Origin of the sequence: Halomicroarcula saliterrae, from assembly GCF_031624395.1 — an archaeon.
Classification (GTDB): domain Archaea; phylum Halobacteriota; class Halobacteria; order Halobacteriales; family Haloarculaceae; genus Haloarcula; species Haloarcula saliterrae.
This window is the reverse complement of sequence record NZ_JAMQON010000001.1, coordinates 1,309,257-1,364,577: the sequence shown is the minus strand read 5'-3', so window position 1 is coordinate 1,364,577 and position 55,321 is coordinate 1,309,257. Positions and strand designations below refer to the sequence as shown.

Below are 55,321 nucleotides of genomic sequence, written 5' to 3'. Positions count from 1 at the left end.
CGTCGACGTGGACCCACCCTCGGGCGTGGCCCAGATGGGGCGGGTCCGACGTGGTCAGCCCGCAGTAGTACAGCAACACCGAATCGGGGTCGCGTGGCTCGAACGGCTCCGTCTCGCCGGTTAACGTGTTCGTCACGCGCAGCGTCATTACCTGTGTTCTCTCTATCGGGCCGCTTCAAAGCGTCGGAACGATTCGTCTGACTCGTGTGCTCGCGGCTGTTGCCGGGCAGAACGTCCCCCTCGCCGGCTGGGTAGCGAGCTACCGACCGACGGTGCCCTCGACGACGCGCACGGCGTCCGGACCGCCTCGCCGCTTGACGACGACCACCAGCGTCCCGTCGCCGACGCCGGCCGCTTCGACGGCGATGTCCGCCGCTCGCAGCCGACCGAGCACGTCGCCCAGCGCCGCTGGTGAGAGGTCGCCGCTCGCGACGACGCCGGTGAGCGACCCCGTCCCGTCGGTAAAGCGGGCGTCACCGACCGAGAGAAGCGCGTCGCCGTCGCCGCTCCGGCCCAGCCCGCTCCGCATCGAGACGCGCGCCTCGCTGTCGTGGGCCGGCCCGTCGGGCAGTTCCTCGGCGAACCGGCGCAGGGCGGTGGCGACGGCGTCCGTGTCCCCCTCGACGCCGAGCTGTCGGGCGGCGGCGGTGTAGTTGACGACGCCGGCCCGGAGCGCGTCGTAGAGGAAGGGGCGCTCGCGGACGGCGTCGCGGGTGGCAGCGGCGAGTGACATATGGGAGAACGCGGGCGTCGGAGACACAAAAGCGTAGCCGATGTCGCCAGCGAAGCCCCTAAGAGCGATTCGTTCCAAGGGTCCCGCATGGAGCAAGCGCTCGTCATCGCGGCCCACGGCTCGCATCTGAACGCCGAGTCGAGCACGCCGACCTTTACCCACGCGGACACCATCCGCGCGACCGGCGCGTTCGGCGAGGTACGGGAGTCCTTCTGGAAGGAGGAGCCCCACTTCCGCGAGGTGCTCAGAACGGTCGACGCCGACGAGGTGTATCTGGTCCCGCTTTTCATCTCCGAGGGGTACTTCACCGAGCAGGTCATCCCGCGGGAGTTCCGCCTGGACGAGTGGGACCCCGAACTGTGGGACTCGGACGGAACGAGCGCGAGCCACGCCACGCTGACCGCCGAGGACACGGGCCAGACGGTCCACTACTGTGGTCCCGTGGGCACCCACGACTCGATGAGCGACGTCATCGTCCAGCGCGCGAAGTCGGTCACCGACGACCCCGACGTGGGTGAGGGGTTCGGCCTCGCCGTCGTCGGTCACGGCACCGAGCGCAACGAGAACTCCGCGAAGGCCATCGAGTACCACGCCGACCGCATCGCCGGGATGGACCGCTTCGACGAGGTAAAGGCGCTGTTCATGGACGAGGACCCGGAGGTCGACGACGTGACGGAGTTCTTCGAGAGCGAGGACGTGGTCGTCGTCCCGCAGTTCATCGCCGACGGCTACCACACCCAGGAGGACATTCCCGAGGACATGGGGCTGTGCGAGGACTACCGCGACGGCTGGGGCGTCCCCGAGACTGTCGAGGGCCACCGAATCTGGTATGCGGGCGCCGTCGGGACCGAGCCGCTGATGGCCGACGTGGTGCTGGAGCGGGCGGCCGACGCCGGCGCGGACGTGAGCGCGGCCATCGAGCAGGTCCGCGGCGAGACGGACGGCGCGAGCGCGACCGGGGACTGACATCCCTTGGCGGCGGCAACAGCCGACCGAATCAGCTAGCTTTTTTCTCGGGAGTCCCGTGGTCCGGTATGGACGAGGACCCGGTGGACGCGCTGGTGGCCACTGCGCCGGACGGCATCGATTTCGACGGCCTCCGTGTCGGAGCGGGGACGGACGGCTACACGTTCGAGACGCCCGACCGCGCGGAGACGGGGCTCGACGAGGCCGGCCTCCGCGAGGCCGCGGCCGCGTCGCCTTACGTGGGGAACTGGTACTTCTGGCACGCGGTCGCCCCGCAGACCGACGCCCGGTGGGACTTCCTCAGGTGGCTCGAAGGGAGCGCCGAGCACGCGGTTCCGGAGCGGTACGACGCCCTCGACGACGGGCTCGCGACCGAGTGGGGCCAGCTTCGCGTCACCGTCTCGCTCGATGGCACGGCGGGGCGTCGCTACGGCCTCCGGCACGTCGACGACGCCGAGACGCCCGCGTCGGACCTGACGGCTCACGAGGACCCCCTCGACGCCCGCGAGCTCGCAAAACGCGACGACGACGGTGACTACCGGCCGCTCAAGACCGCGCCGTCGCTCCGGACGGGGTGGCAGTTCCCGGCGCTCGGTCCCGCCGACCTCGTCGAGGCCGTCCACGCCTTCTACCCGGCGACGGTCCAGAACTGGCACCGCGAGCGCGAGGGCGCGCTTGATATCACCCACTGGCACGAGACTGTCGAGCGCCAGACCGGTATCTACGGCGTCGTCCGGACGTGGGACCGCGGCGAGGGGTACGAACACGTCAACTGGGTCGCCGAGGCCTGCTGTGACGACTCCCAGTGTCTGAAACGCCGCGAGTGGCAGTACGACGAGGAGACCGAGCTGGACGTCGCGGGCGGCGACGGCGAGTTCCCCTGCCGGGAACCGTGTTCGCTCGTCATCGCGGCCGCGCGCCAGTGGACGAAACTCGAAGGCGAACAGACCCGGACCTACGAGTTCGAGCTGACGCCGAGCGAGAAAGAGCAGATAGAGGCCATCGTCGACGCCGTCGCGGACGGCGAGAGCGAGGACATCCGCGAAGCCGACGTCTACGACGGGGCGAACCGCTACCGCGCCCGCTTTCTCCGGGCGAAGCTGTTCGACGAGGAGGGCAACCTCGCCGGCGTCGAGACCGACGACTAAACGGCGCGGTTGACCGCCATCGCGGCGACGACGCCGCCCGCCCCGAGTGCGACGACGACCAGCATCGCGCTGCGGTCCTCGGTCACGACGCCCGTGGTGAGGCCCAGCACCGACAGGACCACGGCGCCGACCGCGAGGGCACGCCGTTCCGCCGGTCGGAGTCCGCCCGATGCGTCCCGTTCCGGCACCGACTCTCCGTCTCCCTGTTCGGGCATCGACTCGCTGTCTCCCCGCTCCGCGTCACTACTCCCGCGACGGGGTTGCTCCCCTTCGACGGCGGGTTCGCTGTCCGACGACCCGGTTCCCTCGGCTGTCCCGGCCGCCCCGTCGTCTCCCTGATTCAGTTCGAGTGTCCAGGTCTGCTCGTCGTCTCTCTCGGTCGAACTGACCTGACCCGAGTCGGATGATTCGGGCCGCTCGGGAGTTCCCGATAACTGCCGGGCCATCTGGACCGCTCTTTCGGTGTCGGGCCCGGTTGCCTCGACAGTCGTCTCGGTCTCGACAGGTTCGGTCAGGCGGACCTCGACGAGACGGGTGTTCGCCCCGTGGTCCGTAATCACCCTCAGATTCCCGTGTGCGGCGTCCGACCCAGTCCGCGCGACGGTGACGCGGCGCTCGGTCCCACCGGCGACGTGGTGGTTCGGGGCCTCGACGGCCAGCTGGTCCGAGAGCGCGTCGTCAAGCTGCAGCGTGACGTGTGTCGCCCCGCCGTAGTTGAGCAGCACCACGTCGAAGCTCTCGCTCGTCTCGTAGCTGTCGGGCACACCGAGGCTATGGAGCCCCTCGGAATTGACATGGATAGGCAGGGCTTCAGACACTATTTTACCGTCTAAAGCGGTAAAATAAAAACCACACGGAGTGGTACGACGGGGAGCGTCTCGCGGGTCAGTCCGCGTCTGCGCACAGTAGCCAGTGAAAAGCGATGCCTCTCCGACCACGCGACAGCGGTACGGTTAGTCGGTGATTCGTTTCGCTCGGCACTACCGGTGCCCCGGCGACGGCTAGTCGCCCCGTCCCACGGCGACAGCGGCGACGAGCCCGGCGGCCGCGAGCACCACGACGGCGACGGCGACGAGGGGATTCCGGGCGACTGCACCGGCGACCGCGGCGAGGAACACGACCAAGAGAAGCGCGGCCACGAGCGGCACCCGGCGGTCTGCGAGCAGTGACGACCCGCCGGGGTCCGGTCGCGGCTGTGGCTTCGTCAGTTCTTCACCCACCTCGACCGGTTCGTCGGTGTAGACCGGTTCGGTGAGTTGCACGTCGACCAGACGCGTCGTCGCCCCGTAGGCGGTGACGAGCTTCAGATTGCCGCGAGCGGTCCCGTCGGCGGTTCGGGTCACCCGGACGCGCCGCTCGTCCCCGCCCTCGACGTGGTGGTTCGGCGCCTCCACGGCCGCCTGTTCGGAGAGCGCGTCGTCGAGGTGGATGTGGACGTGTGTCGATTCGCCGTGGTTGACCAGCACCACGTCGAAGCTCTCGCTCGTCTCGAAGCTGTCGGGGACCGCTAGCCCGTGGAGCTCCCCGCGGTTAACATGGACAGTCAGGGCGTCTGGCACCCTAGCATGTCGGCAGCGACGAAAGAAAAAGGTTCAGGCGCTACGCGGGGGCCTCTTCCCGCATGTCCGGCGGGAGGAGGTTCGGAATGCCGTCCTCGATGGGGAACTGCTCGCCGCATTCGGTACAGACGAGCGTGCCCGCGAGAATCTCTTCGCCGTCGCGCTCGGAGACATCGAGGTCGAGGTCGTGTTTGTCCAGCGGACAGCAGATGATGTCCATCAGGTCCTCTTTCATACCCGAGCGTCGGGCCGGTGGGAATAAAAGGATACTGTCTGCCGGAGCCCTAGAAGGGACGCTCGCGGACGATGGTCTCGCCGCGGCCGGGGCCGACGCCGATGGCGTAGGCCGGCGTGTCGAGTTCGGTCTCGATATACTCTATGTACGCACGCGCGCTCTCGGGGAGGGCCTGGTACCCGTCGCTCGCGACCTCGGCCCAGTCGACCTCGGGCCAGCCGTCGAAGCTCCGGTAGTTGGCCGTACAGCGGCCCCATTCCTCGGTGGTGGCCGGCAGCGTCAGCAGCTCCTCGCCGTCGAGCGTGTACGAGTGACCGACCTCGACCTCGTCCAGGCCCGCGAGCACGTCGAGGTGGTTGATAGCGAGCCCGGTGAACCCGGAGACACGCGCGGCGTGGCGGAGCATCGGCATGTCGAGCCAGGCGACCCGACGGGGTCGGCCGGTGACAGTGCCGTACTCGCCGCCCTCCTCGCGGATGTCGGTGGCCAGTTCCTCGTTCTCGCCCTCGCCCTGCTCCTCGTAGCCCGGCGTGTCACCGACGACACCGCCCAGCTCCGTGGGCAGCGGACCGCTGCCGACGCGGGTGAGGTAGGCCTTGACGATACCGATTACCTCGCCGCCGCCGACGACGCCGGGGCTGAGGCCCGTCCCCGTGGTGGCGCCGCCCGCGGTCGGGTTCGAGGACGTGACGTATGGGTAGTTCCCGTGGTCGATATCGATGGTGGTGCCTTGCGCACCCTCCAGCATCACGTTCTGACCCTCGGCCATGGCCTCGGTGAGGAAGACGCTGGCGTTGACCGTCATCCCCTCGGTCTCGAAGCGTTCGCCGTACTCGCGGAACTCCTCGAAGAGCGCGTCCACGTCGAGTGCGTCGGGATCTTCGAGGTCCGCCACGTCGACGCCGTAGACGTCCTCGACGACGGCCCGCTTCTGCGGGACGATGTACTCCAGTCGCTCCCGGAGCACGTCGTCGTCCAGCAGGTCACCGGCGCGAATACCGCGCCGGCCGGCCTTGTCCTCGTACGTCGGTCCGATACCTCGACCCGTGGTGCCGACCTCGCTGTCGGACTCGCTCTTTACTTGCTCCTCGATACCGTCCAGTACGCGGTGGAACGGGAAGATGATATGCGCGCGCTTGGCGATACGCACGTCCGGCTCCAGACCGCGCTCCTGTAGCGTGTCTAGCTCGTCGAACAGTGTTCGCGGGTTGACGACGCAGCCGTTGCCGAGCACGCCGACCTTGCCGCGGATGGCTCCGCTCGGGACGAGGGAGAGCTTGTAGGTCTCGCCCTCGTGGACGACGGTGTGGCCGGCGTTGTCGCCGCCCTGATAGCGAGCGACGACGTCCACGTCGTCGCCGTACAGGTCGACGATGCCGCCCTTGCCCTCGTCGCCGAGCTGTGAGCCGACGATGGTTACGGTCATCGCCCGGACGTTCCGTCCACCATGATAAACAGATTACGGTCTCACAGTGGTCGCCGTAGCGTTCGGTAGTACCCCCCGACTGCGGTCGGCAGTCCCCGAAACGGCCCCCAACAGTCACTGTCTGCAGGCGAACGCCGGTACGACAACATACCCCATGTGAAACGTTACGACGGGTTTAATAGGCCCCCCGCAGTACGGTGAAACCGGCAAGGTCGGGTGTGTGAGGGTAACTTTTAAACCCACCCAACACAAGTTAACAATTGCCATGATAGACAGGCTTGAGAAGGAAGTCGACATGCTGGAGCGCCACCTGCAGGTGCTTCGCATGGTAATAGAGAATGAGCCTATCGGTATCGTGAAGATGTCCAACGAGACGGGCTACCCCCACCACAAGGTTCGCTACTCCCTTCGCGTTCTCGAAGAGGAGAACCTCATCGAGCCCTCCAGCCAGGGCGCTATTACCACAGAACAGACCGGCGAGTTCGTCGACGATCTAGACGAGAAGATCGACGAGATCATCGACAAGCTCGAAGGAATGAAAATCGACGACGCGGCAGAGATAGAGAGCTAAGCGGTCTCTTTCTACAGTTCGGGCACCGCGAGGTGGAACTCCTTGTTTCGCGCTTCGAGCAGGCACAGGTGGTAGCCGCCTTTCCGCGAGAGGTTGACGAAGCTCTTGCGCTTGTCGCGGCTGAACAGGCCGCTGGAGGTCGCCTCCTTCGCGGTCTCCAAGGCCTCCGGCTCGAAGAAACTGCTCGTGACCAGGAAGGCCCCCGAAAGCGAGTCCGAGGCGTTCCCGACACGCTCGGCGTTGCGGACGATGTCGGTCATCTGGCCGTCGGTCGCCGGCTGTCGGGAGTCGTTGATGTTCGCGACGACTAAGGGGTTCCCCATGCGGTCGCGAACGACCACGTCGAAGGTCTCCTGTGAACGGTGTTCCTGTCCGTCCTCGGTGTAGGTGACCGACACTTTACCGTTTAGCTCCGCGCGGTCGATGTCGGGCAGCGCGTCGTACAGCACGTCCATCGCGCTCTCGTGGCCGGTGTCGCGTATCTCGTACAGCAGGTCCCCGACGAGCCAGTCGACGAACCGGTACTGGATGCTGTCGCGGAGGAAGGCCTCGAACGCCTCGCCGTCGACGACGGCCTCGTCGCCGTCGAACTGGGTGTGATACTCCAGCCGGAGGTTCTCGTCGACGGCCGCGCGGTTTGCGCTCCCGTCCTGTGCTTTCGCCAGCGTCGCCTCGCCCTTCGAGTGGTAGCGCACGAAGAGATTCGTCCCGTCGATGGCCTCGGCGGCCGACAGCTGGAGCCCGCCGGTCGCGGTACCGCCGGCGGCCTCCAGTTCATCCTCCAGTCGCTGTATCTCGGCCCGGGCCTCCTCGAGGTCGGTCAGCAACTGGTCGCGCTCGGCGGCGAGCTCCTCGTTCTCGGTCGAGAGAGCGTCTATCTCGGACTCCAGCGCCGCGATTTCGGACTCGCGCTCCTCGACTCGCGCCTCCAGCTCGGCGGTCGGCGCGGCGTCGCGCTCGCTGTCGGTCGGTTCGGGCTCGGTCGTCCGGGCGGACGCCTGCTGGCTCTGTTCCGGCGGCGACGGCGTCGTCGTCGATGCCGTCGACGAGGGCGCCGACTTGGGCTCCGTCACCGTCGTCTGGGTGACCGGCTCGTCCGGTGTCGAACTCGACCGGTCGGGGTCGAGCGACGGGATCGACCGGGTTTCGAGCGCGCCCGCGGCGTCACTGTCAGCCGCTGTGGCGGCAGTCCCTGTCTCTCCCGACGGTACCGGTTCGGACTCGTCGGTCTCGTCAGACTCCCGTGCGGTCGGATCGACCGGCGCCGACCGGGGCTCGGACGGCTGTGCCGTCTCGGCCTCACTCGGGGTCGGTTCCGGTTCGGGGTCGGCCGGCTCCCGGGTCGCCGGCTCGCTCTCCGCTCGGGCGGTCTCCGAGTCACGGCGGGGCTCCGCTGTCCCGCTCTCCTCCGGCTCCGCGCTGTCTCGTGGCTCCTCCCGCTGCTGTTCCTCGACGGCAGACCCATGGCTCGCGCCGGCCGCTTTGGACCCGGGCGGGCCAGCGGCGCCCGTGTCCGCGGTCGCCGAGGGGGTCGCGTCCGCGTCGTCGGCGTCCGTCCGGTCGGTCGGTTCGCTCCGCCCGGAGCCCCCGGCCGCCCCATCGTCGGTCGTCGGGGACGGCTCCGAAACGGCGGTCGACTGTGGCTCCTCGCTCGTCGTCGACGGTTCCTCGTCGTCGTCGACACCGCCGCTTGACTCGTCCTGTTCCGTCGCGGCGGTAGCCACCGGCTCGTCGTCGGGCTCGGGGAGCTCGGGCAGTTCGACCGGCTCGATTGCGGCCGGCATGACCTGGTAGATACCGACCTCGTCGTCGGCCTGCTCGAAGGCGTCCTCGTCGGTGATGAGCCGCTGGGAACTCCCGACCCACGCGACGCTCATCGACCGACCCTGGTGGTAGACGAGGTAGTAGTCACCCGAGAGCACGTTCTCCGAGAGCTCGACGAATCCGGTGAAGTTGCCGTCCTCCAGCGTCCGGTCGACCTCGGATATCGGTGTGTCCTGTGTGTAGTACTGTGCCCGTGGGGTGTCGGCCCGGTCCTGCATCACGACGAGCAGCGGGAGCGCGTCGTGGGGCGCCGCCCGCGCCGTGCCCGCCGCGTCCTCGAACGCCTCGATATCGCCGTCGAGGATGCCGACGACCGTGCCGTTCAGCATGAACAGCTGTGTCGGCCCGGCGGTGACGGCCCCGGAGAAACCCTGGTCTGAGAGGGTGTGGAGCCCCTCGTAGCCGCCGCCAAAGGGCACCGTGTCCCACTCGGATACTAGCTCTACCGTACGCGTACTCATTACCTTCACCAAGCCGTATCGCAGACAAATAGTTTGTGCCCTCTGTGGCCCCGACCGAACGCGGGCAAACTCCGATGGGCATATGCCGCCCGACTCCCAACAACGGGTATGGAAGAGCAACCCGGACTGAGCGACCAGTACCGGACAGCGAGTCCGTGGCCGGTGTTCGTCGCGCTGGGACTTGCCCTCTCGGAGATCGGCGTCTTCATCGGCCTCTTTCCGGTGGCCGTCTTCGGTCTCATCCTCTTTGGCGGGTCCATAGCGGGAATTCTCACGGAATCGGGCTACGTGACGCGCCCGTGGCCGACGCTGACGAGCGTCGGCGCCGTGCTCGCCGCGCTCGCGGCTGGACTCGCTGTCTGGTATCTCCCGATGGCGGATATCACCGTCGCCAACATCGGCGAGGGGGCGCTGTTTACCCGCCTCGTCGCCGTCGCCGTCGCCGGCGTCGTGATGGTGGCGATGGGCGGGGTCGGCTCCGTGATGGAGCAGACGAAGGTCTGAATCAAACCAACAGCCTATTTACCGCCCCGCTCCGAAAGCCCTGATATATGCCACTGTTCGGGTTCGAAAAGGACACGCTGCTCGATCTCACTGTCAACGTCATCCCGCTCGGTATCATCCTCTTTTTCATCGGCGCGTTCGCGGTCGTTCCTGCGTTCGGTGTCGACACGGTGTTTACGACCCTCCAGTTCGCGCTGATGATCTCGATGTTCCTCCTGCTGGCCGTCCTCACGTACTACGCCGGCCGGGCCATCGAGGGCGCGGAGGAAGCGACGGACCATTCCGCGATAGAGGAACCGAATTCGGCGACTGGGACCCTCGACGACGGCGTGGAGTCCAGCGACGACGATGACGGCGCAGAACTGGCGTCCGACGACGACGAACTCCCCGAGGCCTGAATCGTCTGCCGGCCCGCCGGAACCGCCCCTTTCATTATCACTCAGTCCTGACGTGCGTCTATGGCTGTAGGAGATCTAGTGCTGACGGGGTTGATGGCCGTCCTCCTCGTCGGCATCATCGCGTTACTCACGCGCATCGAGAACTGGCGGTCGTACACGCCGCTGGCCGGAGGTGGTACCGCAACAGGTGAGGACGCCGCTGTCCTCAATCGGGAGAAACCCGCCGGTATCATCCGCTGGCTGACCACTGTCGACCACAAGGATATCGGGCTGCTGTACGGGCTGTACGGTATCATCGCCTTCGCCGTCGGCGGTATCATGGCGATGCTCATCCGGGTCCAGCTCATCACCCCTGGCGGGGCGATACTGGGGACGAGTGCGTACAACTCGATCCTGACGAGTCACGGCATCACGATGCTGTTCCTCTTCGGGACGCCCATCATCGCCGCGTTCGCGAACTACTTCATCCCGCTGCTCATCGGGGCCGACGACATGGCGTTCCCGCGCATCAACGCCATCGCGTTCTGGCTGCTCCCGCCCGCGGCGCTGCTCATCTGGGCCGGCTTCTTCCTCGCACCGGTCACGGAGAACATGATTGAGCCGGCACAGACCGCGTGGACGATGTACACGCCGCTGTCGGTCGAGCAGGCTAACCCCGGCGTCGACCTGATGCTGCTCGGGCTCCACCTCTCGGGGGTCGCAGCGACGATGGGTGCCATCAACTTCATCGCGACTATCTTCACCGAACGCGGTGAGGACGTCAGCTGGGCGAACCTCGACATCTTCTCGTGGACCATCCTCACCCAGTCGGCGCTCATCCTCTTCGCGTTCCCGCTGCTTGGCAGCGCTATCGTCATGTTGCTGCTGGACCGGAACCTCGCCACGACGTTCTTCGCCGTCGAGGGCGGCGGCCCGCTGCTGTGGCAACACCTGTTCTGGTTCTTCGGCCACCCCGAGGTGTACATCCTCGTCCTCCCGCCGATGGGACTCGTCAGTCTCATCCTGCCGAAGTTCTCCGGCCGGAAGCTGTTTGGCTTCAAGTTCGTCGTCTACTCCACGCTGGCTATCGGGGTCCTCTCCTTTGGCGTCTGGGCCCACCACATGTTCTCGACGGGCATGGACCCGCGGCTACGGGCCTCGTTCATGGCGGTCTCGCTGGCTATCGCGATACCCAGCGCCGTCAAGACGTTCAACTGGATCACGACGATGTGGAACGGCCGTCTGCGCCTGACGAGCCCGATGCTGTTCTGTATCGGCTTCGTCTCGAACTTCATCATCGGGGGGGTCACCGGCGTCTTCCTCGCCGCCATCCCCGTCGACCTCGTGCTCCACGACACCTACTACGTCGTCGGCCACTTCCACTACATCGTGATGGGGGCCATCGGCTTCGCGGTGTTTGCGGGCATCTACTACTGGTTCCCCATCTTCACCGGTCGGATGTACCAGCGCACGCTCGGGAAGGCCCACTTCTGGCTCTCGATGATCGGGACCAATCTCACCTTCTTCGCGATGCTGGCGCTGGGGTATCTGGGGATGCCGCGCCGCTACGCGACCTACCAGTTCGACGGCGCCATCGCGCCGCTGGCACAGGTCAGTACGTTCCACCTGCTCGCCACTGCGGGAGCCTTTATCCTGCTCGTCGGCCAGCTCATCTTCGTCTGGAACCTCGTCCAGTCCTGGCTCGAAGGGCCGATAGTCGAGGACGGCGACCCGTGGAACCTAGAGCGCGACGACATGCTCGACCGCGAGTTCGAGTGGTTCGACCGCAAGCTGGAGACGGCCGTCACCGACGGCGGCGAGGACGAAGAACAGTCGGCGCTGACCGACGGCGGTACGCAGAGCGACGACTGAGGACCGTTCCCGGCGCATTATTTTTCGAGCTTCTCGTAATCCGTCGTGAGCACGAGCAGCGTACCGAGTCCCGAGGCCGCCAGCAACAGCGCCGTCGGATCGCCGGTCGTCGCCGTCCGGTAGGCAGCGATGGCGGTCACCAGCGAACCCAGCGTAAAGAGGGCCAGCTGGACGCTGTCGGGGAGGTCGAGCGGGGCTGCTGTCATCTGAACTCAGTCCGGATTCACAGAGACACACCGCGAAAATAAGCGTTCGGGGACTCAGCTCGCACCGGAGACCAGAACGATAGCGGTCAGAAACATCATCAGCGCGATGCCGGAGAGGACGATAAACAGCAGTTCCTTCTGTGACATACCACGGCTTGGGGCCGGAAGTGAAAAAGGCTAATCGTATGGCTCTCCAACCCGGCGTATGAGCGAACCGGTCGGAGAGACCGCCGGCGAGAAAGTCGTCGTCCAGATATACGTCGTCATCGTGGCGCTGGCCGGCGTGATGGGCTTCGTCCTCGGGACGATCCGACCCACCGACCTCCAGCCCGCGCTGTTCGGCGTCATCGCCCTGCCGCCGACCCCCTTCGGTGTGGCGCTGTACGGGATGGTGACGGTCGGCGTCGGGCTGGGCGTGTTCCTGGGGCTGGTCGTCTACGTCTCGCGGCGGAGCGACGGCCCGGCCGGCCAGTAGCTACGTCTCGCGATAGGCGCCGTACTCGGTCTCGAAGACGGCCATTATCTCCCCCATCGTCGCGTCGGCCTTCACCGCGTCGACGACGGCCGGCATCACGTTTTCCCCGTTATCGACGCGGTCACGGACGCCGTCGAGGGCTGTCGCTACCGCGTTCTCGTCGCGCTCGTCTCTGACCGCCGCCAGCCGCTCGCGCTGCCGTTCCTGGACCGCTTCGTCCACCGAGAGGACCTCCGGGTCTCGCTCCTCTTCGACCGTGTACGCGTTGACGCCGACGACAACCGCCTCGTCGCGCTCGACGCGCTGCTGGTACTCGTAGGCCGAGTCCTGTATCGCCCGCTGGAAGTAGCCCTGTTCGATGCCGGCGAGAACGCCGTCTCGCATGGACCCGTCGCCCAGTTCCGCGCGGATATGCTCGATGTGGTCCATCGCCTTCGACTCCAGCTCGTCGGTGAGCGCCTCGACGGCGAAGCTCCCGCCGAGGGGGTCGACGATGTCGGCCGCGCCCGACTCCTCGGCGATAATCTGCTGGGTCCGCAGCGCCACCCTGACGGCCGCTTCGGAGGGCAGTGCCAGCGCCTCGTCGAAGCTGTTTGTGTGGAGGCTCTGGGTCCCGCCCAGCACGCCCGCGAGGGCCTGTATGGTGACGCGGACGACGTTGTTCAGCGGCTGCTGGGCCGTCAGTGACTGGCCGGCCGTCTGTGTGTGAAACTTCAGCTGTCTGCTCGCCTCGGCCTCGGCGCCGTACCACTCGGCCATCACCCGCGCGTAGATACGACGGGCCGCCCGGTACTTCGCGACCTCCTCGAAGATGGCGTTGTGGGCATTGAAAAAGAAGGAGAGCTGCGGGGCGAAGTCGTCCACGTCGAGCCCCCTGTCCAGACAGGCTTCCACGTAGGCGAAGCCGTCGGCGAGGGTAAAGGCCAGTTCCTCGACGGCGGTCGCGCCCGCCTCACGGATGTGATAACCAGACACCGAGACGGGCTTGAATCCGGGCGTCTCCCGGCTGGCGAACTCGATGACGTCGGTGACGAGCTTCAGGGACGGCTCCGGACCGACGACCCACTCTTTCTGTGCGATGAACTCCTTGAACATGTCGTTCTGGAGGGTCCCCCGCAGCTGCTCACGGGGGACGCCTCTGCGGTCGGCCAGCGCGAGATACATCGCGTAGACGACCGGCGCGCTGGGGTTGATGGTGAACGAGGTCGAGACGTCGGCGAGGTCGATACCGTCGAAGAGGCGCTCCATGTCGGCCAGCGTGTCGACGGCGACGCCCTCTTTGCCCACTTCGCCGTCGGCCATCGCGTCGTCCGAATCGAGCCCCATCAGAGTCGGCATGTCGAAGGCCGTCGAGAGCCCGGTCTGTCCCTCGTCGATGAGGTAGTGAAAGCGCTCGTTGGTCTCCTCGGCGGTCCCGAAGCCGGCGAACTGGCGCATCGTCCACTGGCGTCCGCGGTACATCGTGGGGTAGACGCCGCGCGTGTAGGGCGCCTCGCCCGGGAAGCCCAGGTCTGTCTCGTAGTCCGTGTCGGCGATGTCAAGCGGCGTGTAGAGGCGGTCGACGTCGAGGTTGGAGACGGTCGCGAAGCGGTCGCGCCGTTCCCCGTGAGCGGACAACGCGGGGTCGAGGGTGTCGGCCTCCCAGTCGGCTTTGGCCTCGCGTATCGCCCGGAGCTCCTCGTCGTCGTACATGCCATGTGGTACGGTATCGGTTCGCAAGAAGGTTCTGGGAAGCGAGGTCGCGAACGAAGTGAGCGACCTCGAAGTGGAGCGGGGAGCGACGCGACCCGCGGAACAGCGGCGAAGCCGGACTGAAGTGAGGCGGCGAGGGACCGCCCTACCCCTCGTCCTGCAGGCGCTCGGTCGTCTGCACCAGCGGGTGGCGGGCGTAGTCGACGACCTCGATGTCGCCGATGCGTTCGAGGTCGGCCTCGCGGGCCGTCTTGGCCATGCCGAGCTCGACGGTCTCGTCGAGGACGATGACGTTCGCCTCCATCCCTCTGATATCGAGTCGTTCGGCCGCCTTCACCCGGTGGTGGCCGTCGGCCAGATAGAGCTTGCCGCCGTTGTCGATGACGACCAGCGGCTCGGCCAGCCCGCGTTCGAGTTCGTACACCCGGCCCTCCAGCTCGTCGGCGTACACCGTCTCCTGGGTCGGCGTGAGCGCGCTCAGGTCGACCATCCGGCGGTCGTCGTGGGTGGCGATGTCGTGGATGTTCGCCAGCGTCCGCGAGAGCTTCTCGACCTTGTCGGGGGTCGCCCGCTCGATCTGTGAGCGGATGACGTCGGCGTTGGAGATGATGCCCACGAGGTTCCCCGCGTCGTCGACGACCGGGAGCTTCTGGATGCCCGACCGGAGGATGACGCGGGCGGCGTCCTGCACTGCCATGTCGGGGTGGGCGACGATGATATCCTCGCTCATCACCCGGAACATGGGTTCGTGGCCCGCGGCGAGCAGGAGGTCACGGGCGCTGACGAACCCCTCGACTCGGCGCCCGTCGGTGACGGGGAAGCCGCTGAAATCGTCGCTCTCGGCGATACGCTTTGCCACCTCGGTGACGGTGTCGTCCAGTTCGACGGTCGCCACGTCCCGTGTCATATAGTCCCCGACCGTCGGCCGATTCGAGTCTGCCATCACCGCTACTTGCGAAGCGACCGGGAAAAAGACTCGGCTACGCCGTGTCGTGCTCGTCCGACCCCGGACCCGTCAGCTCGCTGTAGCCGTCCGTCGCGTACTCTGTGCGGCCGTTCATCCGGCCGAGGAGCCGGTGCGAGCGGGACTGGACGACGTCGAGGAAGCGGTCGTTGACGACCGAGCTGACGATGCTGTGGAGTGACTCCTCGCGGTCGTCCACGGAGTCGAGCACGCCGAGCGTTATCTGTGCGCCGGCCATGTCGGCGTGGCCGCCGGCGGACCCGATCTGCCCGAAGGCGTCCCGCAGCGCCTCGCCGAGGTCGATATCGGCGCCGCGGGCCCGCGCCGAGATGTAGATGGTCCCGTCGAGGACGCCGTACACCATCGTCGCGTGAATCCCCTCCAGGTCCAGTAGCTGGTCGGCGGCCTGAGCGAGGGCGTCGCGGTCCGACAGCTGGCCGACACAGGAGAGCAACACCGACCCCTCCTCCCTGCGGTTGGTGATGGCCCGGCCGACGACCGCCAGGGTCTCGCCGCTGACGCTCGGGTCCTCGATGCGCTGGAGGGCGCCCATGTCCGCACGCGAGACGAGCTCGGCGGCGGCCTCGAAGTCCTCCGGTGACACCTCCCGGCGGAAGTCCTTGGTGTCGACGCGGATACCGAAGAGGAGCCCGGTCGCGATGGATTCGGGCACCTCGATGTCGAGTCGCCGGAAGTAGTCCACGAGCAGGGTACTCGTCGCGCCGACGCCGCTGCGCAGGTCGACGTAGCGCGCCTCCACGGGGAGCCGGGGCGGGTGGTGGTCGATGACGATGTCGATGGGAAGCTCCTCGGGCAGCTGGTCGTTGACGCCCGGCCGGGAGTGGTCGACCAGCGCGAACCCGTCGTAGGCGTCGAGTGCGTCGTCGTCTTCGGGGTCGAGGTTGACGAGGTCGTACTCCAGCAGGTTCACGAACGCCCGGTTCTCCTGATGGGAGATATCCCCGTAGTAACACAGCGACACCTCACAGCCGGCTCTGGCGGCGAGCTCGCCCAGTGCCACCGCGCTCGCGATGGCGTCCGGGTCGGGGTTGTCGTGGGTGACGACCGCGAGGTGGTCGTCGATGTCCCGCAACACCTGCTGGAGCTGGCGGGTCCGCGTCCCCGCCGACCCGATAGACTGTGAGAGGTGGTCCCTGACGACCGCCTCCGGCTCTATCAGCCGGTCGGCGACGGCCCTGAGCCGTAGCAGCTGGGCTTCCGTGGCGTCGTAGCCGGCGTAACACAGGAGATAGGCGTCGGGGAAGGCGGCGCTCGCCACCTCGGCGGCGGTCACGTTCGCCGCTGGCTCGGCGGTCGCGACGACGACCGTCGCCGGTTCGACGGCGAGGTCGGCCATCGCGTCCCGGTACGTCTCCGTGACGGTGACCGAGATCCCGTCCTCGCGAAGCGTTTCGGCCCGGTGTTCGTCCGCAGTCAGCACGTGGAGCCGGTCGTGGTCGCCGCTGATCCCGTCGAGTATCGCTCTCGCAGTCGAACCGGCGCCCACAACCAACCGAGACGGCATAGGCCCCCTCCGCTCCGGAGCGTCTAAAAACCCGTTATTTCAGTCGTTCCTGCAGGAACGACGGGTGCGCCGCGGTCACGCCGTCGAGTTCGAGGATCTCGTCTTCGATGACGGCGGCCAGCGAGTTCCCGTCGGTCGCGCGCACCTCGGCCATCAGCATGTGGTCGCCACTGGAGGTGTACAGCGATTCGACGGCGTCGATGTCCGAGAGCCGGCGGGTCGCCTCGACGTAGCGCTCGCTGGCCACGTCGATACCGACCATGGCTATCGACTGCCCCGAGAGCTTCTTGGGGTCGATGTCGGCGGAGTAGCCGACGATGACCCCCTCCTCTTCGAGTTTCTTGATGTACTTGCGGACGGTGGGTTTCGAGACTTCGGCCCGGTCCGCTATCTCGGCGTATGATGCCTGCGCGTCCTCTTCGAGGACGGACAGGATACGACGCTCCGTAGACTCGACACTCATGAACGATTATTTACCGTGGGTGAAAAAATATGTTCCGAATCAGTAACCGGGTTTCGGGTCCGTCGATGCGGCCGGCAGACCCGAGACGGACGGCTTACTTGTGGTGTTCGAGGAGGTTGTCGTAGGTCCGCTCCCACTCCGCGTCCTCGTCGAAGTACCGCTCCGCGAGCGGCTCTTCGGGCATCTCGCCGATGGCGCGCTTCTCGGCCCCGTAGGAGGGGCGCTCGTCCTCGACGTACATCCGACCGGTGAGCACCTCGCCCTCGTAGAGGCGCTCTTCGGTCTTTCGCATCATCTCGGCGGCTTCCGCGCGGTCCGAGAGGTCGAAGTCGAACTCGTCGGACTGCTGGACGTCCGTGTACGGGACGTAGTGTTTCGCGTCCTTGTTCCAGGTCGGACACTGCGTCAGGAAGTCGATATGCGCGAAGCCGTCGTGCTCGATGGCCTCGGCGATTATCTCCTTCGCCTGGTTCGGGTTGACAGCCGCGGTGCGGGCGATGTACGTCGCGCCGGCGTTGAGCGACTGGCTGAGCGGTCGAATCGGCGACTTCGCCGAGCCGTGGGGCTGGGTCTTCGACTTGTGACCCTTCGGCGAGGTCGGCGAGGTCTGGCCCTTGGTGAGGCCGAAGATCTCGTTGTTGAACACGATATACGTCATATCGTGGTTCTCACGAGCGGTGTGGATGAGGTGGTTCCCACCGATACCGTAGCCGTCGCCGTCGCCGCCGGCGGCGATGACTTCGACGTCGGGGTTGGCCAGCTTCGCGGCCCGGGCGACGGGCAGCGAGCGGCCGTGGATGGTGTGGAAGCCGTAGCTGTTGAAGTAGCTGTTGAGCTTCCCGGAACAGCCGATACCCGTAAACAGGGCGACCTCGTCGGGGTTACGGCCGACCTCGGGCATGGCCTGTTTCAGCGCCTTGAGGACACCGAAGTCACCACAGCCGGGACACCACGTGGCCTGTGGCTCGATGCCGGGCGTGAACTCGTCTCGGTCTATCTCGCGGTCGTCTCCGATTGCACTGAATGCACTCATAGTTAGTCACCTGCCGCTGGCAGGTACTTCATGTTGGTCGCGGCGAGCTCCTCGCCGTTGATACTGGACTCGAACCCGTCGACGATCTCGGCGGGCTCGAAGGGGTTGCCGTTGTACTTCAGCAGGCTCGACATCTTGTCGCCGTACTTGCCGATCTCCTTCTGGGTGAGCCCGCGGAACTGGGCCGTGGCGTTCATCTCGACGACCAGCACCTGGTCGACGGAGTCGAGCCACTCGGAGACCTCCTCGACGGGGTAGGGCATCATGTCGGAGACGCCCAGCGCCTTCACGGAGTGACCGTTCTCGTTGAGTCGGTCGACGGCCTCGAAGGCCGTGTCCTGCTGGCTGCCCCAGACGAGAACGCCGTGTTCGGCGTCCTCGGGGCCGTAGTAGGTCTGGTGGGAGGCGTTCTCGTCGAGGTCCGCGCGGATGTCGTCGAGCTTGTTCAGCCGACGCTCCATCTGCGCGATGCGGTTCTCGGGGTCCTCGCTGATGTGCCCGGATGGGTTGTGCTCGTTACCGGTCGCGAGGTACCGTCCGTCCTTCTGGCCGGGGACGGAACGGGGGCTCACGTTCGAGCCGTCTTCGGGCTCGTGGAGGAAGCGCTGGAACTTGCCCGACGAATGGTGGGCAGCCTCCGCGATTTCCTCCTCGGTCAGCACCGACCCTGGGTCGGAGTTGGCCTGTTCGTCGAAGTGACTCGCGGGCATGTTCCGGAGCTCGCCCTGAATCTTCTGGTCGTAGACGACGATGGCCGGAATCTGGTACTCGTAGGCGATCCGGAACGCGGCGCGGGTCTGCGTGTAACACTCGCGGATGTTCGCCGGCGCGAACACGACGCGGGCGGAGTCGCCCTGTGAGGTGTACAGGACGTGTTCGAGGTCGGCCTGTTCGGGCTTGGTCGGCATCCCGGTCGATGGACCGGCACGCATCGCTTCGACCAGCACGATCGGCGTCTCCGTCATCTCCGCGAGGCCGAGCGGCTCGGACATCAGCGCGAAGCCACCGCCGGAGGACCCGGACATGGATTTGACGCCCATGTGGGACGCACCGAGCGCGAGCGCCGCCGCGGCGATCTCGTCCTCGACCTGCTCCGAGATACCGCCGAACTCAGGGAGGTGCTGGGACATGATAGTGAAGACGTCGGTCCACGGGGTCATCGGGTAGCCCGAGATGAACCGACAGCCCTCGTCGAGCGCACCGTAGGAGATAGCGTTAGAGCCCGAGAGGATGACCTGTTCCTCGTCGTGCGAGCCCGAGGGGACGTCGATGTCGTGGTCGATGTCCAGCTCCGAGGCGGCCTCGTAGGCGTCCTGCAGGACGTTGAGGTTCGCCTCCTGCATGTCGCCGGACATGTTCTGCTCGATGAGCTCCTCGAACTCCTCGGTACCGATATCGAGGATAGCGGCGGTCGCACCGATACCGGCCGTGTTGCGCATGATCTCCCGGCCGTGTTCCTTCGCGATACCGCGCAGATCCATCGGAACGACGTGCCAGCCGTTCTCTTCGGCGTGTTCTTCGAGTTCGATCTCGTCGACGTCTTCCTCGTCGAGGAGGCCCTCGTCGTACAGGAGGACGCCGCCCTCGCGGAGGTCGTCGAAGTTCTCGTACAGCGGCTTCAGCTCTTCCTTGCCGTAGTAGGCCTCGTCCTGTGGGTTCCGGGCGAAGGAGTCACCCAGGGCGAGCAGGAAGTTGTAGCCGTCGCCGCGTGACTGTACCTGTTCGTCTTTGGCACGTACTTCGACGTACGTGTGGCCGCCACGGATGCGCGACGGGTAGTGACGATGTGTGAAAACGTGAAGTCCCGAACGCATCAGGGCCTTCGCGAAGTTCTGACTCGTCGAGTCGATCCCGTCACCGGAACCGCCAGCGATTCGCCAGATTAGTTCGTTGTCTGTCATTGTGAAATCCTCGGCCCCAGCTCTGGTGCCGTACCGGAAGGTTGGGGGGCCACGACTAAAGATTTTCCACTATATCAAGGCCCATTAATCGTTATTATTCGGACGAGGGCACCCAATTTTCCGGAATCGATTCACTGAGTAATTCGCGCCGGATATAAAATTCCTATCATGTGGGAACAGAGATAGATTTGTCAGTCGATATTTTCTCAGGAACATCGAAAACCCGTCGGTAGTTCACACGTTTGGCCACACTCCCGGCCCCGAGGCAGGCCGGGGTTGCACCCCGTCGGAAGGGCTAATGCCGTCCCAGCCGAACGGTGGCGTGAGAATGTCGCTCAGTGAACTCATCGCCGGCGTTGAAGACCACGAGCAGACGCTAACCGTGTTCAACGCCGGGCAGGCGGACACCGACGAACTGCGCGAGCGGTTCGCGGACCGGAACGTCCGCGTCGTCTCCGAGACGACCGCTAGCGGCCGCCCCGGCGAGTTCCTCACGCTCTCGGACGGGGACGGCGTCTACACGGCGACGGATCTCGACTCCTTCTACGAGACGCTGGCGGGCCGGGACCGCCATCTCTCCGACGGCGCGCGACGAACGGTCCTCGACCATCTGGACGAGACGCTGTTTACCTCCTGGTCCATCGGGCGGATGGTCTCGGCCTCCCGCGAGATAGAGGACCGCGCGTGGCGGGTCGGCCGCGGCTCGCTCTATGCCGGCTTCCAGACCCTCTCGACGCTCCGCGGGGAGCTGGACCTCTACGAGCGGCTGGGCGATTCGCCCGTGGCGGTCCACGCCTACGCCGTCCCCGACGTCGACCCGCCCCAACAGAGCGCGTTCCAGCTCCACCTCGACCGCGCTGACGAGATCGCGAACTCCTGGTTCGTCGTCTTCGACGACGAGACGAGCGGCGGCGACGGGACCACACAGAAGTGCGCCCTGCTGGCCGAGGAGCGCGAGCCCCGCCGGTTCTACGGCTTCTGGACCTACGACGCGTCGACGGTCGACTACATCGTCGACCACCTCGAAGGGCGCTACGGGATGCTCGAACAGTAGCTCGCTATGGACGCCACGGCCTACCGCATCGAGGAGACAGGCCAGCGCGTCAACGCCGTCGAACTCGAACTACACCTGCAGTTCGGCCTCTGGAGGGTCCGCGAGCGGGACGCGGAGCGCTGGCTCGTCCGGACCCGCGACGGCGAGACGCTGACGTTGCGGCCAGTGGGCTAACGCCGCCGCTCGAACACCGACAGGTCGTGGCCCAGCAGGATTTCGGCCCCGGTCTCGCGCTGGATATCCCGACAGCGCGCCAGACTCTCCCGCCAGGCCGCGTTGTTCCACAGCAGGCTCGTGGCCATGGACTGGCCCTCGTAGTTGGCCGCCACGTACGCCTCGTCGCCGACGACCAGCAGCGGGTCGCCCGGCCGCTCGACGAGCGCGCCCAGCAGCCCGGGTGTGTGGCCCGGGAGGTGGAGCAACTCGACGCCGTCGGCGAGGTGGTAGCTATCGCCGTGGACGACCTCCCAGTTCAGCTCGTGGTCGAAGTCGCTGGCGAGATAGGCGATAGAGCCCTCGGCGGTCTTGGCGCTGTAGTAGGCGTAGGGGAGTTCCTCCCGGTGAACGTAGACGGGCACGTCGGTGCCCGCGAAGTTGTACAGCCCCCCGGCGTGGTCCAGATGCAGGTGACTCATCACGACCGCGTCGATGTCTTCCAGCGCGTAGCCCGCCTCGGAGAGGTCGCCCTCCAGGGTATGGTCGGCGGCGTCGACGTGGGCGAAGGCCTCGTACAGCGGCTCGGGCCAGTAGCCGTCGCCGGCCTCCGGATGCGAGCCGGTGTCCCACAGTATCGTCCGCTCGGGCGTCTCGATGACGAGGTTCCAGACCACGTACTCCTCGTACTCGTGGTCGGGCTCGCGGTTCGAGGCCGTCGCGACGCTCGTGCCGTCGACGACGAAGCTCCGGTCGGCCATCACGCGGCCGCGGTCGAGGAAAGTGAGTCCTACGTCTTCCATACCGGACCTTGGACGGCTGAAAAGAAAAGGGTGGGTCCGAACTAGTTGTGGTTCGCCGAAACTACTACGCCGTCCTGTACACATCGTATACACATGAGCACGATACGCGTCAGCGACGAAGTGAAAGAACGGCTCCGGACCTGAAACGGGACGACGAGAGCTTCAACGACCTGTTGGACAGGCTCAGCCGGACCGAGAAAGACGTCGAAGCCATCGCACAGTCGCTGCCGTCCGTCGACGAGAGCGAAGTCGAGCGGATGGACGACGCCCGTGACCGATTGAACGACTCGCTGGAGAACCGCCGGTAGATGATTGTCCTCGACAGGGACGTACTGGTGAAGCTCCGGAACTCGAACCGGACGGTAATCCAGCACCTCCGGTCCAGCTTCGACAGAATCCTCCCGTTCACAATCGACACCGCGTATCTCGACGAGAAGCTGCAGTCACAGGGCGTAACCCTCGACCCCGTCGACCTGCTGAACCTGGCGACGGCGCAGGAAGCCGGTGGGACGTTCGTCACACACAACAGGAACGACTTCGACCGCGGGCCGGTGCGGGATATCGCAGACGTCGATGTCGTACTGACGGAGTGACTACTCCGGCGTCTGCCGGTAGATGAGATTCCGCTGGATGTCGTTGGCGCCCTCGTAGATGACCGGAATCCGGGCGTCGCGGAACACCCGCGAGATGCGGTTCTCCAGCAGGACCGACCGGCCGCCGTGGAGTTGCATGCCCATCTGGGAACACTCCGTGGCGGCCTCGGTCGCGGCGGTCTTGGCCAGCGCCGCCCAGTAGCCGGCGTTCTCCTGATTGGCGACGCGCGCGGCGGCGTCCCAGGAGAGCGAGCGGGCCGACTGGAACTGCAGTTGCATGTCCGCGAGCTTGTGCTGGACGGCCTGGAACTCGTCGACGGTCCGGCCGAAGGCCTCCCGGTCGTGGACGAACTCCCACGCCTCCTCGATGGCGGCGGCGGCGAGACCGACCCCGTGGCCGGCGACGACGACCCGCCCGTGGTTGAAGAACTCCGCGAGCATGTAGAAGCCGGCGCCCTCGACGCCGACGAGGTGGTCCTCGGGGATGCGACAGTCCTCCAGGACGATGTGGCCCTGTTTGGACGCGCGAAAGCCCATCTTCTCCGGGATGTGTTCGGCGTGATACCCGGGCGCGTCCGTCGGGACGATGAACATCGAGTAGTTGCCGTAGCGGTTGTTCGGGTCGTCGCCCGTCTTCGCGTAGAGCGTGAGCCAGTCGGCCTCGACGGCGTTGCCCACCCAGTACTTCTCGCCGTTGAGGACCCACTCGTCGCCGTCCTTCTCGGCGCTGGTGGTCATCCCCGCGAGGTCGCTGCCGGTCTCTGGTTCGGAGACGGCGAGCCCGGTTATCTGGTCGTGCTCGGCGACCGGCCGGAGGAACTCCTCTTGCTGGGCCTCGCTGCCGTGGTCCTCGATTATCTCCGCGCCGAAACTCGCCAGCTGCAGCGTCAGCGCGATGCCGGCGTCGGCCCGATAGAACTCCTCCGCGATAGCGAGCATCTGCTCCAGGTCGTACCCCTGCCCGCCGAGCTCCTCGCTGATGTCACCGGCGACGAGCCCGGCGTCCATCCCCGCTTCGAGCACCTCCCATGGGTACTCTCCCGACTCGTAGTAATCTGCGGCGACGGGCGCGATGTGTTCCTGGGCGAACTCGCGGGCCTCGGCTTTGACTGGTCGGGCGTGTTCGGGCACCGGATACTCCGAAAGTAGCTCCATACTCCTACCCATGTGTGGTGTCACCAAATACCTCGTGAAACGGGAGGAAACCTCAACAGAGTTGTTTCCGGCTCGTGTCGACCGGTGATGGCATCGCAAGTCGGGCGCGGAACGACTACTCCGGCGCCGCGTCGTCGGGGACGCGTCCCCTGACCAGCGACTCGTCCGCGTACTCGTCGCGAAGCACCTTCTTGTCGAACTTCCCCGTCGCTGTCTTGGGTATCTCGTCGATGGTGACGACGGTGTCCGGGACCCACCAGTCCGGGTACTTCTCCCGGATGTGGTCACGCAGCACGTCCGACAGCGACTCGGCGCCGTCCTCGCTGGGGACGACCAGCGCGAGCGGGCGTTCCTGCCAGCGCTCGTGGGGGACGCCGATGACCGCGGCCTCGGCGACGGCCTCGTGGCTCAGCAGTTCGTTCTCCAGCTCCTGTGAGGATATCCACTCGCCGCCGCTCTTGATGACGTCCTTGGCGCGGTCGACGATGTCGATGTAGCCGTCGGGGTCGACCGTCACCACGTCGCCGGTCTTGAGGTAGCCGTCCGCGAACTCCGCTTCGGTGGCCTCCGGCCGCGCGAAGTACTCCGTGGTGACCCACGGCCCGCGAACGTGGAGTTCGCCGAACGACTCCCCGTCGTGGGGGACCCGCTCGCCGTCGTCGTCGACGACCCTGAACTCGAGTCCCGGAACCACGAGCCCCTGTTTGCGGCGCTTCGAGAGCTGGGTCTCGTAGTCCTCCTCCGCGAGACCGTGTTTGAGATGCGACACCGTGCCGACGGGGGCGGTCTCGGTCATCCCCCAGGCGTGGACGAGGTCGACCCCTCTGTCGTCGAAAAAGCGTATCATCGCCTCGGGCGCGGCGCTGCCGCCGACCACCAGTCGGTCGAGCGACGAGAGGTCGACGTCGTGCTCCTCGACGTACTCCATCAGCCCGAGCCAGACGGTCGGGACGCCGGCGGTGACGGTGACGCCCTCGTCCTCGATGAGGCCGGCGAGGTCTTCGGGCGACGGTTTGGGACCGGGATAGACGTGTTTCGCGCCCCCGGCGGTCGCCGAGAAGGGGAGCCCCCACGCGTTGACGTGGAACATCGGGACGATAGGCATCATCACGTCGTCGTCCGCGAGCGGGATTCCCTGCGGTGACTGGATGCCCATCGTGTGCGACCACAGCATCTGCTGGGTGTACTCGACGCCTTTGGGCCGCCCGGTCGTCCCGGAGGTGTAACAGAGCCCGGCGGGCCGGTCCTCGGAAAGTTCGGGCCAGTCGTAGGTCGTCGGCTGGTCGCCGATGAACGACTCGTAGGCGACGGCGTCGAGCTCGGTCTCGGGGACCGACTCGCCCATCACCACGTACCGCTCGACCGTCTCGAAGGGGTCGGGGTCGTCGGCGACTGCGCCTTCGAGTTTCGGCAGCAGCGACTGGTCGACAAAGAGCGTCCGGTCGGCCGCGTTCTCGACGATGTACTGGATGTGCTCGTCGGGCAACAGCGGATTGATGGTGTGCAGTTGCGCGCCCGCTCCCGGGACGCCGAAGTACGTCTCGAAGTGGCGATGGTGATTCCAGCAGAACGTCCCGATACGCGCGGGGGAGTCCTGTGGTGCCGAGTCGGGGGCGCCGTAGCCCGCCGCTGTGAGCGCGTTGGCGAGTTGCGCGACGCGGTCGCCGTAGGTGTCGTAGTCGTACCTGACGATACCCTCGTGCGTTCGCGAGACGACCTCCGTCTCAGCGTACAGCTGGCGCGCGCGCCACAGGAACGGCCGGAGTGTCTGGGGAGAACCACCTGGCATACGTGTGAATAGAGCCCATACCACAAGAAAGTCCGTAAATTAATAGTGACGGACAACGCGTTGTTCCAGTCCGTCTCAGACCTCGATTTCCTGCATGAGCCCGACCAGTTCCTCCAGTTCGGGGAACGTGTACACCTTCACGTTGATGTCCGAGTCCAGCGCGTGGACCCGCGAGTCGAACATCAGCGCCATGTCGTTGTCCCGGCCGCCCACGAGCTGGTCGACCATCCCCGAGCCGGGGCCGAAGGTAAAGTTCGGCGTCGAGATGTCGATGGTCGTATCGAGGACGTTGGCCCAGCCGTCGATGAAGCCGCTGGTCATGATGTTCCCGATCTCCTGGATGGCGGACCGCTCCATGTCGGTGAACCCGCCCGCGTCGCTGGTCTCGCCCATGTCGCCGATCATGCCGTGAGCGAGGTCCTTGGCGCTCCGGGCGTTGAACAGAAAGAGGATATAGCCGTGGGGTTTCTCGACCATCTCGATACTGATGCCGATCTGCTTCTCGTCGCCGATGTGCGTCTTGATGTCGGGGATGTCGATGAAGTTTATCTTCGTGATCTCCATCTCCGTCTCCATCCCGGTCATCTGGCTCAGATGGTTGGCGACGGTGTTGCCGCCCTCCTTGGCCATCTTGTTGAACAGCCCGAGCTTCCTGATGTCTATCATCAAACTCATGATTAGTTGCCCGGAGGTTGCGAGGCCTGCCACATAAGCTATACACCCCCATTTTCGCAGACGAGAATGGGCGCCGTACTGCCGGCTGTAACACACTGACGGAGTTCGCGTGGCGAATAGCTGTCCGAACGCACAGCCGCCAGTATCAGAACTGCTCGGCGGTGTCGATGCTGACGACCACTCCGGCCTCGTCGGCGCCGAAGTGGTCGTCACCGGTGACGGACTTCGCGAACAGGAGGCGTGCCTGCTCGGTGTGGGCGGCCCGCAGTGCCCCGGCGAGGTCGGCGTCGAAGTCGAACGCTTCGAGGAACTCCTCCCAGACCGACGACGCGACCCGGTAGGCCCGCACCCCGTCGACGGTCACGTACTCGGTCGTGCGTTCGAGATTCGAGTGGCGACCGATGAGGTCGGCGTGTAACACCTCCAGTGCGCCGGCCAGTCGGTCCGGCTCCACGCCGGCGCGGTCTGCTGTCCGGTCGATGACAGCCCCGTCTATCCCGAAAATGTCGCCCGTACTGTCTGTGTCGTCAGTCGACATATGGTGACTAGGGCCGCGAACGGAAATGATTCTTCTGTCGGACCGCCGGGCACGGCGCTCGTACGTGCTCTGTGACGTCCCTATCAGGCGACGCGGACGCTGACCGCGACGCCTTCACCCAGCGGCAACAGCCCGGTCTCGAAGTCGGGGTCGTCCCGGACCCGCTCCAGATAGTCGGCGATACCGCGGCTCGCGTCGCTGGCCGCGACCCGCTCACCGGCGAGCAACGCCCGGATGTCGCCGAAGTCGAGCGGCTCGGCCTCGACGGCGTTGTCGGCAGCCACCACGCCGCCGACGGGCACCTTCTCCCGGACGGCCTCGAACGCCTCGACGTAGCGCTGTTTCTCGTTGTCGACCAACACCACGCCGAAGGGGCCGTCGTAGCGCTCGACGACGTCGAGCGCGTCGCCGTGCTCGAAGGCGGCGCGGTCGGCGTAGCCGCCGCGCTCGAAGTACTCCCGGGCCGAATCGAGTTCGTCGGCGTCGATTTCGGTGAGGACGATTTCACCGTCCTCGGGAACTGCCGGCGCCATCCAGTACGCCGAGTAGCCAAAGCCCGACCCGAACTCGAAGACGCGGTCGGCGTCGGTCAGTCGGGCGAGCATGCGGAGCCACGCGCCGACGGCCGGGCCGACGGTGGGAAACCCCTCGCGGTCGGCTCGTTCGTCCATCTCCGCGACGATGGCGTCGGGCTCGGGGGCGAGGGCGCGTGCGAACTGCTCGGTGACGGCCGGGAGCGGCGTCTCGTCCATACCGGTGTTGAGCCCGCCCCGACGGTAAAGGCTGTCACCGATTCCGGCTCACCGGGAACTTCACCCGCTCGGGCTCCTCGTTGAACGCGTCGAGAATCCGCTTGTACAGCTCGTTTCGCACCCGCTGGCCGCGCCGCGGGTGGACGAGGTACCGCAGGCGGAACTCGACCCACGACTCCTGCTGGACGACGTTGACCGACGGGCGGTCCTGCACTTCCAGTTCGACCGGCGTCTCCGAGAGGCGTTTCCGGTACCGGCCGATACGGGCGGCCATCTCGTCGCCGATGTACTCGTCGGCCACCGTCCGCATCCGCTCGGTCGCGAACTCGAAGTCGGTCTCGTAGGCCACCTGTATCGACAGCTCGTTCCAGACGAACGGGAAGTCCTCGCGGGTGTAGTTCATCACGTGCGAGGAGAGGACGACGCTGTTTGGCAGCGTGATGATGCGACCGGAGGGCTGGTTCGAGGACACCAGCCCGCCGTTTATCTCCCACAGCGTCGTCACCAGAAAGGAGACCTCGACCACGTCGCCTTTCGAATCCTCGATCTCGACCCGGTCGCCCACCTGGTAGGGGCGCTTGACCATGATGTACAGCCAGCCGATGAGCGAGAACAGCGGCTGCTGGAGCGCGAAGGTGACGGCGAACCCGACCACCCCCAGGGAGAACAGCAGCCCGACCCACTGCTGGGTGATGACACCGAGGACCGCTATGGTCCCGGCCACGCCGAAGGTCAGGCGGAAGACGTTTCGCGCGTCGTGCTGACGGCGCTTGTCGGGGGTGTGGCGGTCGAAGGCGACGAGGACGAGTCGGTACGAACCGTACGTGGCGAAGCCGATGGCGGCGAGGGCGAGTGCGTCGGCCAGAAAGAGGGTCACTCCGGGGCCTACCCCGGGGAGGAGCGCGTCGACCCTGATCCGCTGGACGACGAGGTACCCGAACGCACAGGCCACCGACAGCGCGACCGACAGGTAACCGAGAGGGCGACTCACGGCCGGCCAGAGAGCGCGTGGTCACTAAACCGTTTGGAGACTCCAGTATAGTAATGGTCGTACGGCGCGTCTGGTGTGTATGGAGCGACTAGTCGATATCGTCCCGGAGGCCGGGCTGCACGCACGCCCCGCCTCACAGTTCGTCCAGACGGTCACCGAGTACGACGCGACGGTCGAGATCGGACTGGCCGACGGCGAGAAACTGGTGCCCGCAAACAGTATGCTCGCGGTGACGGGACTCGGCGCGAAACACGGCGACACCGTGCGCCTCGTCGCCACCGGTGACGACGCCGAGGCGGCCCTCGACGCCATCGAAGCGGTGCTTTCGACGCCCGAGTGACCCTACAGCTTCTCGACGCCCCGGGCCGCTTCGGCCTGTTCCCGGACCGATTCGACAGTCGCTTTCGAGCTCGTCGCGGCCACGGCGGCGTTGACAGCGCCTTCGAGCACCGGCGCGTCGGCGATGACCGCCTTGACGTCGCTCGTCTCGATAGCAACTTCCGCGTTCATCACGGCGCTCCCGAGGTCGACGAGGACCACCACGCCGTCCCCGCTGTCGGCCTCGTCCAGCGCGTCCTCGATACCGTCGGCGACGGTTCCGAAACCGCCCTGCCCGTCCCCGCCGACCGGTTCGATACGCGTGTCCCCGCCCATCTCACCCGCGACCTCGGCGATACCTTCGGCGGCCGTTGCGCTGTGAGAGACGACGACGAGTCCGACCATCAGTCCTCGGTGACCTCCCCGTCGGGAACGGTCGGTGACTCGGCGTCGTCGGGGAGCGGTTCGGTCACGTCGAGGCGCTCCCGTGCGACACCGAGAAGCTCCTCCATGATGTACAGCGTACTGGTCGCACCGGGGTCCTGATGCCCCACAGAACGCCAGCCCAGATACGAGGCCCGGCCCTTCGAGGCCCGTATCGGAACAGTGAAATCGACGCCGCGCTCGGCGGCGGCGACGGCCTTCGACAGCCCCTCGACAGGCGTCATCTCGTCGACCTCGACGGATTTCTTGAACGTGTGGACCGCCGGTACCAGCGCGTCCACCATCGTCTTGTCGCCGATGCGGGCGTCGCCGCGGTCCTGGACTTTCTCCAGATAGGTCTCCGCGAAGGCGACGGCCGTCTCGGCCGTGAGACCGTCCGCGAGCTCGGGACTGGCGAAGACGAGCGAGCCGCCGTACAGCGGCCCCGACGCGCCGCCGACCTCCGACAGCAGCGTCTTGCCGGCCGTCTTCACCACGTCGCCGGGCTCGGGGTCCGCCATGTCGGCGACGGCCTCGGCGGCGGCGGCCCACCCGCGGGCCATGTTTCCGCCGTGGTCGGCGTCGCCGATAGCCGAGTCCAGGTCGGTGAGATAGCTCCGCTCCGCCTCTAGCCGGTCCGCGACCGCCGCGACCGCGGCGACGACCGCCTCACCCTGGTCGCTCATTTCACCGTCAGTGCCGGCGTCTCGGCCGACGCGCCGAGCAGTTCCTTCAGCTCGTCATCGACGGCACAGACGGTTATGGAACAGCCCTCCATGTCGAGCGACGTCATGTAGTCGCCGACCCAGGCGTCCCACGTCTCGAGGCCGTGTTCGCCCAGCAGCTCTTGGAGCTTGCGGTTGACGACGAACAGCTCCATCTGTGGCGTGCCGCCCATCCCGTTGACGATGGTCAGCACCTCCTGTCCCTCGTCGAGGTCGAGGTCGTCCAGAACGGCTCCCGTCAGCTCCTCGGTTATCTCGTCGGCCGACATCACGTCGGTCCGCTCGACGCCCGGCTCGCCGTGGATACCGATGCCGAGCTCGATCTCGTCCTCGGGCAGGTCGAAGGTCGGCTCGCCCTTCTCGGGGGTGACACACGACGTGAGGGCCATCCCCATCGTCCCCACGTTGTCGACGACCTTCTGGGCCACGCGCTGTACTTCCGCCAGGTCCGCGCCCTCGGCGGCTTTCGCCCCGGCGGCCTTGTGGACGAGGATGGTGCCACAGACCCCGCGGCGGCCGGAGGTGTACAGCGAGTCCTCGACGGCCACGTCGTCGTCCACGACGACCTCGGCCACGTCGGTCCCCTCCATCTCCACCATCTCGCCGGCCGTCTCGAAGTTCATCACGTCGCCCTCGTAGTTCTTGATGACCATGAGGACGCCCTCGCCGCTGTCGGCGGCGGCGACCAGCTCTTCCAGTTCGTCGGCGGTCGGCGAGGTGAACACCTCGCCGGCCGCGGCACCGTCGAGCATTCCCGCACCGAGATAGCCCGCGTGGGTTGGTTCGTGGCCGCTCCCGCCCCCGCTCACGATACCGACCTTCCCATCGACCGGCGCGTCAGCGCGTACCAGCACTTTCGTGTCAGGAAGCCGACGGACCTGGTCGGGGTACGCAGCGACCATCCCGTCGAGCATCTCGTCGACCACGTCGTCCGGGTCGTTGATAAGTTTCTTCATAGTACATGATTATAGACGACACGGTGAAACATAAACCTGCACGGTGAATTACAACGTGCGTAGTGTTCTACTGGGAGACAGGTCTTGTCGGCACGGAGATACCCCGGACGCTCAGAGGTCCCAGTACTCCGGCTCCGACCCCTCGCGCCACTTTATCGAACAGCCGCGGGAGGGCTTCTCCGCGGCGGTTATCTCCTCGCCGGCGAGCAGCGTCTCGACGTGGGCGGCCATCTCCCGTTCGCTGGGTTCGTCGTCCGGGTTCGGCGCGTCGTCGAGGCGACCGTGGTACGCGAGGCGGAAGGTGTCGTCGTCGTTGCGAAAGAGGAACGGGTCGGGCGTACAGCGCGCCCCGTAGGCCGCCGCGACCGACTGGCCCTGGTCGAAGAGATAGGCGTCGTAGTCGACGGTGCCGTCGGCGACGAGTTCCCGCATCCGCTCGAAGGAGTCGTCGGGGTACTCCTCGGGGTCGTTGGCGTTGATTCCCACGACGGCGAGGTCGTCGTACGCCTCGGCGAGCCGGTTCAGCTCCGGAATCTTGGCCTTCGCGTACGGGCAGTGGTTGCACGTGAACACGACCAGCAGCGCCTCCGCGTCGGTGAACGACTCGAGGCTGTACTGCTCGCCGTCCGCACCGGCGAGTTCGAACGGCGGCGCGGCGTCACCGCGCTGGAGCACGTCGGATTCGGAGTCGAGTGAGACCATAGTGGCCCATCTACGCGGCCGGGCAGTAAAAGCCCGGGGACGGCGGCCAGCCGGACCCACGCCCGTCAGTCGCCGGGCTGAACGCGTGGGATGCCCGTCCGGCTGACCGACAGGACGACGGCCGTGAGCCCGATGGCGGTGACACCGAGGGCGGCGATAGCCCAGAAGGCGGCGGCCACGCCGGCTCGGGCGACGACGACCGAGAGCACCGGCGGCGCCACCGCGGCGCCTCCGGAGATACCGATGGTCAGGAGCCCGAAGTTCTTGCCTGCCGCGTCGTCACTGGAGAGCGCGTCGGCGAGCGCCGCTCTGGCGGGCCGGCTGCCGTCGACGGTCGCCGAGAGAACGAGCACGAGTGCGAGCGCCCCAACCACCGGAAGCGTCCCGAGCGCGAGCAGGCCCGCGACGACTACCAGCGCGGCGTAGCCGCCGACCAGCACCGGTCCCGGGGCGTACCGGTCGGTGAGCCAGCCGCCGCCGAAGATGACCACCGCGCCGACCGTGAGCATCGCCGAGACGGCGAAGTTCGCGGTGGCGTCGGGCACGGGGTAGCCCGTCGAGAGCAGCGTCGCGGTGTACTGTTTTATCCCCCATCCGGCCGCCGACGTGAGAAACCAGAGGACGGTGAGCGCGACGATAGGCGGCGAGGACAGCAGGCCGCGGAGTTCCCGCCGGGCGCGGGCCACGAGCGAGCCGTCGGTGGCCGGCCCCTGTGCGGTGGTGTCGTCCGAGCCCGTCGGATGCGTGATGCGCTCGTCGACGTACCGGTCGAACGCGAGCAGACAGGCCACGCCGTAGAGGGCCCCGACGGCAGCGATAGAACCGATGGCCAGTCGCCAGTCCACGCCCAGCGTCGCGGCCGTCGCGACGATGGCCGGCGGCGCAGCGAAGCCCAGCGCCCCGGTGAACCCGTGGACGCTGTAGGCCCGCCCCCTCGTATTGGGGGTCGTCGCCGCACCGATGAGCGGGTAGTGAGCGGGGTGGTGGCCGGCGATACCGACGCCGGTGACGACACTCGCCGCGAGCAGCCACGCGTAGCTCCCCGCGGTCGCCGTCAGGAGCGCTCCCAGCGCGCCGAAGGTGAGCGAGACGGCCAGCACCGGCGTTCGCCCCCGCGAGTCGGACAGCGAGCCGAAGGGCAACTGCAACGCGGTGACGACGACGCCGACGGTCCCCAGCGCGATACCCAGCTGGGCGCTTGTCAGACCGAGGTCGGCCCGCAACGGGCCGAAAATCGGCGGCAACAGCATGAAGTAGGCGTGGTTGACGAGGTGGGAGCCGCCGACGAGACCGACGACGAGCCGGGACTGGTCGGCTTGAGCCACTGTTGGCGGCGGTTCGACCGCCGAGATAAAGAACGCGCGGATTCGGCCGTCCGGTCGCCGCCGGGCTACAGTAACGACTGAAACGATTTACACACCGACCGCACTGTCGCCGTGGGGTCGGGCGTGCACTGATTTTCAGTTGCTACTGTAGTCGTCGAGCCGGGCCGCGATGGCGTCGTCGAACGCGGCGGCGGCCTCGAAGACGGCGGTCCCGGAGTCGACGCTGAACAGCACCTCCTCGCCCTCGTCCGCGTGTTTCTCCAGAAAGCCCATCTCGACGAGATGGTCGAGCGTCCCGTCCAGATACAGCGACTTCAGCGCGACGCCGGCCTCGTCGCTCAGCTCGGTCTTGGTGTAGGTTCGGTCCGGGTCCAGCCGCAGGAGGGTGTCGATGACGGCCGGCGCGTCGTCGTGTGAGGCGACGTGGCCCCAACCGGTCTCGGCCTCGTCAGTCGCGTCCTCGAACATTACTCCATCCGTCGGACTGCTCCCAATTAAATCTCGCGTCGTCCACGGCTCCACACACTGTCACGGTCTTCCATCGTTGAGCAAGGCTTTTGAGAGTGAGTACCGCCCACTCTGTATGAGCAGCCGACGCGAGATTCTGGACCTGCTTGGGGAGAACGCCCGCTACACCACCGAGGACCTCGCTCACATGACCGAGTTCACAGAGAGCGAGGTCGAGGACATCGTCGCGGAGTTCGAGGAGGCCGGCGTCATCACCGGCTATCAGGCCGTCATCAACTGGGACGCGGTCGACACTGACGAGGAGCGGGTCCGGGCGACCGTCGAGCTCAACGTCGCGCTGGACCGCGAGACCAACTACGGCGACATCGCCGACCGCATCGCGAAGTTCCCCGAAGTGACGTCGCTGCGCCTGGTCAGCGGCGACTACGACTTCGACCTCACCGTCGAGGGCGACTCGATGCGGGAGGTTTCGCACTTCATCAGCGACAAGGTCGCACCCATCCCCGAGATAACCCAGACGGTCACCCACTACATCATGGAGTCGTACAAGGAACAGGGGATGAACTTCGACGACCACGACGACGACGACCGGCTCTCCATCTCGCCATGACACTGGAGCCAGCGGACCGGGTCGACGACGTGCCGCCGTCGGGTATCCGTCGGTTCTTCGAACTGGCCGAGGAGATGGACGACATCATCTCGCTGGGGGTCGGCGAGCCCGACTTCTCCGCGCCGTGGGCGGCCCGTGAAGCGGCCATCACGTCGCTCGAGCGGGGCCAGACCTCCTACACGGCCAACAAGGGCAAGCGCGAGCTCCGGGAGCGCATCGCCCGGTTCGAGCACGCAGAGCACGACCTGCAGTACGACCCCGAGACGGAGCTACTGGTGACTGCGGGCGCCAGCGAGGGGCTGGACCTCGCCTTCCGCGCGCTGCTCGACCCCGGTGACACGCTCGCGGTCGCCCAGCCCTGTTACATCTCCTACGTCCCCGGCGCCACGTTCGCGAGCGTCGACGTGCTCGACGTACAGACCCGCGCCGAGGACGAGTTCAAACTGACCCGCGACGCGCTCGAAGCGTCGGGCGCCGCCGAGGCAGACGCGCTCGTCTACTGCTATCCGAACAACCCGACGGGGGCGACCATGACGGGCGACGAACTCGCCGACGTGGCGGCGTTCTGCCGCGAACACGACCTCGCCGTCCTCGCCGACGAGATCTACGCCGACCTCACCTACGAGCACGAGCACACGTCCATCGCCACCCTCCCCGGGATGCGGGAACGGACCGTCGTGTTCAACGGCTTCTCGAAGGCGTTCGCGATGACCGGGTTCCGACTGGGCTACGCGATGGGGCCGGAACAGGCCATCACGGCGATGAACCGGGTCCACCAGTACACGATGCTGTCGGCGCCGACGACCGCCCAGCACGCGGCCATCGAAGCGCTGGACAGCTGTCTCGACGAGGTCGACGAGATGACCGCCCAGTACGACCGCCGCCGGAACTACGTCCTCTCGCGGTTCGAGGAGATGGGGCTCTCCTGTTTCCCGGCCGCCGGCGCGTTCTACGCCTTCCCCGAGTGTCCGTGGGACGACGCGGACGAGTTCGCCGAGGCGCTCCTCCAGTCCGAGAAAGTCGCCGTGGTCCCCGGGACGGCCTTCGGTGCGGGCGGCGACGGCCACCTCCGCATCTCGTATGCCACCGGACTCGACGAGCTCAAGACCGCGATGAACCGCATCGAGTCGTTCATCTCGTAAGGCTCGTATCGGTCCCAGAGCCGGCTGGTAACCGACCAGCTATCAGTTGATATAAATGTGGCGAAAGATTAAGTAAGATAGCTGTTGATACTCGGGCATACTGTGTCTCATTACTCTGTGCAGGCCGGTGAGATTATCGTCACCGAGTCGGCGAGTAGATTTTTTACACAGGGAGGCAAGTGAACAACAATGGCAATAGAGGACACAAACGAATCCGGGTCGGATCAGGCCGACGCTGGGGTCACGTCGCCTGAGCGAAACGCGGCTGTGGGGGCATACACGTGGGAGGACCTTCGGCGTGAACTACACGACGGCGGTCCGTTCGATCGGAGCGAGTATCTCGGGTTCGACCCCGAGGCGATAGCTGACCGGCTCGAAGCGGGAGCCAGCGCCGCGAAGACAGTCAATCGGCCGTTCGCCGAGTATATCGACCCGACGACGACGCCCGTGGTCAAGGGGACCTACACGTGGGAGCACTTCAAACAGGAGTTCTACTACGAGAACGGCGACCAGCCCCTGGACGGCGAGGGCAACGTCGTCCCGTTCGACCCAAGGTCGCACCTCGGCTTCGAGCCCGAGGACGCGGAGAACCACCTCTCACAGGCCGAGGACTTCGCCTCGGAGCTCGACGAACTCGTCGAGGAGCGCACCGTCGACGTGAACCCGGAGCTCGACGAAGACGAGTTCTTCTCGACGCGGGAAGGCCACACCACGGTGGTCAACCGCTACGACCTGGAGAAGGCGGTCCCGTTCTCGAAGAAGACACACTTCAAAGAACTGGAGCGTTACTGGGTCAACAAGCCTTACGCCTGTGCCATCGTCTTCCAGTCCCGGAAGGAAAACGAGAAGAAGTACTACGTCGTCGAACCCCATCTCAACCCGATAGAGAGCGACCTCAAGGGCTTTCTCTCCGGCAAGCTCAAGACGGCCATCAAATACTCCGAGGACGACGTCATCGTCAAGGGGAGCAACGCCGACCGGGCACAGGTCATCCAGCGCGAGGCCGAACAGCTCCTCTCGCGGTACGACCTCTACGACGACCCGATCAATTCGACGAGCGGCGGGACCGGCTTCTTCGACCAGCTCAAGGACCTGTTCGACCCCGACGACGTGACGCCCACCGAAGCGGTGGGCCAGCTCAACGGGCTCTCGGTCCGACCCGAACCGGCGATTATCGCGGACGACCCGTCGACGCTCAGCGAGTATCAGGTCGAGAAGCTGCTGTACATGCTGAAACGGGACTTCGTCGGCTACGGGCTCATCGACCCGGTGAAACACGACATCAACGTGGAGGACATCTCCTGTGACGGCTACAACTCCCGGGTGTTCGTCTACCACACCGACTACGAGCAGATCATCTCGAACGTCGAACACGGCGAGACCGAGCTCGACGACTTCGTCGTCAAACTCGCCCAGCGTTCCGGGAAGGGCATCTCCAAACGACAGCCACAGATCGACGCCACGCTCCCGGACGGCTCGCGTGCGCAGCTGACGCTCGGCCGGGAGGTCTCGGACCACGGGACCAACTACACCATCCGTCAGTTCAAGGACGTCCCCTTCACGCCCATCGACCTCATCAACTGGAACACCTTCTCGCTGGACGAGATGGCCTTCCTGTGGCTCTGTATCGAGAACAACAAGAGCCTCATCTTCGCCGGCGGTACGGCCTCCGGAAAGACGACGAGCCTGAACGCCGTCTCCCTGTTCATCCCGTCGAACTCCAAAATCGTCTCCATCGAGGACACCCGTGAGGTCGAGCTCCCCCAGCGCAACTGGGTCGCGAGCATCACCCGTCCCTCCTTCGGGGAGGACGACAAGGGCGACGTCGACGAGTTCGACCTGCTGGAGGCCGCGCTCCGTCAACGCCCCGACTACATCGTCATGGGTGAGATTCGTGGTGAGGAAGGTCGGACGCTGTTCCAGGTCATGTCGACCGGCCACACCACCTACACCACCTTCCACGCCGACTCGGTGGGCGAGGTCATCAAGCGCTTCACCACCGAGCCCATCAACGTCTCGAAGACGCTCTTTACCGCGCTCGATCTCGTCTCCATCCAGACCCAGACCCGGGTCGACGGGAACAAGGTCCGCCGGAACAAATCGCTCACGGAGATAAACGAGTACTCCGCCGAGAACGACGAGATAAACGTCCGGGACGTCTACGAGTGGCGCGCCGAGACCGACGAGTACATCCAGATGGGTAACTCGAACACCCTCGAAGAGATCAAGTTCGACCGCGGGTGGACACAGGAGAAACTCGACGAGGAACTGTTCAAGCGGAAGGTCGTGCTGGCCTATCTCATCGAGCAGGGCATCAACACCTACACCGAGGTCGCCGCGACCATTCAGGCCTTTATCAATGACCCCGAGACCATCCTCACGCTCATCGCGAACGACCAGCTGGAACGCTCGCTGGAGGACCTCCGGGAGATGGAGTCGGTCAAGATCGACATCGACCCGGACAAAGAGGAGATGGTGCCGCGACCGGACGCGCCGCCGGAGATGGTCGAGGAGACCAAACAGGTGCTCGACAACGCCGGACCGCTGTTCACGAAGTTCAAGAGCGGCGACACCCCCGACATCGTCTCCGCGCTGATGGACGGCAACGCCCTCGAAGAGAACGACGGCGACACCGACGACGACGAACCCACCGAGTTCGGTCAGTTCGTCCCGAAGGCCGGCAAGGAGGCAGATAGCGGATGAGTCTCGACACGAGAGAGCAAAAGCGCCTCGCCAGCGGCGGCACCCTCGGTGACGCCTTCTACCCGGCCTACCAGCGCCTGTTCGACGAGGAAGGCGAGTTCGTCGACAGCGTCGAGGACAAACTCGCACAGGCCCGGATGGCCGACAACGTCGAGATGTTCCTCGCGCGGGCGCTCGCCGTCGGTATCATCGCCGGCGTCGCCCTCTGGCTCGTCGGCAGCCTGCTGGGCTTTCTCGCCGTGACCATCTTCTTCTCCGGGTCGGAGGCGCCGACCTTTATCGGGATCTCGATACAGAACGAGATGCTGCTCTCGATCATCGACACGCTGAAACTCCCCTTTATTATCCTCGTCACCGGCGTCGTCTTCGGGGCGATCGGCTTCGGCGTCGGCTTCGGCTCGCTCGTTTCGATACCCTATTTCCGCGCCAGCGCGCGTGAACGCGAAATCAACATCCTCCTCTCCGACGCCATCTCCTTCATGTACGCGCTCTCCGTGGGCGGCCTGAACCAGCTCGAAATCCTGCAGGCGATGGGCGAGGCCGACGACACCTACGGCGAGGTCGCACAGGAGTTCAAGTCCATCGTCCTCGAGACGGAGTATTTCGACACCGACTACCGGACCGCCGTTCGGAACCAGGCGATACAGACCCCCTCTGACGAGCTCTCGCAGTTCCTCACCGACATGCTGTCTATCATCAACTCCGGTGGGGACATGACCTCGTTCCTCGAGGACCAGAAGGAAAAGCACATGCGGACGACCAAGCAGGAACAGGAGAAGATGCTGGAGACGCTGGAGCTGTTCGGCGAGATGTACATGACGCTCTCGCTGTTCCCGCTCTTGCTCATCATCATCCTCGTCATCATGTCGATGATGGGCAACGCGCAGGGGATGCTCATCTACGGGACCGTCTACGGACTCATCCCGCTGACCGGCATCGCCTTCCTGGTGCTGGTCTCGACGGTGACTCAGGACGCGGTCGGGGACGGCTACCTCAGGCCCAACTCCGACGAGGAGGAGATCGTCGTCGACGAGGGTATCGCCGTTTTCAACCTCGGCCTCATCGAGTCCTACACCGGGTCCTACAGCGTCTTCGACCGTATCAAGGGCCGTGAAGGCACCTACGAACTGGTCCAGATACTAAAAAAGCCCCATCTGTTCTTCCGTGACCACCCGATGCTGGTGCTGGGGCTGTCGGCGCCCCTCTCCGTCCTCGCCGTGGTCCTGAGCATCGTCTTGGGATGGGCTCCGCTCACCATCTCCGGCATGGAGTCCAACCCCGTCTCGGGGACGTTCTTCTGGGTGTACGTACCGATGTACATCAACTTCATCCCGCTCGCCATCTTCTACGAGTGGAACCAGCGCTCCCGAAAGGCCATCATCGGGAACCTCTCGGAGAACCTCCGGAAGCTCGCCTCGGCGAACGACACCGGCATGACGCTGCTCGAGTCCATCAAGGTCGTCTCGGAGACGTCGGCGGGTAAGCTCTCGGACGAGTTCGAGACGATGCACGCGAAGGTGAACTACGGGACCAGCCTCAAGGATGCCCTGCGGGAGTTCAACAACAAGTACCACGTCCCGCGGATGGCCCGGACGGTGAAGCTCATCGCGGAGGCACAGGAGGCCTCCAGCCAGATTCAGGACGTGCTGTCGACGGCGGCACAGGCCGCCGAGAACCAGGACGACATCGACCGCTCCCGGAAGTCCCGAACCCGGATGCAGACGGTCATCATCATCATGACCTATCTGACGCTGCTGGGCGTCATGGCGCTGTTGAAGACCCAGTTCCTCGACGTGATGTCGGGGCTGACCCAGCAGGCAAGCGGCGCCGGCGGGGGTAGCCCCGCCGGGGGCGGCCAGTTCGGCAGCAACATCGACACCGACGCGCTGTCGATGCTGTTTTTCCACGCAGTCACCCTGCAGGCGTTGCTGTCGTCGTTTATCGCCGGGTATATCCGCGAAGTGAAACTGATGGCCGGCGTGAAGTTCGCCGTCATCCTCTCGACGATCGCTTTAGTTGTGTGGATGGCGGTCGGATGATATAAGTCGGTTCGGTCAGAACGGAAGGCAGAAGTATGGGGATTCGGGGACAAACCACTCAGGATTTCGCAATCGGCGTTAGCGTCCTCCTAGTGACGGTTATCGGTGCCTTCTTTTTCACGCAGGGCGGTGCGCTGGCGGTGTACGAGGGGACCTCGCCCGGGGTCGAACAGCCCCAGGCCGACCGTATCGCCTCGTACGTCGTCGAGAACTACAGCACGGAGGGGGACCGCAACGTCCTCAGATACGACTCCGGCCCCGGCAGTATCGACGTCAATCTTTCGAGAGCACAGTCGGCCGGTGCCACGAAGGAACTGACCAGTCTCATCGAGGCCGCCGGTGCAGACGTGCAGTCGGACCGCCGGACGGACCCCATAGTCAACGTGAGCATCGTCAACGGGACGACGCTCGACAGCGGCGACCGGACGCCTGCGATGGACGGGTCGCGACTGGCGTGGGGCGAGTACCGTCGCTCCGAGCCAGTCACGTCCTCGCGAGTCGTCCAGCTGACGAACTACGACTGCGGGACGGTCTGCTGGGTGGTGGTTCGGATATGGTAGACCGCGGTCAGGCGTACACGCTGGAGGGAGTCCTCGCGGCCATTCTGGTCGTCACAGCGACGGTGTACGGCTTGCAGGCCATCGATACCCGCGCCTGGGAAGACACGACGCGGGGCGAGACACAGGAACTCAAGCACCGGGCCAGTGACGTGTTGACGCTGGCCGGGGAGTCGGGAGCGTTGCGCGATGCGGTGCTCTGTTTCTCGTCGGCTCGCGCCATCGACGGCGACCGTCCCGAACCCCGTTCGACCTTCGAGTCCATGCTCAACACCACGTTCGACAGTCAGGCCGACCAGTACAACCTCTATTTTAGCTACTGGAACGAGAGCGAGAGCCGGGAGACGCGACTCGTCTCCGAGACCTCACAGGAGTCGGACAGGCGACCACCGACGAGTGCGGCTGCCGCCTCGACGACGGTGACGCTGACCGACGGGATGGACATCCGCAACGGGAACCGGTGTAACTCGATTCCGATCGACATCCAGGACGACTCGGAGTTCTACATCCAGAAGGACACCGACGAGAAGTCGTCGCTGTACAACGTCGTGGAGGTGCGACTGGTCGTATGGTAGCCGACGACCGCGGGCAGGTGTTGCTCCTCGGCGGGCTCGCCATCGCCATCGTGTTCCTGACGGCCATCCCGCTGTCGAACAGCCTCGTCGTGTCCGAGAGCGCGGCCAGTTCGGAGACGGTGAGCGACATCGACAGGACGGCCGACCGGGAAGCCAGCGTCGAGCGGGGCGTCCGCGCGCTCGCGAACGAGATGGACACGAGCAACATAAACGAGCTGAATCGCTCGCTCTGGAACTTTTCGAGGGATTACACCCGGACAAGCGCCCAGCGAGACGGGGTGTACGTCAACGCCACGGTGAGCCCCGGCGACTCGTTGCGAGAGGTCGACCGGAGTACCCTGTCCAGACCCGGCCCGTCGAACGGGAACTGGAACGACGACCTCGTCACCGGGTCGGAGCGGATAACCGAGTTCAACTTCACTGTCACTAACGTCCAAAACCCCGGGACTACGGCCGCCTACGAGGTCAGAATATCGGGTGACTCAGGGTTCTGGGCCGTCCGGGTGTACGAGGAACCGAGTACGGGAACCACCAAGGTGTCCGTCGACGACGGCACCGGCTGGAGCGAGGTGCCGGGCTGTACCGGCACCACGCCGGTAACAGTGAACATCACCGAAGGGACGTGTTCGGGCGGCGGGACGTTCACAACCTACGACGCGTCGCTCTCGGGTCCGTACACGGTCACCTTCGATAAATCCGGTAGTAACGATGGCGAGTTCAGGTTCGTCGGCTCCGGGACGTTCCCCGCTGTCACCCCCGGCGTACTCAACCCGGCGGTCGAGATCGAGTACGTCGGGCCGGACACGAGCTACGAACGAACTATCCTGGTGAACGAAACGTCATGATCGGGGACACACGCGCGGTCTCACCGGCCGTCACGCAGGCGCTGACCATCGGCATTTCGACGATACTGATTACGGGCCTGCTTCTGGGCGGGTCGTCGTACATCGACACCAAACGGGACAACACGGTCCGACAGGGACTGATAGACGTCGGGTCGGGCGTGGCCAGTGACCTCGTCCGACTCGACCAGTTCGACACCGACGGTGTCTCACAAGAGATCTCGTTCTCCTCGGCGTACCCCGACAGGGTCGGTGGCGAGGGGTATCGTATCCACCTCGACCCGAGCGCCGACCGGACGACAATCTACATCAACTCGACGGCGAGCGACCGCCGGACGCAGGTTCGATTCAAGAACACGACCGCTGTCTGTGAGAGCCGTGTCACGGGCGGACCGATCCAGGTCGTCTACGACGCGACGGAGCCCTGTCTGGAGGTGCGAGCCGCGTGACCAGCCGACGGCGTGGCGTGTCCGACGTGGTCTCGTTCACGCTCGTGTTCGCCACCATCATCTTCATGATCGGTGTCGTCACGGTCACCGGCATCGGGACGCTGGGCGACGTTCAGGCGGGCACCGAATCGAACGTCGCCGAGGAGACGATGCGCAACTACGCCTCGACGCTCGCCGACCACCGAACTGCCAGCGCCCCGCGCCGGTCCACGACGATCAAACTCCAGGGGCACAGCCTCACCCGTTCCGACTCGCTGCTCAAGTGGAGCGTCAGCGGGAACCCGACGCGGATAGAGAACAGGACGGGCGCGCTGGTCCGGACGACCGACACCGACACCGAGCTGGTCTACGAGAGCGGCGCGCTGTTCCGTGCACAGGACGGCGGGTCGGTCGTCGTCCGCCGGCCACCGCTTCGGTGTGGCGACCAGACGGCGCATCTCCCGGTGACGCGGCTCGTCGGCGAGTTCAGTATCTCGTCCGACAGCCGCGTCACGCTGGAGAGCGAACTCGTCAACCAGAGCCTCACGACCAGAGAGACCGACAGCGTCACCGTCTACACCGACGAGACCGCGCGCCCGGACTCGTGGGGGGAGACGCTCACGAGCGGCGGCTGGACGGGCTCCGGTCCGAGCTACACGTGTGACTCCATCGAGCGAGTCGTCGTTCATCAGACGACGGTCCGCATCAACGTGATAAACTGAGGCCCGCGGCGCAGTCGGTCGCCAGTGTGCTGTCGAAGGCGACTGGGCTTTTCACAGAGCGACACCGGCAGCTCCGATGGGTTGACGACGACTGTGTCTCCCCCGGCAGCGTACGGTTTTCGCTCCAGGTGTCACTCGTCGAGTGCGGGCGGGGGCTGGTACACCCGCTGTGAGACGACCACAGTACCGCTGGCCGGTCACCGGACCCGCTGCTCCGAGCAGCGGACAAAAAGAACGCCTGTTCCAGTTAGCCGACAGTCACTGTCCCCGAGTCTATCGTTATCGGGGAGTTGTCGGCGTCGGCTATGTCGCTGGATACGGCGCGCAGGTAGAGCTGCCCACTGACCTCGTGGCCGGGCCCGTCCGACGGCGTGTCGTCGTACACCGTGATGGTGTAGGTGTAGAAGCCGGGGTCGAGCTCCGCGTTGAAGTCGGCGTAGGCGGGGACGCTGCCCTGTCCGAGCAGGTCGCCGCCACCGACCTGTTTGCGTATCGTCCGGTCGACCGGTGTCGAGCTGTCGTTCGAGATCTCCAGCCGGACGTCCCGCTCGTCTCCGACGGTCCCGTTGTTCTTCAGTTCGACGTTCAGCGACGTGATACTGCCTTTGCGCTCTACGAGGGTCCCTGCGTCGTACTCCTGGGCACCGATGTTTATGGAGTTCGTTTCGGCCACGTAGACGTCCGAGGAGCCGACGAACAGCTCGAGGTCCGAACTCGTGACGTTCTCCGTCCTGACGCGGTATGTGTAGTTCCCTTTGCTATCGGGCAGGGCGAGGGTGGTGTTTACCGTCTCACCGGGGTCTATCGAGAGTGTCGTGGTGCTCTCCTCTTGCCACGTCGCACTCGCCGTGTCGTTGTTTTTGTACTCCAGAACGACCTCCTGGCTGCCGTCGCTGGTTCCGACGTTGGTAATGTTGACTGCCGCCTCCGGTGAGTCGTCGTCGTCGGCCACGGCCGGCCCGGTGAGTCCGCTCACCTGGAAGAACGGCTCGCTGGGTTCGCCGACGGTCACGAACCCGACCCACTCGGCCCTCGGCGTCTCGAGTGCACTGGCTGTGACCCGGTAGTTCTTCCCGACCGAGCCCGAGGACGTATCCAGCACGAAGGTCAGATCGTCGGTCTCGTTGGTGGAGAGTTCGTCGGTTGTCTTCTGATACGTCTTGCCGTCCATCGTCACTTCGACGGGCGTCTTTCCGGCCTGTCCACCGTTGTTGCGGACGGTCACTTCCATCCCGGCGTCGTTGCCCGCACCGACCCGTGCCGGCACGTCCACGTTCGTAATCTCGAAGCTGGGCTCTGTCTTGACCGTCTTGTTTATCTCTTCGACCTGGAACCGCGCGATAGCGTCGTTGTAGTCCGGGTCGCCGCCCGTGTTGTCTGTCGCGTTGGCCGGGTCGGCGTCTTGCTGGGAGAGCTCGTAGAGGAACACCGCTTCACCGTTCGCGAGATTGAGGTTCCCGTCGTCGTCTATCTTCTCGTCTCCGAGCATGTCGTCGAGCGTGAGCTGTAACGGCGAGCCGGAGTCGTAGGCGGGAACGCTCTCCCCGTCTTTCTTGATAACGACGTTTTCCGTATTCGTTCCCTGTCCGATTCGGAGCCGTTCACCGCCCGCGTCATCGCAGGCTATCCCGGTCGTATCCCGAAGATTCCCGGCGATACCACGGTCCGGATGCACCACGTCCGTCACGTCCCAGTCACGGCAGTAGTAACTCGTCGCGTACAGAGCGAAGGTAGTCCCGTTGTCGAACCGGAGCGTTTCGGTATACGAGTTCGGCTCGTCGTCCTGTTGCATCGCCCGCTCGGCGATCGGATGGCCGACGTCCGCTCCGGTCTCCGGAACGTCCTCCCACAGCACCTTCTCGAACCGGCCCGATTCGTTCTCTATCACCAGCGACATCTCGACAGTCACGCCGTACTCGAAGACTTCCTCGCCTTCGGCGGAGGTGTTCGCCTCGAGTTCCGCGCCCTCCATCGACACTGTCACGTTTACCGCCTCGGTGAACGTGACGCTGCCGTCGTCGTTTCTCGAGTACGTACTCGGGTCCTTGACGTTGAGAGACGTCGGTAGCGTGACGTTCTCGGTAGTGACGTTGAGCTCGTTGAATCCGTCGATAAACACCGATTCGTCTGTGGTAACTGTCCAGTCAAACTCCTCCGAGTCACCCGAGGAGACGTTCAGGTCCGTCTCTTTGACCACTTTCCCGTCGGAGGTGTTCAGCCTGACCGTCTGGTCCGCCGGTTCCGTACCGGTGTTTGCCACTTCCACCTCGAATGTCGTCTCGCTACCCATATCGACCGGGTCCTGGGTGATGTTCACACTCCTGACGATGAGGTTCGGCCCCGGGGGTATCCCGACGTAGAACTGACCGATTCGGGTTTCGTTCGGCGTTTCGAGGCGGTAACTGTAGTTCCCTCGGGTGTTGGCCGTGTAGGAAAGCGAGATGTCCTTCGTGTCCGGCCCCGTCGCAGTTCCTCTCAGTGTTACCGGCGTTTCCGTCGGGTCGATTGCCTCGACTTCGGTACCCGTATCGAGGTTGGTGATGTTCGCGTCGATCTCCCCTCGAAGTTCCTTGATACCGGTGTTGTTGACTGTCGCCTCCAGTCGGACTGTCTCGCCCCGGCGGACGTCGGAGGGCGCTGACACGTCCTCCAGCGCGAAGTAGCCGACGTCGCCGATTGTGAGCGTCTTGCTCACGTCGCTCGACGCCAGACGGCTACTGAACACGAGGTCGTGTGAGCCGGTGTTGTCCGTCGGCAGGTCAGCTCCCACGGGCTGGTCCTTCGACGAACCCGGTGCCACCGTCACGTTGTAGGTCACTTCGGGCCCGTCGCTGATATCCATGGTGACCGTATCGAAGGCGGTCATTCCGCCGGTGTTTATCACCTCCAGGTTGGCCCCACTCGGCGCCGCGTCGACGGCGACTTCGCTGGGAACCGAGACGGCCTGGAGCGTGACCTTGGGGACGGCGCTGATACTGTTGAACGTGATGTCCTCGTTCGCTGTATCAGAGGGCGTTTCGACGGTCATCGTGTTGGTCCCCGTCACCACCTCGCTCTTTGGAATCTCGAAGGTCACGTACTTGGTATCGCCTCCGCCGATTCCTTTCGTCTTGGTTTCGCTGTAGGTGCCGTACCTTAACTCGATATCCTTCCGTTCCCGCAGTCCACCGACGTTCTCGACCGTCGCGTTCACCGTAACGGGACCGCTACCCGAGGCCCGGCTCGCTCGGATATCGGTGACCTCGTACTCCGCCTCCGAGACGTCTCCCAGCGAATACCGAATCGTCACGTCGTCTCCGGGCTCGACGTCTCCGCTCGTCTTGACAGTCACCAGATCGCTGTCGTAGTTGCTCTCGGCCCAGTCCTTCCACGCACGTGCGTACTGGCTGTTCTCGATGGTCAGCGTGGCGTTCTCTACCTGTGTGGGTCGGCAGATGTAGTTGAGGCTGCCGTCGGCCGGTGGCGAGCTATACGTGCCGTCGGTGTACAGCCCACGAGTGAGCCGGAACTGGTGTCGCCGCTGCTCCGAGGTGTCGGCCTTCGTGGTGAACTCGCTGGAGTCGGTGATCCGACCGTCGAGTTCGATGAACGAGACGGAGAGAGACCCCTCGTCGTACTCGACCCCGGGCGGCGACGTCATCGTCGCACCCGATTCAGTCAGCCGCCACACCCCGCCCCCCTCGTAGGCCACCCGTTGCCCGTTCTCCTCGTACTCGACGCTGCTCAGGTCGCGTGAGCCGGTCGTACACTGGGAGTTCTCGTTCAGCGTTAGCCGGTACGACTGGTCGTTCGAGACGGCCACCTTCCCCTCCAACTGGTCCGGCACCGATACCGACGTGTTGCCACCACTGTCCTGCTCTAGTGCGCTGTCTATCTGGAGCATCGACTCCTCGGCGATCTCCATGTTCGCATCCTGGTTCGTCTCGTCGATGGTCACCACTCCTGTCGCGAGAATAGCGACGACCCCTACCAGTGTGAGCCCGACGAGAAGTATCACCGCAACGACGTTAGAGACCCCGCGTCCGTCCGACGATAAGCAAATGCCCTGACCCATCTTACCCTAAATCATCTCACGCGCACAAAAAACTATCGGTGAGATCGGTCTATAATACCGATATTGTGGTCCTGAGGGGTTCTGTCGGCAGTTTCTCTTCAAGTTTAATAGAGGGACACGACGTAGGGACGACCGTGTCGCCGGTGACGGACCGCTCGTGAGCCACGCGATTCGCCGGACAAACTGGTCTCCGCTTCGCGGGGTGACGCGTCTCGGACTGAACGCGCGAAAATCGCGGTATCTGAACTCGACGGGGAGCTCCGCCCGGACGTTCGCTGCCCTCCGCTTTGCGGGGCGTGACAGATACGGCTCTGTCCCGCCTCGAACAGACGCGGTTCAGTCGCTCGCGAGTGACATGAATCGTGGACTGACGGAGCGACGGAAAGAAATGACATCGCCGGGACTGAGCGAACCCTTCGGGTTCGCGAGGGTTGGCGAGTCCGCGACTGAGCGAACGGACGTGAGCGAAGAAATGGACTCGCCGGGATTTGAACCCGGGGCCTCTCCCATGCCAAGGGAGTGATCTACCCCTGATCTACGAGCCCGCGTTCGCAACCAACCGTATCCGACGGCGTTTATTAAACCCATCGAAGCGACTCGGGGACGACAGTCGATAGCGTGGTTCGGCCACAATGGCTAATATCGTCCACGACAGTCGATTACGAAACAGTCGGCGGGTCACAACGGGTCTAAAAATGGGCACACAGCACAGCGATGAGCCGCGGGACTCCCCAGCGGCTCGCAGAACCGACCGGGGACAGACGACGATAGACTTCGCTATCGGCGTGAGCATCTTCCTCGCGGTGTTGCTGTTCATCTTCCTGTTCATTCCGGGTATCCTCTCGCCGTTCACGGCGAGTGCACAGGACGAAACGGTCTCGTCAAACAGAGTCGCGGACCAGCTCGCGGTCGGGATGTTGGCGTCCCCGGCTGAGCCCTACGCACTGGACAGCTACTGTACGGTGACGTTCTTCGAGGGCAACTCGGCGGGCTGTCCGTTCCCGGGCGGAAGCCTCGAATCGCAGGTCGGGGTGGCGTCGAGCTATCAGCAGGTGAACGTCAGTCTCCGGGGGAACCTCACGGCGTCCGGGAGCGGAGAGGAGTTCGTGTGCTGGGACAGCACCGGGACGGACACGGGGCTCGTAGAATCGTCGAGCGGGGACTGTGATACGACGTTCGCCCGGGGCGACCCAGTTCCGACGACCCAGCCGTCGGTCACGTCGGTCCGGGTGGTTTCGATCGACGGGGCGGACGTGACGCTGTTCGTGGAGATGTGGTAACATGCGAGCACAAGCACACACACTGGAGGCGACGGTCGCTGGACTGCTCATGCTGTCGAGTCTCATCTTCGCGCTACAGATGACCGCTGTGACGCCGCTATCGGCCAGCACGTCCAGCCAGCATATCGAGAACCAGCAGCAGGCGACCGGACAGGGCGTGCTGGCGGTGGCCGCACAGACAGGGGCGCTGAAGCCGGCGGTGTTGTACTGGAACAACAGCTCCGCGCGCCACCACGGCGTCGACGTCCAGCGCTTCTACACGTCGGGGCCGCCGGACAACCGCTTCGGGCGCATGCTGGAGCGGGCGTTCAACGACAACGGCATCGCCTACAACGTCTACTTCCGGTTCCAGAACGACGACGGGGAGCCGATAACGCGACAGTACGTCTACAGCGGCGTGCCGACGGACAACGCCGTCACGGCGGCCCACACGGTCACACTCCGGGACGACGACCCGCTGTACGACGCTGACGGGACGCCGAGCGGGACGGCTCTCGGGGCCCAGAACGTCACCTATCCGATGCCGGACGTCGGCGGCAACCTGTACAACACGGTGCAGGTGGAGGTGGTCGCGTGGCGGATCTGAGGCGGGACGACCGCGGGCAGATTATCCTCGTGGCCGCGTTCGCGCTCGCGGTCATCTTCGTCGTGATGGCGCTCATCGTCAACTCCGCGATATTCACGGAGAACCTGGCGAGTCGGGGAGAGACGACGGGGAGCAACGGGGCGCTCTCGATGCGGGCCATGGTCGAGGCGAACGTCGGTGACAGCGTCGCGGCGGCGAACCGCAACGACAACGCCACCGCCGCGGCGCTCGCCACCGCTGTTCAGGCCGGCGTCAGAAACATCTCCGAGCAGACGGGCCGCCAGTCGGCCCGGTCGGGGCGCGTGGTCGACGTGGCCTACCAGTCGTCGACGCCGGGGGTGCGCGTCTACCAGTCGAACAACTCGACGTTCACCGACGACGCCGGCGACGAGAGCTACCAGGTGGCCGGCCTGGTCTCCCGGGCCGACGGCGCCAACGGGACGCGGGCGTTCGAGATAGAGGCGAACTCCATCACGGCCACGGACAACGGCTCGGCCTTCGAGATACGGGCCCAGTCGACGCCGGCCACGGGCGTACAGGAGAGCTGGCGCGCACGCATTTGGGAATCGGGGGGCGACACCGTCCACGTTCGGACGCTCCGGGACGTCGGTTCGACCACCGCCGTCGAGGACTGTACAGTGACTCACGACGGGCCGGGAGCGTCCGTCGACATCGACGTCACCGGCGGCACTATCGACGGCGAGGAGTGTGACGCGCTCGGCACCGCACCGACCGGACGGAACTTCCACTTCGGCGCCGGCACGGGGGTAACACCCGGGACGACCGAGTCGTACAACATCTCCTTTGCCAACGCGGACGCCATCTCCGGGAACTTCTCGATGGTCCTGTACCGGCGGTCGCCGCTCAGTCCCGAGGTCTCGCCCCTGCGCACCGCCCCGGCGTCGAGCCCCGCGCTCTACGACGTGACGGTCCGCTATACGTATCTGACGACCGATATGCGCTACGAGACCGACGTTCGGGTCGCCCCGGGTGAAGCGGATGTCTGAGACGCGTGCGGTCTCGACGACGCTCGGCTACGTCCTCTCGCTGGCCATCGCCACGCTGCTCATCACCGGGCTCATCATCGCCGGCGGGAGCTACGTCGAGACCCAGCGCGACCAGGTCATCAGGGACGAACTCACCGTCGTCGGCCAGCAGCTGGCGGCGGACATCGAGCGGGCGGACCGCCTGGTGCGGGCCGGTGACACCGACAGCCCGGTCGTCGTCTCCGTGAACCAGACGTTCTCGAACTCGGTCACTGGGTCGACCTACACCGTCGGGCTTGACCAGAGCCGGTCGTCCGTCGTCCTCAACACGTCCCGTCCCGAGGTGAGCGTTCGGGTCGGCGTCACGACGGAGACGGACCTCAGCGACAGCGCCGTGAGCGGGGGTACCATCCGCATCAGCTACGACGCCGGTGACGAACATCTGGAGGTGCAGGATGTCTGAGCGCGCCGTGAGCGAGGTCGTCAGCTACGTGCTGGTGTTCGGCCTCGTCGTGTCCGCCGTGGGTATCATCTCGGTGAGCGGGCTCAGCACCCTCCAGGACGCTCGCACCGCCGAGCAGATGGACAACGCGGAGCGCGCCTTCGACGTGCTCGCGGATAACCTCGCGGACATCCATCGACGGGACGCACCGAGCCGCGCTACGGAGATAAGTCTCGGCGAGGCCCAGCTGGAGACCGGGGAGAACGTCACGATGCTGGTAAACGTCACGGACAGTAGTGGGACCTGGCGGAGCCCCGAGTGGCGGCTCCGGCCGATAATCTACCGCGGCGCCGAGGACCGCCAACTGGTGTACGAAGCGGGGGCGGTGTTCCGGACGGCCGACGGGGGCGGAATCCGCGTCCACGACCCACCGCTCGTCGTCAGCGAGGAGCGCGTCCTCGTCTCCGTCGTCGGTCTCAACCGGCCGGACCGTCAGGCACTCGGCGGGTCGACGGTGCTCGTCCGGGGGCGACGACAGGCCACCTCGGTGGCGTACAACACCACGGCCGACGATGTCGACAGCGTCACCGTGCGGCTCCGCGGGACGCCGCGGACGGAGCTCTGGAGGGCGTACTTCGAGGGAGCCGGGTTCACCTGTGCGTCGTCAGGTGACGATATCGAGTGTACGTACCAGCCGGGGAACGACATCGACCAGGTGTACGTCGTCTACCACGACATCGCGGTCGACATCGAGTCCTAACTCAGCCGTCTTCGACCTGCACTTCGTTGGTCGAGGCGTGGATGTACGTCACCCGAACGATGGATTCGCTCTGTGTGAGCACCTTCTGTGTGCGCAGGGCCTCGTCGTAGTGGATACTGCCGAGGGTCTCGATAGTCGTCGTCCCGGTGAGGACCCCGCCGTAGACGACGCCCTTGCTGAGCGTGACCGTCCCGGTCCCGTCGGTGCCCGGGGGCGCGTAGATGACGCCGACGTACTTCGCTGGCCCCTTTTTTCCGCCGCTGCCGTCGCCTATCTGGGCGGTGAAGTTGTCCAGCCCGAACATCCGGAACTGGGGCGCGTCGTCGCCCGGGTTCGAGATGTTGCTCTCGGACGCCATCTCCAGCTGGTTCGCGTTCCCACCGGCCCCGAGGACGTACACGCTGGCCGTCCCGTTCCCGATGACCTCTATCTTCGCCTCCGAGTCGAGTTCGACGTTCTCCTTGACGCCGACGTAGATGTCTCCGTCGGTGGTGTTCAGTGTCACCGTGTCGCCGCCGGCGACGTCCATGTTCGTGAGGTAGTAGCTGCCGGCCTCCAGCTCGACTGAACCGGGATCGAGCGTGGTTCCACTGATCGGAGCGTCCCCGTTGTCGTTCGTCGAGCTAGTCTCGTTGACCTGCGTCTGGACGATGCCGTTTATCGCCGGTGCCTTCTCGATACCGCTTATCTGGGTCTCCGACGCCGAAGACTTCGTTATCGCGTCATCGCATCTGTTGCATTTGGCGCTGTAGCTGATGTTCCCGAGGACGTCGGGACCGCCCTTGCCCGCGAACACCGTCCCACCGGAGGTGACGTCACCCCGGATGCTCGCCCCGCCGGACCCCTCGTCGATATCCACGTCGCCGCCGTAGACGATATCGCCGTTTGTCCCGTGGGACTGGCCACAGTAGCCGGTAGTCGTTCCCGAGGAGTTGTAGCTGTTCGTGTACACGTCGGGGCCACAGAAGTTGCCCGCGTTCCCGTTGATCTCGAAGGAGCCGCTGGCGGCGAGACTCGCCGTCGCGGACGTTATCTTGGTGTTCTGGAGCGGCGTCACCAGTGCCAGCGTCACCCTGTCGTTGGGGTGGTCGTACTCCACCTGACCGTCGGTACGGGTCTCGAAGTACTCGCCCCACGCGCGGTAGTACTCGCTCGTGACCGACACCTCGACGCGGGCGTTCTCCAGCGGGTTCTTGTACGCCTTCTTTTTCGTCCTGTTCGGGAAGTACCGCGTCGTGTTCGGCTGGGAGATGACCGCGCGGTCACCGACGGTGCCCGACGAACCGACAGTGACGAGGGGCAGCGTGAGCGTCGCATCGCGGTAGTGGAACTCCGGTGGGGATATCATCACCGCGTTCCCGCCGCCGTCCGCCCGCCAGACGCCGCCGCCCTGATACGCTATCGTCGTCCCGCTCCCGCTCTCGTAGACGATGCGCCCCATCTTCTCTGAGAAGACGGTCGTCGTATTCCCGTTCGTCTGGTTCTTGTAGGACAGCGTCATCCGGCCGGCGCCGTCCTCCACGGCATAGGTGCCTTCGCTCCCCGTCGAGAGGTCGACCCGCTGGACGTCCGAGTTGCCGAGCGCGACCAGCGCGGCCTGTGAGTCCAGTTGCGTCATCGCCTTCTCGGCTCGCTCCTCGTCGAGTGTGTCCTGTGTCCCTCCGATCGCACTCGCGCCCAGCGCTACGATGAGTGTCGTCGCCGCGATGACCAGCGCGAACACGAGCAGGAATCCGAGCGGTCCGGACTGTGCCCGTAGCTGTCGCTGGTCACCCTGACCCGAACGGTTAGGCATTGGACAGGGAAACGGAAGCCTGAGTAATAAGCCCGCTGGCCGAACTCGGGGGCGCTGCCGACCGATGCGGTCGAACAGCCGACACCGTGCGGGTGTGTGTCAGCCGGACCGTATCGCCCGTACGGAGATGGAAACGGTTTAGTTCCGGGGCCGACGACCGTTCCACGGGAACAGCGCGACCGCAAATCTGACACGCCGTGGGATTCCACGGCTCGGGATTGCGGCCGTGTTTGGCATCGTCTGATGCCGATACGCCTCGCTACCGGCAGCGACGAGCGGTTCGTGCGGTTCCAACCCAACTATGGCACGAATGCATACACGCCGTCGCGGCTCGTCCGACTCGGACAAGCCGGCGGCAGACGAACCCCCGGAGTGGAGCGACGTCGACGCCGACGCCGTCGAAGAGCGCGTCGTCGAACTCGCCGAACAGGGCCACTCGCCCAGTGAAATCGGCCTGAAGCTGCGCGACGAAGGCGTTCAGGGCACCCCGGTCCCGAACGTCAAACTCGCGACCGGCCAGAAGGTCACCGAGATTCTCGAGGACAACGACGCCGACCCCGACGTCCCCGAGGACATCCGCAACCTGATGGAGCGTGCAGTCCGTCTGCGCGACCACATGGACGAGAACCCCGGCGACCACCAGAACAAGCGGGCCCTGCAGAACACGCAGTCGAAGATCCGCCGACTCGTCGACTACTACCGCGGTGACGAGCTCGACGAGGACTTCACCTACAGCTACGACAAGGCCGTCGCGCTGCTCGACGACGACTAATGTCGACGACCGGTCGGGACCAGGCGCCAGCCCCAGCCGCCAGCGACCTCGCCGCCGCGCTGGAACGGGCCACGTTCGTTCGGCTCGTCAGCGACGCGACCGGCGACTCGCTGGCCGGGACGGGCGTGCTGGCACGGGCGCTCGCCGACGACGACACGCCGTTCCAGGCGAGCGTCGTCGCGCCCTTCGCCGACCCCGACCGGACTACCGAGGCCGACCTGACCGTCGCGCTCGGTCGGACGCACGCGAGCGCCGACCACACGCTGTCGGCGACGCCCGCCGCCACGGCGTTCCAGATCGCCCGCGAACTCGGGGCGACCGCCGACCCGACTCTCGCGCTCGCCGGCACGGTCGCCGGCGGCGACGTGGACGGGACGGTGGCCGACGCCGCCGAGCGGGCGGGACTCGAACGCCGGCCGGGCCTCGCCGTCCCCGTCGCGGACCTCGCCGACGGACTGGCCCACTCGACGCTCCTTTCGGGGCCCTTCTCGGGCGACGAAGACGCGGCGCGGGCCGCGCTGGCGGGGCTGGACCTCCCGAGCGAACCGACCGCGGACGACCACCGACGCGTCGCGTCGCTGGTCGCGCTGGCCGTCACCGACGACGCGCCCGAACGCGCGTCGTCAGCGCTCGCTCGGGGGCTCCACCCCTACGTCGGCGGCCCCTTCGAGACGGTCGGCGGCTACGCCGACGTGTTAGACGCCGCCGCACGCGCGGAGCCGGGCACGGGCATCGCGCTCGCGCTGGGCCACGACAGCGTCCGCGAACGGGCGCTGTCGGCGTGGCGGACCCACGCCGAACGGGCACACCACGCCGTCGCCGAAGCGACGACCGGCCGCTACGACGGCCTCTTCGTCGCCCGCGGCGACGGCATGCCAGTCGGGACCGTCGCCCGCCTCGTCGCCGACTACCACGCGCCGGAACCGCTGGTACTGGTGGTCACCGACGGCGAGGCGGCCGCCCGGGCGACCGACGGTCGGGACGTGGCCGCGACCATGCGGACCGCGACCGACAGCGTCGGGGGAACCACCGCCGGACGGGGCGACCGTGCACGCGCACGGTTCGACGTCCCGACGTCGGAGCTCATCGAAGCGTTCCGGGAGGCGACATGAGACGGGCAGCAATCCGGACGTCACACGGCTCGCCCGCCGGCGCCGAGCGCGTCGCCGCGGCCGTCCGCCCGGACAACACCGCCGAGATGACCACCCGCGTCGAGGGCGAGACGGTGGTCACCACCATCGAGCGCGACGCCACGAACGGCCTCCAGTCGACTGTCGACGACTACGTCGTCAATCTCCGGGTCGCAGCACAGCTTTCCGACCAACCAACACAATCCAATCATGAGTGAACGAAGCGTCTCCAAGCGCAAACAGCAGAAACGGTGGTACACCGTGCAGGCTCCCGAGCAGTTCGGTCGGGAGACTCTCGGCAAGACCACAGCAGACGAACCGGACAAGGTGCTCGGTCGCACCATCGAGACCACGCTGGGCGAACTGAACAACGACGCCAGCGAGAACAACACCAAACTCACGTTCAAGATCAACGAGGTCGCCTCCGACACCGCCTACACGGAGTTCATCAAACACGAGCTCACGCGGGACTACCTGCGCTCGCTCGTCCGCCGGGGCTCCTCGAAGGTCGAGGCCTTCGTCACCGTGCTGACGACGGACGAC

General features: G+C 65.7%; 58 protein-coding genes, 1 tRNA gene and 1 pseudogene (2 of these 60 only partly in view). 30 read left to right on the top strand and 30 right to left on the bottom strand.

The annotated features are described in order from the left end of the window. A protein-coding gene (gene cysS, locus NDI56_RS07470; RefSeq protein WP_310918810.1) for a cysteine--tRNA ligase crosses the window boundary here: on the bottom strand, positions 1-148 show its 5' end (the start). 1,346 nt of this gene lie to the left of the window's left edge; only the first 148 of its 1,494 coding nucleotides appear in the window; the start codon lies at positions 146-148; its stop codon lies beyond the left edge, outside the window. A gap of 111 nt (positions 149-259) precedes the next feature. Next, positions 260-733: a DUF7523 family protein gene (locus NDI56_RS07465; protein WP_310918809.1), complete on the bottom strand. Its 474-nt coding sequence runs from the start codon at positions 731-733 to the stop codon at positions 260-262. A gap of 87 nt (positions 734-820) precedes the next feature. On the opposite strand from NDI56_RS07465, the gene NDI56_RS07460 reads away from it, so the two are divergent. Both NDI56_RS07460 and NDI56_RS07455 read left to right on the top strand, forming a co-directional pair. Further along, positions 821-1,699 carry a CbiX/SirB N-terminal domain-containing protein gene (locus NDI56_RS07460; RefSeq protein WP_310918808.1) on the top strand — a complete coding sequence of 293 codons (879 nt, stop codon included), beginning with the start codon at positions 821-823 and terminating at the stop codon, positions 1,697-1,699. Between the two features lie 68 nt (positions 1,700-1,767). Next, a complete protein-coding gene (locus NDI56_RS07455) occupies positions 1,768-2,847 on the top strand; it encodes a DR2241 family protein (RefSeq protein WP_310918807.1) in 1,080 nt (359 codons plus the stop codon). Here the strand turns inward: NDI56_RS07455 and NDI56_RS07450 are convergent. The 4 genes from NDI56_RS07450 to NDI56_RS07435 all read right to left on the bottom strand — a co-directional run bounded on the left by NDI56_RS07450 (position 2,844) and on the right by NDI56_RS07435 (position 6,067). Then, positions 2,844-3,665: a DUF7524 family protein gene (locus tag NDI56_RS07450; protein WP_470303405.1), complete on the bottom strand. Its 822-nt coding sequence runs from the start codon at positions 3,663-3,665 to the stop codon at positions 2,844-2,846. The two genes, NDI56_RS07455 and NDI56_RS07450, sit on opposite strands and share 4 nt — an antisense overlap. Before the next feature lie 183 nt (positions 3,666-3,848). Further along, positions 3,849-4,406 carry a DUF7524 family protein gene (locus tag NDI56_RS07445; protein ID WP_310918805.1) on the bottom strand — a complete coding sequence of 186 codons (558 nt, stop codon included), beginning with the start codon at positions 4,404-4,406 and terminating at the stop codon, positions 3,849-3,851. Positions 4,407-4,446: 40 nt separating this feature from the next. Further along, the gene (locus NDI56_RS07440; protein ID WP_310918804.1) at positions 4,447-4,641 is read right to left on the bottom strand and encodes a methytransferase partner Trm112; all 195 of its coding nucleotides are present in this window, start codon (positions 4,639-4,641) and stop codon (positions 4,447-4,449) included. Between the two features lie 49 nt (positions 4,642-4,690). Continuing rightward, on the bottom strand, positions 4,691-6,067 hold the full coding sequence (locus NDI56_RS07435; RefSeq protein WP_310918803.1) for an adenylosuccinate synthase: 1,377 nt from the start codon (positions 6,065-6,067) through the stop codon (positions 4,691-4,693). A gap of 265 nt (positions 6,068-6,332) precedes the next feature. On the opposite strand from NDI56_RS07435, the gene NDI56_RS07430 reads away from it, so the two are divergent. Beyond that, entirely contained in the window at positions 6,333-6,638 is a 306-nt protein-coding gene (locus NDI56_RS07430) for a hypothetical protein (RefSeq protein ID WP_220587891.1), read from the top strand. 11 nt (positions 6,639-6,649) lie between these two features. On the opposite strand, the gene NDI56_RS07425 is transcribed toward NDI56_RS07430, so the two are convergent. Beyond that, the gene (locus NDI56_RS07425; protein WP_310918802.1) at positions 6,650-8,923 is read right to left on the bottom strand and encodes a DUF7527 domain-containing protein; all 2,274 of its coding nucleotides are present in this window, start codon (positions 8,921-8,923) and stop codon (positions 6,650-6,652) included. A gap of 108 nt (positions 8,924-9,031) precedes the next feature. Between NDI56_RS07425 and NDI56_RS07420 the strand changes: the two genes are divergently transcribed. From NDI56_RS07420 to ctaD, 3 genes are read left to right on the top strand one after another with little or no spacing between them, the layout of a single operon-like run. Further along, positions 9,032-9,427: a DUF7541 family protein gene (locus NDI56_RS07420; protein WP_310918801.1), complete on the top strand. Its 396-nt coding sequence runs from the start codon at positions 9,032-9,034 to the stop codon at positions 9,425-9,427. A 47-nt stretch (positions 9,428-9,474) separates the two neighbouring features. Next, positions 9,475-9,825 (top strand): DUF6684 family protein, encoded by a 351-nt coding sequence (locus tag NDI56_RS21730; RefSeq protein ID WP_417935947.1) that lies wholly within the window; start codon positions 9,475-9,477, stop codon positions 9,823-9,825. A gap of 60 nt (positions 9,826-9,885) precedes the next feature. After that, complete coding sequence (gene ctaD, locus NDI56_RS07410) at positions 9,886-11,676, top strand: cytochrome c oxidase subunit I (protein ID WP_310918800.1); 1,791 nt, start codon at positions 9,886-9,888, stop codon at positions 11,674-11,676. A 17-nt stretch (positions 11,677-11,693) separates the two neighbouring features. Here the strand turns inward: ctaD and NDI56_RS07405 are convergent, their stop codons facing one another. Further along, positions 11,694-11,882, bottom strand: coding sequence for a hypothetical protein (locus NDI56_RS07405; RefSeq protein WP_310918799.1), 189 nt, complete (start codon positions 11,880-11,882; stop codon positions 11,694-11,696). A 205-nt stretch (positions 11,883-12,087) separates the two neighbouring features. Here NDI56_RS07405 and NDI56_RS07400 point away from each other — a divergent pair, with 205 nt between their 5' ends. Then, positions 12,088-12,357 carry a DUF7520 family protein gene (locus NDI56_RS07400; protein ID WP_310918798.1) on the top strand — a complete coding sequence of 90 codons (270 nt, stop codon included), beginning with the start codon at positions 12,088-12,090 and terminating at the stop codon, positions 12,355-12,357. On the opposite strand, the gene NDI56_RS07395 is transcribed toward NDI56_RS07400, so the two are convergent. The 6 genes from NDI56_RS07395 to NDI56_RS07370 all read right to left on the bottom strand — a co-directional run bounded on the left by NDI56_RS07395 (position 12,358) and on the right by NDI56_RS07370 (position 19,935). After that, positions 12,358-14,049, bottom strand: a complete 1,692-nt coding sequence (locus NDI56_RS07395; protein WP_310918797.1) for an acyl-CoA mutase large subunit family protein — start codon at positions 14,047-14,049, stop codon at positions 12,358-12,360. Positions 14,050-14,194: 145 nt separating this feature from the next. Next, positions 14,195-14,992 (bottom strand): CBS domain-containing protein, encoded by a 798-nt coding sequence (locus tag NDI56_RS07390; RefSeq protein ID WP_310918796.1) that lies wholly within the window; start codon positions 14,990-14,992, stop codon positions 14,195-14,197. 37 nt (positions 14,993-15,029) lie between these two features. Continuing rightward, the gene (locus NDI56_RS07385) at positions 15,030-16,538 is read right to left on the bottom strand and encodes a DHH family phosphoesterase (protein ID WP_310918795.1); all 1,509 of its coding nucleotides are present in this window, start codon (positions 16,536-16,538) and stop codon (positions 15,030-15,032) included. A 34-nt stretch (positions 16,539-16,572) separates the two neighbouring features. Beyond that, complete coding sequence (gene lrpA1 / locus NDI56_RS07380; RefSeq protein ID WP_310918794.1) at positions 16,573-17,001, bottom strand: HTH-type transcriptional regulator LrpA1; 429 nt, start codon at positions 16,999-17,001, stop codon at positions 16,573-16,575. 94 nt (positions 17,002-17,095) lie between these two features. Further along, complete coding sequence (locus NDI56_RS07375) at positions 17,096-18,034, bottom strand: thiamine pyrophosphate-dependent enzyme (protein WP_310918793.1); 939 nt, start codon at positions 18,032-18,034, stop codon at positions 17,096-17,098. A 2-nt stretch (positions 18,035-18,036) separates the two neighbouring features. Beyond that, positions 18,037-19,935 (bottom strand): 2-oxoacid:acceptor oxidoreductase subunit alpha, encoded by a 1,899-nt coding sequence (locus NDI56_RS07370; protein WP_310918792.1) that lies wholly within the window; start codon positions 19,933-19,935, stop codon positions 18,037-18,039. A 328-nt stretch (positions 19,936-20,263) separates the two neighbouring features. Here NDI56_RS07370 and NDI56_RS07365 point away from each other — a divergent pair, with 328 nt between their 5' ends. After that, positions 20,264-20,989 (top strand): DICT sensory domain-containing protein, encoded by a 726-nt coding sequence (locus NDI56_RS07365; RefSeq protein WP_310918791.1) that lies wholly within the window; start codon positions 20,264-20,266, stop codon positions 20,987-20,989. A 6-nt stretch (positions 20,990-20,995) separates the two neighbouring features. Further along, positions 20,996-21,163, top strand: coding sequence for a hypothetical protein (locus NDI56_RS07360; RefSeq protein ID WP_310918790.1), 168 nt, complete (start codon positions 20,996-20,998; stop codon positions 21,161-21,163). Here the strand turns inward: NDI56_RS07360 and NDI56_RS07355 are convergent. Further along, positions 21,160-21,945, bottom strand: a complete 786-nt coding sequence (locus NDI56_RS07355) for an N-acyl homoserine lactonase family protein (protein ID WP_310918789.1) — start codon at positions 21,943-21,945, stop codon at positions 21,160-21,162. The genes NDI56_RS07360 and NDI56_RS07355 overlap by 4 nt on opposite strands. A 93-nt stretch (positions 21,946-22,038) precedes the next feature. On the opposite strand from NDI56_RS07355, the pseudogene NDI56_RS21725 reads away from it, so the two are divergent. Both NDI56_RS21725 and NDI56_RS07345 read left to right on the top strand, forming a co-directional pair. Further along, positions 22,039-22,253: pseudogene (locus NDI56_RS21725) on the top strand (DUF7557 family protein). After that, positions 22,254-22,538 (top strand): type II toxin-antitoxin system VapC family toxin, encoded by a 285-nt coding sequence (locus NDI56_RS07345; RefSeq protein ID WP_310918787.1) that lies wholly within the window; start codon positions 22,254-22,256, stop codon positions 22,536-22,538. Here the strand turns inward: NDI56_RS07345 and NDI56_RS07340 are convergent, their stop codons facing one another. The 6 genes from NDI56_RS07340 to NDI56_RS07315 form a co-directional block, all read right to left on the bottom strand. Beyond that, complete coding sequence (locus NDI56_RS07340; protein WP_310918786.1) at positions 22,539-23,693, bottom strand: acyl-CoA dehydrogenase family protein; 1,155 nt, start codon at positions 23,691-23,693, stop codon at positions 22,539-22,541. 115 nt (positions 23,694-23,808) lie between these two features. Continuing rightward, the gene (locus NDI56_RS07335) at positions 23,809-25,482 is read right to left on the bottom strand and encodes a long-chain fatty acid--CoA ligase (RefSeq protein ID WP_310918785.1); all 1,674 of its coding nucleotides are present in this window, start codon (positions 25,480-25,482) and stop codon (positions 23,809-23,811) included. A gap of 75 nt (positions 25,483-25,557) precedes the next feature. Beyond that, the gene (locus NDI56_RS07330) at positions 25,558-26,157 is read right to left on the bottom strand and encodes a chemotaxis protein CheC (RefSeq protein ID WP_310918925.1); all 600 of its coding nucleotides are present in this window, start codon (positions 26,155-26,157) and stop codon (positions 25,558-25,560) included. Positions 26,158-26,302: 145 nt separating this feature from the next. Continuing rightward, a complete protein-coding gene (locus NDI56_RS07325) occupies positions 26,303-26,695 on the bottom strand; it encodes a DUF8048 family protein (RefSeq protein WP_310918784.1) in 393 nt (130 codons plus the stop codon). Between the two features lie 83 nt (positions 26,696-26,778). After that, positions 26,779-27,447, bottom strand: a complete 669-nt coding sequence (locus NDI56_RS07320) for an O-methyltransferase (protein ID WP_310918783.1) — start codon at positions 27,445-27,447, stop codon at positions 26,779-26,781. Positions 27,448-27,481: 34 nt separating this feature from the next. Next, positions 27,482-28,438: a mechanosensitive ion channel family protein gene (locus NDI56_RS07315; protein ID WP_310918782.1), complete on the bottom strand. Its 957-nt coding sequence runs from the start codon at positions 28,436-28,438 to the stop codon at positions 27,482-27,484. A 79-nt stretch (positions 28,439-28,517) separates the two neighbouring features. On the opposite strand from NDI56_RS07315, the gene NDI56_RS07310 reads away from it, so the two are divergent. Further along, entirely contained in the window at positions 28,518-28,778 is a 261-nt protein-coding gene (locus tag NDI56_RS07310) for an HPr family phosphocarrier protein (protein WP_310918781.1), read from the top strand. 2 nt (positions 28,779-28,780) lie between these two features. Here NDI56_RS07310 and NDI56_RS07305 read toward each other — a convergent pair whose 3' ends face one another. From NDI56_RS07305 to NDI56_RS07280, 6 genes are all read right to left on the bottom strand, one after another. Continuing rightward, positions 28,781-29,161: a PTS-dependent dihydroxyacetone kinase phosphotransferase subunit DhaM gene (locus NDI56_RS07305; RefSeq protein ID WP_310918780.1), complete on the bottom strand. Its 381-nt coding sequence runs from the start codon at positions 29,159-29,161 to the stop codon at positions 28,781-28,783. Next, positions 29,161-29,865, bottom strand: coding sequence for a dihydroxyacetone kinase subunit DhaL (gene dhaL, locus NDI56_RS07300; protein WP_310918779.1), 705 nt, complete (start codon positions 29,863-29,865; stop codon positions 29,161-29,163). Before dhaL ends, NDI56_RS07305 begins: the two co-directional genes overlap by 1 nt. Beyond that, on the bottom strand, positions 29,862-30,860 hold the full coding sequence (gene dhaK, locus NDI56_RS07295) for a dihydroxyacetone kinase subunit DhaK (protein WP_310918778.1): 999 nt from the start codon (positions 30,858-30,860) through the stop codon (positions 29,862-29,864). Before dhaK ends, dhaL begins: the two co-directional genes overlap by 4 nt. Before the next feature lie 111 nt (positions 30,861-30,971). Then, positions 30,972-31,562, bottom strand: a complete 591-nt coding sequence (locus NDI56_RS07290) for a thioredoxin family protein (RefSeq protein WP_310918777.1) — start codon at positions 31,560-31,562, stop codon at positions 30,972-30,974. Between the two features lie 65 nt (positions 31,563-31,627). Beyond that, positions 31,628-32,887 (bottom strand): MFS transporter, encoded by a 1,260-nt coding sequence (locus tag NDI56_RS07285; RefSeq protein WP_310918776.1) that lies wholly within the window; start codon positions 32,885-32,887, stop codon positions 31,628-31,630. 135 nt (positions 32,888-33,022) lie between these two features. After that, positions 33,023-33,355 carry a hypothetical protein gene (locus NDI56_RS07280; protein WP_310918775.1) on the bottom strand — a complete coding sequence of 111 codons (333 nt, stop codon included), beginning with the start codon at positions 33,353-33,355 and terminating at the stop codon, positions 33,023-33,025. Positions 33,356-33,470: 115 nt separating this feature from the next. On the opposite strand from NDI56_RS07280, the gene NDI56_RS07275 reads away from it, so the two are divergent. The 9 genes from NDI56_RS07275 (at position 33,471) to NDI56_RS07235 (ending at position 42,973) form a co-directional block, all read left to right on the top strand. Then, a complete protein-coding gene (locus NDI56_RS07275; RefSeq protein ID WP_310918774.1) occupies positions 33,471-33,965 on the top strand; it encodes an Lrp/AsnC family transcriptional regulator in 495 nt (164 codons plus the stop codon). Continuing rightward, the gene (locus NDI56_RS07270; RefSeq protein WP_310918773.1) at positions 33,962-35,107 is read left to right on the top strand and encodes a pyridoxal phosphate-dependent aminotransferase; all 1,146 of its coding nucleotides are present in this window, start codon (positions 33,962-33,964) and stop codon (positions 35,105-35,107) included. The genes NDI56_RS07275 and NDI56_RS07270 overlap by 4 nt, the downstream gene beginning before the upstream one ends. 189 nt (positions 35,108-35,296) lie before the next feature. Next, entirely contained in the window at positions 35,297-37,810 is a 2,514-nt protein-coding gene (locus tag NDI56_RS07265) for a type II/IV secretion system ATPase subunit (protein WP_310918772.1), read from the top strand. Beyond that, on the top strand, positions 37,807-39,849 hold the full coding sequence (locus NDI56_RS07260) for a type II secretion system F family protein (RefSeq protein WP_310918771.1): 2,043 nt from the start codon (positions 37,807-37,809) through the stop codon (positions 39,847-39,849). Before NDI56_RS07265 ends, NDI56_RS07260 begins: the two co-directional genes overlap by 4 nt. Positions 39,850-39,941: 92 nt before the next feature. Further along, complete coding sequence (locus NDI56_RS07255; RefSeq protein ID WP_310918770.1) at positions 39,942-40,409, top strand: DUF7287 family protein; 468 nt, start codon at positions 39,942-39,944, stop codon at positions 40,407-40,409. Further along, positions 40,403-40,981, top strand: a complete 579-nt coding sequence (locus NDI56_RS07250) for a DUF7288 family protein (protein WP_310918769.1) — start codon at positions 40,403-40,405, stop codon at positions 40,979-40,981. The genes NDI56_RS07255 and NDI56_RS07250 overlap by 7 nt, the downstream gene beginning before the upstream one ends. After that, positions 40,975-41,826 carry a hypothetical protein gene (locus NDI56_RS07245; protein ID WP_310918768.1) on the top strand — a complete coding sequence of 284 codons (852 nt, stop codon included), beginning with the start codon at positions 40,975-40,977 and terminating at the stop codon, positions 41,824-41,826. Before NDI56_RS07250 ends, NDI56_RS07245 begins: the two co-directional genes overlap by 7 nt. Then, positions 41,823-42,272, top strand: coding sequence for a DUF7266 family protein (locus NDI56_RS07240; protein ID WP_310918767.1), 450 nt, complete (start codon positions 41,823-41,825; stop codon positions 42,270-42,272). Before NDI56_RS07245 ends, NDI56_RS07240 begins: the two co-directional genes overlap by 4 nt. Beyond that, positions 42,269-42,973 (top strand): DUF7289 family protein, encoded by a 705-nt coding sequence (locus NDI56_RS07235; protein WP_310918766.1) that lies wholly within the window; start codon positions 42,269-42,271, stop codon positions 42,971-42,973. Before NDI56_RS07240 ends, NDI56_RS07235 begins: the two co-directional genes overlap by 4 nt. 247 nt (positions 42,974-43,220) lie before the next feature. On the opposite strand, the gene NDI56_RS07230 is transcribed toward NDI56_RS07235, so the two are convergent. Both NDI56_RS07230 and NDI56_RS07225 read right to left on the bottom strand, forming a co-directional pair. Then, on the bottom strand, positions 43,221-47,027 hold the full coding sequence (locus NDI56_RS07230; RefSeq protein WP_470303404.1) for a DUF7289 family protein: 3,807 nt from the start codon (positions 47,025-47,027) through the stop codon (positions 43,221-43,223). A gap of 473 nt (positions 47,028-47,500) precedes the next feature. Beyond that, positions 47,501-47,572: transfer RNA gene (locus NDI56_RS07225), tRNA-Ala, on the bottom strand. 150 nt (positions 47,573-47,722) lie between these two features. On the opposite strand from NDI56_RS07225, the gene NDI56_RS07220 reads away from it, so the two are divergent. The 5 genes from NDI56_RS07220 to NDI56_RS07200 are packed head-to-tail and all read left to right on the top strand — an operon-like array spanning position 47,723 to position 51,081. Continuing rightward, positions 47,723-48,307: a DUF7287 family protein gene (locus NDI56_RS07220; protein WP_310918764.1), complete on the top strand. Its 585-nt coding sequence runs from the start codon at positions 47,723-47,725 to the stop codon at positions 48,305-48,307. A gap of 1 nt (position 48,308) precedes the next feature. Next, positions 48,309-48,893 carry a DUF7288 family protein gene (locus tag NDI56_RS07215; RefSeq protein WP_310918763.1) on the top strand — a complete coding sequence of 195 codons (585 nt, stop codon included), beginning with the start codon at positions 48,309-48,311 and terminating at the stop codon, positions 48,891-48,893. Next, positions 48,881-49,900, top strand: a complete 1,020-nt coding sequence (locus NDI56_RS07210) for a DUF7261 family protein (RefSeq protein WP_310918762.1) — start codon at positions 48,881-48,883, stop codon at positions 49,898-49,900. The genes NDI56_RS07215 and NDI56_RS07210 overlap by 13 nt, the downstream gene beginning before the upstream one ends. Then, a complete protein-coding gene (locus tag NDI56_RS07205; protein ID WP_310918761.1) occupies positions 49,893-50,342 on the top strand; it encodes a DUF7266 family protein in 450 nt (149 codons plus the stop codon). Before NDI56_RS07210 ends, NDI56_RS07205 begins: the two co-directional genes overlap by 8 nt. Continuing rightward, positions 50,335-51,081, top strand: a complete 747-nt coding sequence (locus NDI56_RS07200; RefSeq protein WP_310918760.1) for a DUF7289 family protein — start codon at positions 50,335-50,337, stop codon at positions 51,079-51,081. Before NDI56_RS07205 ends, NDI56_RS07200 begins: the two co-directional genes overlap by 8 nt. A 1-nt stretch (position 51,082) precedes the next feature. Here NDI56_RS07200 and NDI56_RS07195 read toward each other — a convergent pair whose 3' ends face one another. Next, positions 51,083-52,876, bottom strand: a complete 1,794-nt coding sequence (locus tag NDI56_RS07195) for a DUF7289 family protein (RefSeq protein ID WP_310918759.1) — start codon at positions 52,874-52,876, stop codon at positions 51,083-51,085. Positions 52,877-53,177: 301 nt separating this feature from the next. Here NDI56_RS07195 and NDI56_RS07190 point away from each other — a divergent pair, with 301 nt between their 5' ends. The 4 genes in view from NDI56_RS07190 to NDI56_RS07175 are tightly spaced (each overlapping or abutting the next) and all read left to right on the top strand, a layout consistent with a single transcriptional unit that may run on beyond the window. Beyond that, positions 53,178-53,648, top strand: coding sequence for a 30S ribosomal protein S15 (locus NDI56_RS07190; protein WP_310918758.1), 471 nt, complete (start codon positions 53,178-53,180; stop codon positions 53,646-53,648). Further along, positions 53,648-54,760, top strand: a complete 1,113-nt coding sequence (locus tag NDI56_RS07185; protein ID WP_310918757.1) for a hypothetical protein — start codon at positions 53,648-53,650, stop codon at positions 54,758-54,760. The genes NDI56_RS07190 and NDI56_RS07185 overlap by 1 nt, the downstream gene beginning before the upstream one ends. Next, positions 54,757-54,996: a KEOPS complex subunit Pcc1 gene (locus NDI56_RS07180; protein WP_310918756.1), complete on the top strand. Its 240-nt coding sequence runs from the start codon at positions 54,757-54,759 to the stop codon at positions 54,994-54,996. Before NDI56_RS07185 ends, NDI56_RS07180 begins: the two co-directional genes overlap by 4 nt. Beyond that, a protein-coding gene (locus NDI56_RS07175) for a 30S ribosomal protein S3ae (RefSeq protein ID WP_310918755.1) crosses the window boundary here: on the top strand, positions 54,989-55,321 show its 5' portion. 309 nt of this gene lie beyond the right edge of the window; the window shows 333 of its 642 coding nt (coding positions 1-333); its start codon is at positions 54,989-54,991; the stop codon falls past the right edge of the window. Before NDI56_RS07180 ends, NDI56_RS07175 begins: the two co-directional genes overlap by 8 nt.

Coding starts and splice junctions, on each gene's coding strand:
- NDI56_RS07275 (WP_310918774.1), top strand. CDS start 33,471: ATGAGCAGCCGACGCGAGATTCTGGACCTGCTTGGGGAGAACGCCCGC.
- NDI56_RS07195 (WP_310918759.1), bottom strand. CDS start 52,876: ATGCCTAACCGTTCGGGTCAGGGTGACCAGCGACAGCTACGGGCACAG.
- NDI56_RS07440 (WP_310918804.1), bottom strand. CDS start 4,641: ATGAAAGAGGACCTGATGGACATCATCTGCTGTCCGCTGGACAAACAC.
- NDI56_RS07405 (WP_310918799.1), bottom strand. CDS start 11,882: ATGACAGCAGCCCCGCTCGACCTCCCCGACAGCGTCCAGCTGGCCCTC.
- NDI56_RS07245 (WP_310918768.1), top strand. CDS start 40,975: ATGGTAGCCGACGACCGCGGGCAGGTGTTGCTCCTCGGCGGGCTCGCC.
- NDI56_RS07200 (WP_310918760.1), top strand. CDS start 50,335: ATGTCTGAGCGCGCCGTGAGCGAGGTCGTCAGCTACGTGCTGGTGTTC.
- NDI56_RS07250 (WP_310918769.1), top strand. CDS start 40,403: ATGGTAGACCGCGGTCAGGCGTACACGCTGGAGGGAGTCCTCGCGGCC.
- NDI56_RS07420 (WP_310918801.1), top strand. CDS start 9,032: ATGGAAGAGCAACCCGGACTGAGCGACCAGTACCGGACAGCGAGTCCG.
- NDI56_RS07265 (WP_310918772.1), top strand. CDS start 35,297: ATGGCAATAGAGGACACAAACGAATCCGGGTCGGATCAGGCCGACGCT.
- NDI56_RS07435 (WP_310918803.1), bottom strand. CDS start 6,067: ATGACCGTAACCATCGTCGGCTCACAGCTCGGCGACGAGGGCAAGGGC.
- NDI56_RS07375 (WP_310918793.1), bottom strand. CDS start 18,034: ATGAGTGCATTCAGTGCAATCGGAGACGACCGCGAGATAGACCGAGAC.
- NDI56_RS07465 (WP_310918809.1), bottom strand. CDS start 733: ATGTCACTCGCCGCTGCCACCCGCGACGCCGTCCGCGAGCGCCCCTTC.
- NDI56_RS07340 (WP_310918786.1), bottom strand. CDS start 23,693: ATGGAGCTACTTTCGGAGTATCCGGTGCCCGAACACGCCCGACCAGTC.
- ctaD (WP_310918800.1), top strand. CDS start 9,886: ATGGCTGTAGGAGATCTAGTGCTGACGGGGTTGATGGCCGTCCTCCTC.
- dhaL (WP_310918779.1), bottom strand. CDS start 29,865: ATGAGCGACCAGGGTGAGGCGGTCGTCGCCGCGGTCGCGGCGGTCGCG.
- NDI56_RS07370 (WP_310918792.1), bottom strand. CDS start 19,935: ATGACAGACAACGAACTAATCTGGCGAATCGCTGGCGGTTCCGGTGAC.
- NDI56_RS07330 (WP_310918925.1), bottom strand. CDS start 26,157: ATGAGTTTGATGATAGACATCAGGAAGCTCGGGCTGTTCAACAAGATG.
- NDI56_RS07260 (WP_310918771.1), top strand. CDS start 37,807: ATGAGTCTCGACACGAGAGAGCAAAAGCGCCTCGCCAGCGGCGGCACC.
- NDI56_RS07425 (WP_310918802.1), bottom strand. CDS start 8,923: ATGAGTACGCGTACGGTAGAGCTAGTATCCGAGTGGGACACGGTGCCC.
- NDI56_RS07185 (WP_310918757.1), top strand. CDS start 53,648: ATGTCGACGACCGGTCGGGACCAGGCGCCAGCCCCAGCCGCCAGCGAC.
- dhaK (WP_310918778.1), bottom strand. CDS start 30,860: ATGAAGAAACTTATCAACGACCCGGACGACGTGGTCGACGAGATGCTC.
- NDI56_RS07335 (WP_310918785.1), bottom strand. CDS start 25,482: ATGCCAGGTGGTTCTCCCCAGACACTCCGGCCGTTCCTGTGGCGCGCG.
- NDI56_RS07270 (WP_310918773.1), top strand. CDS start 33,962: ATGACACTGGAGCCAGCGGACCGGGTCGACGACGTGCCGCCGTCGGGT.
- NDI56_RS07360 (WP_310918790.1), top strand. CDS start 20,996: ATGGACGCCACGGCCTACCGCATCGAGGAGACAGGCCAGCGCGTCAAC.
- NDI56_RS07305 (WP_310918780.1), bottom strand. CDS start 29,161: ATGGTCGGACTCGTCGTCGTCTCTCACAGCGCAACGGCCGCCGAAGGT.
- NDI56_RS07395 (WP_310918797.1), bottom strand. CDS start 14,049: ATGTACGACGACGAGGAGCTCCGGGCGATACGCGAGGCCAAAGCCGAC.
- NDI56_RS07325 (WP_310918784.1), bottom strand. CDS start 26,695: ATGTCGACTGACGACACAGACAGTACGGGCGACATTTTCGGGATAGAC.
- NDI56_RS07355 (WP_310918789.1), bottom strand. CDS start 21,945: ATGGAAGACGTAGGACTCACTTTCCTCGACCGCGGCCGCGTGATGGCC.
- lrpA1 (WP_310918794.1), bottom strand. CDS start 17,001: ATGAGTGTCGAGTCTACGGAGCGTCGTATCCTGTCCGTCCTCGAAGAG.
- NDI56_RS21730 (WP_417935947.1), top strand. CDS start 9,475: ATGCCACTGTTCGGGTTCGAAAAGGACACGCTGCTCGATCTCACTGTC.
- NDI56_RS07205 (WP_310918761.1), top strand. CDS start 49,893: ATGTCTGAGACGCGTGCGGTCTCGACGACGCTCGGCTACGTCCTCTCG.
- NDI56_RS07430 (WP_220587891.1), top strand. CDS start 6,333: ATGATAGACAGGCTTGAGAAGGAAGTCGACATGCTGGAGCGCCACCTG.
- NDI56_RS07365 (WP_310918791.1), top strand. CDS start 20,264: ATGTCGCTCAGTGAACTCATCGCCGGCGTTGAAGACCACGAGCAGACG.
- NDI56_RS07280 (WP_310918775.1), bottom strand. CDS start 33,355: ATGTTCGAGGACGCGACTGACGAGGCCGAGACCGGTTGGGGCCACGTC.
- NDI56_RS07220 (WP_310918764.1), top strand. CDS start 47,723: ATGGGCACACAGCACAGCGATGAGCCGCGGGACTCCCCAGCGGCTCGC.
- NDI56_RS07385 (WP_310918795.1), bottom strand. CDS start 16,538: ATGCCGTCTCGGTTGGTTGTGGGCGCCGGTTCGACTGCGAGAGCGATA.
- NDI56_RS07290 (WP_310918777.1), bottom strand. CDS start 31,562: ATGGTCTCACTCGACTCCGAATCCGACGTGCTCCAGCGCGGTGACGCC.
- NDI56_RS07460 (WP_310918808.1), top strand. CDS start 821: ATGGAGCAAGCGCTCGTCATCGCGGCCCACGGCTCGCATCTGAACGCC.
- NDI56_RS07345 (WP_310918787.1), top strand. CDS start 22,254: ATGATTGTCCTCGACAGGGACGTACTGGTGAAGCTCCGGAACTCGAAC.
- NDI56_RS07390 (WP_310918796.1), bottom strand. CDS start 14,992: ATGGCAGACTCGAATCGGCCGACGGTCGGGGACTATATGACACGGGAC.
- NDI56_RS07240 (WP_310918767.1), top strand. CDS start 41,823: ATGATCGGGGACACACGCGCGGTCTCACCGGCCGTCACGCAGGCGCTG.
- NDI56_RS07190 (WP_310918758.1), top strand. CDS start 53,178: ATGGCACGAATGCATACACGCCGTCGCGGCTCGTCCGACTCGGACAAG.
- NDI56_RS07215 (WP_310918763.1), top strand. CDS start 48,309: ATGCGAGCACAAGCACACACACTGGAGGCGACGGTCGCTGGACTGCTC.
- NDI56_RS07230 (WP_470303404.1), bottom strand. CDS start 47,027: ATGGGTCAGGGCATTTGCTTATCGTCGGACGGACGCGGGGTCTCTAAC.
- NDI56_RS07455 (WP_310918807.1), top strand. CDS start 1,768: ATGGACGAGGACCCGGTGGACGCGCTGGTGGCCACTGCGCCGGACGGC.
- NDI56_RS07400 (WP_310918798.1), top strand. CDS start 12,088: ATGAGCGAACCGGTCGGAGAGACCGCCGGCGAGAAAGTCGTCGTCCAG.
- NDI56_RS07180 (WP_310918756.1), top strand. CDS start 54,757: ATGAGACGGGCAGCAATCCGGACGTCACACGGCTCGCCCGCCGGCGCC.
- NDI56_RS07320 (WP_310918783.1), bottom strand. CDS start 27,447: ATGGACGAGACGCCGCTCCCGGCCGTCACCGAGCAGTTCGCACGCGCC.
- NDI56_RS07310 (WP_310918781.1), top strand. CDS start 28,518: ATGGAGCGACTAGTCGATATCGTCCCGGAGGCCGGGCTGCACGCACGC.